Source organism: Nannocystis pusilla (genome assembly GCF_020073745.1).
GTDB lineage: Bacteria > Myxococcota_A > Polyangia > Nannocystales > Nannocystaceae > Nannocystis > Nannocystis radixulma.
Map to the genome: position 1 here is coordinate 286,570 of NZ_JAIRAU010000028.1, position 57,671 is coordinate 344,240.

General features: G+C 72.6%; 45 protein-coding genes (2 of these 45 only partly in view). 20 read left to right on the forward strand and 25 right to left on the reverse strand.

Translation table 11 applies throughout. The features are described from left to right. A protein-coding gene (locus K7C98_RS22715) for a carboxymuconolactone decarboxylase family protein (RefSeq protein WP_224193828.1) crosses the window boundary here: on the reverse strand, nt 1–281 show its 5' portion. 247 nt of this gene lie to the left of the window's left edge; 281 of the gene's 528 nt are visible here — the first part of the coding sequence; it begins with the start codon at nt 279–281; the stop codon falls past the left edge of the window. A 34-nt stretch (nt 282–315) separates the two neighbouring features. After that, nucleotides 316–849, reverse strand: coding sequence for a peroxiredoxin (locus K7C98_RS22720; protein WP_224193829.1), 534 nt, complete (start codon nt 847–849; stop codon nt 316–318). A gap of 202 nt (nt 850–1,051) precedes the next feature. Here K7C98_RS22720 and K7C98_RS22725 point away from each other — a divergent pair, with 202 nt between their 5' ends. Next, complete coding sequence (locus K7C98_RS22725; RefSeq protein WP_224193830.1) at nt 1,052–2,551, forward strand: sigma-54-dependent Fis family transcriptional regulator; 1,500 nt, start codon at nt 1,052–1,054, stop codon at nt 2,549–2,551. A gap of 82 nt (nt 2,552–2,633) precedes the next feature. Here K7C98_RS22725 and K7C98_RS22730 read toward each other — a convergent pair whose 3' ends face one another. Further along, nucleotides 2,634–3,293, reverse strand: a complete 660-nt coding sequence (locus tag K7C98_RS22730) for a zf-TFIIB domain-containing protein (protein ID WP_224193831.1) — start codon at nt 3,291–3,293, stop codon at nt 2,634–2,636. A gap of 63 nt (nt 3,294–3,356) precedes the next feature. Between K7C98_RS22730 and K7C98_RS22735 the strand changes: the two genes are divergently transcribed. Then, the gene (locus K7C98_RS22735) at nt 3,357–3,947 is read left to right on the forward strand and encodes a TIGR00730 family Rossman fold protein (protein ID WP_224193832.1); all 591 of its coding nucleotides are present in this window, start codon (nt 3,357–3,359) and stop codon (nt 3,945–3,947) included. Nucleotides 3,948–4,080: 133 nt separating this feature from the next. Here K7C98_RS22735 and dnaE read toward each other — a convergent pair whose 3' ends face one another. Next, nucleotides 4,081–7,725: a DNA polymerase III subunit alpha gene (gene dnaE / locus K7C98_RS22740; RefSeq protein WP_224193833.1), complete on the reverse strand. Its 3,645-nt coding sequence runs from the start codon at nt 7,723–7,725 to the stop codon at nt 4,081–4,083. Between the two features lie 279 nt (nt 7,726–8,004). Here dnaE and K7C98_RS22745 point away from each other — a divergent pair, with 279 nt between their 5' ends. After that, nucleotides 8,005–9,501 carry an ABC transporter substrate-binding protein gene (locus K7C98_RS22745; protein WP_224193834.1) on the forward strand — a complete coding sequence of 499 codons (1,497 nt, stop codon included), beginning with the start codon at nt 8,005–8,007 and terminating at the stop codon, nt 9,499–9,501. Between the two features lie 71 nt (nt 9,502–9,572). Here K7C98_RS22745 and K7C98_RS22750 read toward each other — a convergent pair whose 3' ends face one another. The 3 genes from K7C98_RS22750 to K7C98_RS22760 form a co-directional block, all read right to left on the reverse strand. Further along, nucleotides 9,573–9,899: a hypothetical protein gene (locus tag K7C98_RS22750; RefSeq protein WP_224193835.1), complete on the reverse strand. Its 327-nt coding sequence runs from the start codon at nt 9,897–9,899 to the stop codon at nt 9,573–9,575. Nucleotides 9,900–10,030: 131 nt separating this feature from the next. Further along, entirely contained in the window at nt 10,031–10,528 is a 498-nt protein-coding gene (locus K7C98_RS22755) for a hypothetical protein (RefSeq protein WP_224193836.1), read from the reverse strand. 168 nt (nt 10,529–10,696) lie between these two features. After that, on the reverse strand, nt 10,697–11,263 hold the full coding sequence (locus K7C98_RS22760; RefSeq protein WP_224193837.1) for a hypothetical protein: 567 nt from the start codon (nt 11,261–11,263) through the stop codon (nt 10,697–10,699). A 147-nt stretch (nt 11,264–11,410) separates the two neighbouring features. On the opposite strand from K7C98_RS22760, the gene ndk reads away from it, so the two are divergent. The 4 genes from ndk to K7C98_RS22780 all read left to right on the forward strand — a co-directional run bounded on the left by ndk (nt 11,411) and on the right by K7C98_RS22780 (nt 17,961). Continuing rightward, nucleotides 11,411–11,830, forward strand: a complete 420-nt coding sequence (ndk, locus tag K7C98_RS22765) for a nucleoside-diphosphate kinase (protein ID WP_224193838.1) — start codon at nt 11,411–11,413, stop codon at nt 11,828–11,830. 96 nt (nt 11,831–11,926) lie between these two features. After that, a complete protein-coding gene (gene rlmN, locus K7C98_RS22770) occupies nt 11,927–13,090 on the forward strand; it encodes a 23S rRNA (adenine(2503)-C(2))-methyltransferase RlmN (RefSeq protein WP_224193839.1) in 1,164 nt (387 codons plus the stop codon). A gap of 80 nt (nt 13,091–13,170) precedes the next feature. Continuing rightward, nucleotides 13,171–17,661 (forward strand): protein kinase domain-containing protein, encoded by a 4,491-nt coding sequence (locus K7C98_RS22775; protein WP_224193840.1) that lies wholly within the window; start codon nt 13,171–13,173, stop codon nt 17,659–17,661. Nucleotides 17,662–17,718: 57 nt separating this feature from the next. Then, entirely contained in the window at nt 17,719–17,961 is a 243-nt protein-coding gene (locus tag K7C98_RS22780; RefSeq protein WP_224193841.1) for a helix-turn-helix transcriptional regulator, read from the forward strand. 40 nt (nt 17,962–18,001) lie between these two features. Here K7C98_RS22780 and K7C98_RS22785 read toward each other — a convergent pair whose 3' ends face one another. Continuing rightward, entirely contained in the window at nt 18,002–19,003 is a 1,002-nt protein-coding gene (locus K7C98_RS22785; protein WP_224193842.1) for a TonB family protein, read from the reverse strand. Between the two features lie 58 nt (nt 19,004–19,061). On the opposite strand from K7C98_RS22785, the gene thyX reads away from it, so the two are divergent. Beyond that, nucleotides 19,062–19,955: an FAD-dependent thymidylate synthase gene (gene thyX, locus K7C98_RS22790; protein WP_224193843.1), complete on the forward strand. Its 894-nt coding sequence runs from the start codon at nt 19,062–19,064 to the stop codon at nt 19,953–19,955. An 81-nt stretch (nt 19,956–20,036) separates the two neighbouring features. Here the strand turns inward: thyX and K7C98_RS22795 are convergent, their stop codons facing one another. The 3 genes from K7C98_RS22795 to K7C98_RS22805 all read right to left on the reverse strand — a co-directional run bounded on the left by K7C98_RS22795 (nt 20,037) and on the right by K7C98_RS22805 (nt 23,756). Beyond that, a complete protein-coding gene (locus K7C98_RS22795; RefSeq protein WP_224193844.1) occupies nt 20,037–21,350 on the reverse strand; it encodes a multiheme c-type cytochrome in 1,314 nt (437 codons plus the stop codon). Nucleotides 21,351–21,932: 582 nt separating this feature from the next. Then, the gene (locus K7C98_RS22800; protein ID WP_224193845.1) at nt 21,933–22,184 is read right to left on the reverse strand and encodes a hypothetical protein; all 252 of its coding nucleotides are present in this window, start codon (nt 22,182–22,184) and stop codon (nt 21,933–21,935) included. Between the two features lie 330 nt (nt 22,185–22,514). Next, nucleotides 22,515–23,756 carry a hypothetical protein gene (locus K7C98_RS22805; RefSeq protein WP_224193846.1) on the reverse strand — a complete coding sequence of 414 codons (1,242 nt, stop codon included), beginning with the start codon at nt 23,754–23,756 and terminating at the stop codon, nt 22,515–22,517. Between the two features lie 324 nt (nt 23,757–24,080). Between K7C98_RS22805 and K7C98_RS22810 the strand changes: the two genes are divergently transcribed. After that, a complete protein-coding gene (locus K7C98_RS22810; RefSeq protein ID WP_224193847.1) occupies nt 24,081–24,692 on the forward strand; it encodes a hypothetical protein in 612 nt (203 codons plus the stop codon). A 261-nt stretch (nt 24,693–24,953) separates the two neighbouring features. Then, nucleotides 24,954–25,580 (forward strand): SOUL family heme-binding protein, encoded by a 627-nt coding sequence (locus K7C98_RS22815; RefSeq protein ID WP_224193848.1) that lies wholly within the window; start codon nt 24,954–24,956, stop codon nt 25,578–25,580. A gap of 6 nt (nt 25,581–25,586) precedes the next feature. Here the strand turns inward: K7C98_RS22815 and K7C98_RS22820 are convergent, their stop codons facing one another. After that, nucleotides 25,587–26,195 carry a methyltransferase family protein gene (locus tag K7C98_RS22820; RefSeq protein WP_224193849.1) on the reverse strand — a complete coding sequence of 203 codons (609 nt, stop codon included), beginning with the start codon at nt 26,193–26,195 and terminating at the stop codon, nt 25,587–25,589. Between the two features lie 269 nt (nt 26,196–26,464). Here K7C98_RS22820 and K7C98_RS22825 point away from each other — a divergent pair, with 269 nt between their 5' ends. The 5 genes from K7C98_RS22825 (at nt 26,465) to K7C98_RS22845 (ending at nt 33,329) form a co-directional block, all read left to right on the forward strand. Beyond that, nucleotides 26,465–26,977, forward strand: a complete 513-nt coding sequence (locus K7C98_RS22825) for a MerR family transcriptional regulator (RefSeq protein ID WP_224193850.1) — start codon at nt 26,465–26,467, stop codon at nt 26,975–26,977. A gap of 56 nt (nt 26,978–27,033) precedes the next feature. After that, nucleotides 27,034–28,116, forward strand: coding sequence for an efflux RND transporter periplasmic adaptor subunit (locus K7C98_RS22830; protein WP_224193851.1), 1,083 nt, complete (start codon nt 27,034–27,036; stop codon nt 28,114–28,116). Then, entirely contained in the window at nt 28,113–31,181 is a 3,069-nt protein-coding gene (locus K7C98_RS22835; RefSeq protein ID WP_224193852.1) for an efflux RND transporter permease subunit, read from the forward strand. Before K7C98_RS22830 ends, K7C98_RS22835 begins: the two co-directional genes overlap by 4 nt. Further along, nucleotides 31,178–31,861 (forward strand): response regulator transcription factor, encoded by a 684-nt coding sequence (locus K7C98_RS22840; protein WP_224193853.1) that lies wholly within the window; start codon nt 31,178–31,180, stop codon nt 31,859–31,861. Before K7C98_RS22835 ends, K7C98_RS22840 begins: the two co-directional genes overlap by 4 nt. Before the next feature lie 106 nt (nt 31,862–31,967). Beyond that, complete coding sequence (locus K7C98_RS22845) at nt 31,968–33,329, forward strand: sensor histidine kinase (protein WP_224193854.1); 1,362 nt, start codon at nt 31,968–31,970, stop codon at nt 33,327–33,329. On the opposite strand, the gene K7C98_RS22850 is transcribed toward K7C98_RS22845, so the two are convergent. After that, complete coding sequence (locus tag K7C98_RS22850; protein ID WP_224193855.1) at nt 33,305–33,619, reverse strand: hypothetical protein; 315 nt, start codon at nt 33,617–33,619, stop codon at nt 33,305–33,307. The two genes, K7C98_RS22845 and K7C98_RS22850, sit on opposite strands and share 25 nt — an antisense overlap. 60 nt (nt 33,620–33,679) lie before the next feature. On the opposite strand from K7C98_RS22850, the gene K7C98_RS22855 reads away from it, so the two are divergent. Then, complete coding sequence (locus K7C98_RS22855; protein WP_224193856.1) at nt 33,680–35,125, forward strand: hypothetical protein; 1,446 nt, start codon at nt 33,680–33,682, stop codon at nt 35,123–35,125. A gap of 26 nt (nt 35,126–35,151) precedes the next feature. Here K7C98_RS22855 and K7C98_RS22860 read toward each other — a convergent pair whose 3' ends face one another. From K7C98_RS22860 to K7C98_RS22870, 3 genes are all read right to left on the reverse strand, one after another. Then, nucleotides 35,152–35,442 (reverse strand): hypothetical protein, encoded by a 291-nt coding sequence (locus K7C98_RS22860; RefSeq protein WP_224193857.1) that lies wholly within the window; start codon nt 35,440–35,442, stop codon nt 35,152–35,154. Nucleotides 35,443–35,959: 517 nt separating this feature from the next. Then, nucleotides 35,960–36,694, reverse strand: coding sequence for a hypothetical protein (locus K7C98_RS22865; RefSeq protein WP_224193858.1), 735 nt, complete (start codon nt 36,692–36,694; stop codon nt 35,960–35,962). 61 nt (nt 36,695–36,755) lie between these two features. Further along, on the reverse strand, nt 36,756–36,893 hold the full coding sequence (locus tag K7C98_RS22870) for a hypothetical protein (protein WP_224193859.1): 138 nt from the start codon (nt 36,891–36,893) through the stop codon (nt 36,756–36,758). Nucleotides 36,894–37,126: 233 nt separating this feature from the next. On the opposite strand from K7C98_RS22870, the gene K7C98_RS22875 reads away from it, so the two are divergent. Beyond that, nucleotides 37,127–39,097: a M13 family metallopeptidase gene (locus K7C98_RS22875; protein ID WP_224193860.1), complete on the forward strand. Its 1,971-nt coding sequence runs from the start codon at nt 37,127–37,129 to the stop codon at nt 39,095–39,097. A 74-nt stretch (nt 39,098–39,171) separates the two neighbouring features. Here K7C98_RS22875 and K7C98_RS22880 read toward each other — a convergent pair whose 3' ends face one another. The 9 genes from K7C98_RS22880 to K7C98_RS22920 form a co-directional block, all read right to left on the reverse strand. Further along, the gene (locus tag K7C98_RS22880) at nt 39,172–39,876 is read right to left on the reverse strand and encodes a hypothetical protein (RefSeq protein ID WP_224193861.1); all 705 of its coding nucleotides are present in this window, start codon (nt 39,874–39,876) and stop codon (nt 39,172–39,174) included. A 314-nt stretch (nt 39,877–40,190) separates the two neighbouring features. Next, complete coding sequence (locus K7C98_RS22885) at nt 40,191–41,249, reverse strand: hypothetical protein (protein ID WP_224193862.1); 1,059 nt, start codon at nt 41,247–41,249, stop codon at nt 40,191–40,193. Beyond that, entirely contained in the window at nt 41,249–43,639 is a 2,391-nt protein-coding gene (locus tag K7C98_RS22890; protein ID WP_224193863.1) for a lipase maturation factor family protein, read from the reverse strand. The genes K7C98_RS22885 and K7C98_RS22890 overlap by 1 nt, the downstream gene beginning before the upstream one ends. Before the next feature lie 228 nt (nt 43,640–43,867). Continuing rightward, nucleotides 43,868–46,105 carry a DNA methyltransferase gene (locus K7C98_RS22895; protein ID WP_224193864.1) on the reverse strand — a complete coding sequence of 746 codons (2,238 nt, stop codon included), beginning with the start codon at nt 46,103–46,105 and terminating at the stop codon, nt 43,868–43,870. A gap of 3 nt (nt 46,106–46,108) precedes the next feature. After that, nucleotides 46,109–46,531, reverse strand: coding sequence for a c-type cytochrome (locus K7C98_RS22900; RefSeq protein ID WP_224193865.1), 423 nt, complete (start codon nt 46,529–46,531; stop codon nt 46,109–46,111). A 20-nt stretch (nt 46,532–46,551) separates the two neighbouring features. After that, nucleotides 46,552–47,457: a hypothetical protein gene (locus K7C98_RS22905; RefSeq protein WP_224193866.1), complete on the reverse strand. Its 906-nt coding sequence runs from the start codon at nt 47,455–47,457 to the stop codon at nt 46,552–46,554. A 125-nt stretch (nt 47,458–47,582) separates the two neighbouring features. Next, nucleotides 47,583–48,632: a ribonuclease H-like domain-containing protein gene (locus K7C98_RS22910; RefSeq protein ID WP_224193867.1), complete on the reverse strand. Its 1,050-nt coding sequence runs from the start codon at nt 48,630–48,632 to the stop codon at nt 47,583–47,585. 914 nt (nt 48,633–49,546) lie between these two features. Continuing rightward, on the reverse strand, nt 49,547–52,090 hold the full coding sequence (locus K7C98_RS22915) for a DEAD/DEAH box helicase (RefSeq protein ID WP_224193868.1): 2,544 nt from the start codon (nt 52,088–52,090) through the stop codon (nt 49,547–49,549). Between the two features lie 801 nt (nt 52,091–52,891). Continuing rightward, nucleotides 52,892–54,709, reverse strand: coding sequence for an IgGFc-binding protein (locus tag K7C98_RS22920; RefSeq protein ID WP_224193869.1), 1,818 nt, complete (start codon nt 54,707–54,709; stop codon nt 52,892–52,894). Nucleotides 54,710–54,870: 161 nt separating this feature from the next. Here K7C98_RS22920 and K7C98_RS22925 point away from each other — a divergent pair, with 161 nt between their 5' ends. The 3 genes from K7C98_RS22925 to K7C98_RS22935 all read left to right on the forward strand — a co-directional run. Next, the gene (locus K7C98_RS22925) at nt 54,871–55,524 is read left to right on the forward strand and encodes a TetR/AcrR family transcriptional regulator (protein ID WP_224193870.1); all 654 of its coding nucleotides are present in this window, start codon (nt 54,871–54,873) and stop codon (nt 55,522–55,524) included. A 4-nt stretch (nt 55,525–55,528) separates the two neighbouring features. Further along, a complete protein-coding gene (locus K7C98_RS22930) occupies nt 55,529–56,830 on the forward strand; it encodes an NADH:flavin oxidoreductase (protein WP_224193871.1) in 1,302 nt (433 codons plus the stop codon). An 801-nt stretch (nt 56,831–57,631) separates the two neighbouring features. Next, nucleotides 57,632–57,671: the start of a hypothetical protein gene (locus K7C98_RS22935; RefSeq protein WP_224193872.1), read on the forward strand. It continues 167 nt past the right edge of the window; the window shows 40 of its 207 coding nt (coding positions 1–40); its start codon is at nt 57,632–57,634; the stop codon falls past the right edge of the window.

Below are 57,671 nucleotides of genomic sequence, written 5' to 3' on the forward strand. Positions count from 1 at the left end.
CCGACCATGTGCTTGAACCGGTAGTAGACGTTGTTCATCGCCATCAGCGCCGCGGCCGCGCGCGCGTCCTCGACGGTCGACGCGTCGACCTGTTCGCGGGCCGCGTCGAGCAGCACCTGGACCAGGGTCTGGTTGCGCGACGCGATGGCGCAGGCCACCGCCACGCCCCAGCGCTGCGCCGCGGTCAGCGACGACTCCTGCAGGACGTTCTGCAGGTTCACCTTGAGGTCGCGGGCGGCCTCGGGGAGCGACTCTCGCAGTGATTCGACGGTATTGGCCATGGTGTCCTCCTTCGCGGTTCAAGCGCTCGCGGGCTCACACGTTCAGCGTGGCCTCGCCCTTCTGCCAGTTGCACGGGCACAGCTCGTCGGTCTGCAGGCCGTCGAGCACGCGCAGCACCTCGGGCACGCTGCGGCCGACCGACAGGTCGTTGACCGACACCCAGCGGATGATGCCCTGCGGGTCGACGATGAAGGTCGCGCGCAGCGGCACGCCGTCCTTGTGCAGGATGCCGAGCGCCTGCGACAGCTCGCGCTTGGTGTCGGCGACCATCGGGATCTTCAGGTCGCGCAGGTCGTCGTGGTGGTTGCGCCACGCCAGGTGCACGAAGTGGGTATCCGTGCTCACGCCCAGCACCTGCGTGTCGCGGTCGGCGAAGTCGCCGGAGCGCCGGCTGAACTCGGCGATCTCCGTCGGGCAGATGAACGTGAAGTCCATCGGCCAGAAGAAGAACACCCGCCACTTGCCGGAGTAGCTCTTGTCGTTGATCTCGGTGAACTCTTTGCCCTTCTCGCGGCTCACGACGGCCTGGAGGGCAAACTGGGGGAACGTATCGCCTACGGTCAGCATGATCGGTCTCTTTCCTGGATGCGGGCGACAGCGCCCGCGGACATGGGTGCAATAGCAGGCCCGGGGCCAAGTCGCAGATCTAACAAAATCAAACACTTGCCCGACCGCTCGCTGTCGCGCGACCACGACCCGTCGTTGCCCACCGATACATCGGTAGATTCGCACTGGCATTTCGGTGGGGCGCGAGCCACACTCGGGGTCCATGGACACCGACGACCTCCTGCGCCGCGGCCTCGACTGGGTCGCCCGGATCGCCCCCTACGATCTTGCCGCCGTGTTCACGCTCGACGAGGACAGCCGCCTGGTCGTGCGGGCCGCCCGCGGTCACCTCGCCAGCCAGGTCCGCGGCCATCGCATCGACCTCGCCAACTTCCCGACCTTGCGCGAGGCGCTCGAGACGCGGCGCGCCCGCGCCTTCACCGAGGACGACCACCGCCACGGCGACGGCGACCCCTTCGACGGCGTCCTCGACCTCTCGCCCGGCCACGCCTGCATGGTCGTCCCGCTGCACGCCGCCGGCCGCTCGCTCGGCCTCCTCACCCTCGACCGCGCCCACTGCGAGAGCTACCCGCAGGCCGTCGTCGACCAGGTCGAGACCTACGGGCAGATCCTCGGCCTCGCGCTCGACAACTCCGAGCGGCGCGTCGCCCTCGAGCACCTGCGCGCGGAGGAGCTCGAGCGGGCGCGCGAGAGCGACGAGGTCGCCGCCGGCTACGGCGTGCTCGAGCGCAGCGTCAGCCCGGCCGTGCGGGCCGTCGCCGCGCGCGCGCGTCAGGTCGCCCCCACCGACACGCCGGTGCTGATCCTCGGCGAGACCGGCACCGGCAAGGAGCGGCTCGCTCGCGCCCTTCACCTGTGGAGCGCGCGGGCCGACCGCCCGTTCGTCGCCGTCAACTGCGCCGCGATCCCCGCCTCTCTGCTGGAGAGCGAGCTGTTCGGCCACACCCGCGGCGCCTTCACCGGCGCCACCCGCGACCGCCTCGGCCGCTTCCAGCTGGCGAGCGGCGGCACCCTCCTGCTCGACGAGATCGGCGAGCTGCCGATCGAGCTCCAGGCCAAGCTGCTGCGCGTCGTCCAGGAGGGCGTCGTCGAGCCGGTCGGCAGCGACAAGAGCGTCAAGGTCGACGTCCGCCTGCTCGCCGCCACCCACGTCGACCTCGAGAAGGCGATCGCCGGCGGCCGCCTGCGCGAAGATCTCTACTACCGCCTCGCCGTGTTCCCGCTGCGCCTCCCCCCGCTGCGTCAGCGCCTCGAGGACCTCCCGCTGCTGTGCGCCGCCATGCTCGCCGAGCAGAGCCAGCGCACCGGCCGGCGCGGCATGCGGGTCAGCGACGCCGGCCTCGCCCGCCTGCGCGCCCACGCCTGGCCCGGCAACCTGCGCGAGCTCAGCAACGCCCTCGAGCGGGCCACCATCGTCACCTCCGGCGAGCTCCTCGGCCCCGAGGCCTTCGAATTCGGGGACATGACCGAAGAGTCGGGCCCGATCGACCATGCCCCGAAGACCAGCCCGTCCGAGGCCCCGCTGCGCCACGACGGCCGCATCGCCACGCTCGAGGAGGTCTCGGCCCTGCAGATCCAGCGCGTCCTGGCGCACACGCGCGGCCGGATCTACGGCCCCGGCGGCGCCGCCGAGCTGCTCGGCGTCCCGCCCTCGACCCTCCAGAGCCGCATGAAGAAGCTCGGCGTCGCCCGGACCGCCTGAAACCTTTCGGGCATGTCCTCAAGGGCATGCCTCTCCGGGCATGTCCTCGAGAGCATGCCCGAATAGGCATGCTCTCCGCGCCTCAACCAAAAAACAGGTTCCACAGCACGTCGAGCGCCGTCGAGCTCGCGCGCTCGTGCCGGACCTCGCGCGTCGACGGCAGCGGTTCGGGCGGGGGCGGCATCTGCTGGCGGGCGGCCGCGCGGGCGCGCGAGGCCTCGCCGACGGCGCGCCCGCCCGCGCGGAGGAACGCCTCGACCTCCTCGAGCTCGCCGGCGTCGAGGAACAGCCCGTGGCGGCGGCACTCGTCGACGATCACCCCGCTGATCGTCCCGAAGTTGCGGCGGTTCATGACGTCGCGGCAGCGCGGGCACTCGCGGTAGCGGACGTCGGACTCGCGCGAGGCCGGCCGGGGCACCCGCCCGCGCAGCTCGGCCTCGTCGGCCGCGCCCCTCCCGGGCGCGGGGTCGAGGCCCGACGTCAGCGACTCGAGCTCCCCCGCGTCGAGCCAGATCCCCCCGCAGGCGCCGCAGGCATCGAGCTCGACCCCGTGGCGGACCGCCGCGCGATGCAGCGGTTCACCGCAGCCCGGGCAGTCGCTCCCGGCCGCACCGCTGGGCCCGGTGGTCCGCCGTCCGGCCGAGCGGGCGGGCACCGGCTCGTCGGGCAGCAGATCGGCGAGGGACTGTGTGATCCGGGCCGCGCGGGCCCGGGACTCCTCGGTCGGGCGGGGACGACGCATGGCTCACCATACCAGCGATCGCGCGGTCCCGTGGTAAGAAGCCCGCGAGCGCTCATGAGCACGATGCGAACATTCCGCCGGATCTGCATCTACTGCGGCTCGAACAAGGGCCTCGATCCCCATTATGCCGAGGTCGCGCGGGCCGTCGGCGAACACCTCGCGCGCAGCAACATCGGCGTCGTCTACGGCGGCGGCAAGGTCGGGCTCATGGGCGAAATTGCCGACGCGGCCCTGCGCGCCGGCGGCCAGGTGTTCGGCGTCATCCCGGAGAAGCTGCGCGACGTCGAGGTCGGCCACGACGGCCTCACCGAGCTGTTCGTCGTCGACAGCATGCACGCGCGCAAGATGATGATGGCCCAGCTCAGCGACGCCTTCATCGCCCTGCCCGGCGGCTTCGGCACCCTCGAGGAGCTGTTCGAGGCCACCACCTGGCTGCAGCTCAGCTACCACCGCAAGCCTGTCGGCCTGCTGAACGCCGGCGGCTACTACGACCACCTGCTCGCCTTCCTCGACCACGCGGCCCAGCAGGGCCTGGTCCGCCCCGAGCACCGCCCGCTGATGCTGTCCGCCCCCGACATCGTCGCCTTGCTCGAGATGATGGCGGTCGTCGAGATCCCGCACTTCTACCTCGGCCACGCGCCGCCGCGCCTGTGACCGGCGAGAATTGAGCCGACGCGAGCGCGGTCGGAGCGGCGAGCAGCGATTCACCTGCCCCCGCGGACAGGTCCACAGGGCACCTGCGCCGTCGAGTCTCGTCCGTCGACGCCGCCGGGCTTACCCGCTTACGCTACGCCAGCTTCGCCACCTTCTCGCCGAACAGCCGCTCGAGCGCTGCCATCAGCTTGTCGTCGGCGCGCACGCAGAACTTGTCGCCGAACACGATCTGGCCGGCGTAGCGGTCGGACGCCACCTCGAGCTCCATCGTGCAGCTCCCCGCGTTGTCGGACACGATCTGCTTGAGGCGGAGGATCCGCTCCGGCGTCAGCTGCTCGAGGCGTACCCGCAGCAGCACCTTCCTGGTCGACTGCTCGCGCAGCGTGCGGATCTCCTGCACCGACTCGACCAGCAGCTTGAACTTGTTGGCCTCGCCGTCCTCGGACGTCTCGACCTCGCACTTGCCGGTCACGAACACCGGCTCGCTGCCGATCTGCTGCAGCCGCTCGCCGAGCGACAGCCCGGAGTTCTCGTCCGCGCGCGCGTAGGTCTTGGGGAACACCACCGACTCGACGCGGCCGAACTGGTCCTCGAGCTGGAAGAAGCCCATCGCGCCCTTGCCGCTGCGGGTCTGGACCTCGCGGAGGTCGCAGATCACGCCGGCGAGCGTCACTTCCTGGCCGTTGTGCCTGCCCTCGAGCTGTCCCGTGCGACAGGTCGCGTGCTTGTCGACGTCCTGCTGGTAGCGGTCGAGCGGGTGGCCCGTGAGGTAGAAGCCGAGGGCCTCGCGCTCCTTGAGCAGCTCCTCGCGCGGCTCCCACGGCTCGACCTCGGGGTACTCCTCGGTGTAGACCGGCGCCGAGTCGGCGATCGCGTCGAACAGGCCGAACTGGCCCGAGTCGCGGTCGCGCGAGGCGCCCTGGCCCTGCTCGATGGCGCGTTCGACCGCGGCGTACAGGGTCGCGCGACCGCGCTTGCCGCCGATCGTGTCGAGCGCGCCGGCGCAGACCAGGCCTTCTTGCGTGCGCTTGTTGACCTTCTTGAGGTCGACCCGGCGGCACAGCTCGAACAGCGACGTGAACGGGCCGTCGGCCGTGCGCGCGGCCAGGATCGCGTCGACCGCGTTCTCGCCGACGCCGCGGATGCCGGCCAGGCCGAAGCGGATCTGCTCGTCGAAGTCGCCGCCGTCGCGGGTGCGGCGGACCACCGAGAAGTCGCGGCCCGACTCGTTGATGTCGGGCTGCAGCACCACGAGGCCCATCGCTCGCGCCTCGGCGATGAACTTGACCACGTTGTCGTTGTTCGACTTGTCGCAGGTCATCAGCGCCGCCATGAACGACGCCGGGAAGTGGTGCTTGAGGTAGCCGGTCTGGTAGGTGATGAGGCCGTACGCCGCCGAGTGCGACTTGTTGAAGCCGTAGCCGGCGAACTTGTCGATGAGGTCGAAGATCTCCTCGGCCTTCGCGTTGGGGATGTTCGACGTCTTGGCGCAGCCGTCGACGAACAGGGCGCGCTGCTTGTCCATCTCCGACTTCTTCTTCTTGCCCATCGCGCGGCGCATCATGTCGGCCGCGCCGAGCGAGAAGCCGGCCAGCACCTGGGCCGCCTGCATCACCTGCTCCTGGTAGACGAACACGCCGTAGGTCTCCTTGAGGACCTCGGTCAACAGCTCGTGCGGGTACTCGATGGCGCGGCGGCCGTGCTTGCAGTCGATGAACTGGTCGACCATGCCGCCCTCGAGCGGGCCCGGGCGGTACAGCGCCACCGCGGCGACGATGTCGCCGAAGCAGTCGGGGCGCAGCTTCTTCAGCAGGTCCTTGAAGCCCGAGGATTCGAGCTGGAACACGCCGGTGGTGTCGCCGCGGCTGATCATCTCGTAGACGCCGGCGTCGTCCATGGGGATCGCGCCGAGGTCGAACGGGTCGTCCTTGGGCCGGAAGTTGTTGATGAGGCGGACCGCCGTGTCGAGCACGGTCAGCGTCTTGAGGCCGAGGAAGTCGAACTTCACCAGGCCCGCGAGCTCGACGTCGGTCATCGTGAACTGCGTGACGATCTTGCCGTCGGCCTGAAAGCACGGCACGTGCTCCCACAGGTCGCGGTTGCCGATGACGATGCCGGCCGCGTGCATGCCGGCGTGGCGGTTCAGGCCCTCGAGCGCCTGGCCGATCTTCAGCACCTCGGCGACGCGGGCGTCCTCGCGGGCGCGGAGGCGCAGCTTGCTGGCCGCATCGGCGATCATGATCGCGTCGGACAGCCTGGCCGCCGCGTCGGCGCTCTCCTTGGCCCTCTCCTTCAGCGGCTCGGGGTCGGCCATCGCCATCGACAGCGTCACCTTCGGGCCCTCGGGCACGTGCTTGGCGATCTCGTTGGCCTCCGACGGCTGCAGGCCCATCACGCGGCACACGTCGCGCACCAGGCCGCGCGCCTTGAGGCTGTGGAACGTGGCGATCTGGCCGACGCGGGCCTGGCCGTAGCGCTCGGTGACGTAGCGGATCACCTCCTCGCGCCGGTCCATGCAGAAGTCGATGTCGAAGTCGGGCATGCTGATGCGCTCCGGGTTGAGGAAGCGCTCGAACAGCAGGCTGTACTGGATCGGGTCGAGGTCGGTGATCCGCAGCGCGTAGGCGACCAGGCTGCCCGCGCCCGAGCCGCGGCCCGGGCCGACCGGCACGCCGATCTTCTTGGCGTGGCGGATGAAGTCCCAGACGATCAGGAAGTAGCCGGGGAACTTCATCTGGGCGATGATCCCGAGCTCGTAGTCGAGGCGCTGGCGGTACTGGTCGGGGTCGAACACCTGCCCGCGCCGCTGCAGCTCGCCGAACCGCTCCTCGAGGCCGCTGTGGGCCACCTTGCGCAGGTAGCCGGGCAGGTCCTCCTCTGTCCCTTCGGGCAGCTTGAAGTCGGGCAGCTCCGGCTTGCCGAGCTTGAGCTCGACGTTGCAGCGGCGGGCGATCTCGCCGGCGTTCTCGAACGCGCTCGGGTAGTTCGACCCGAAGTAGCTCAGCATCTGGTCGGGCGTCTTGATGTAGAACGCGTCGCACTCGTGCTTCATGCGCTTGGGGTCGTCGAGCGTGCGCCCCTGGCCCATGCACATCAGCACCTCGTGCGCGTGGGCCTCGTCCTGGTTGACGTAGTGACAGTCGTTGGTGGCCACGAGCGGCACGCCGCAGTCGACCGCCAGCTGGGCCAGCGCCGCGTTGACCTTCTCCTGGTCGGCCATGCCGTTCGGCTGCAGCTCGAGGTAGTACGAGCCCGGCTCGAAGATCGACTTGTACTCGAGCACCGTCTGGCGCGCGGCGTCCATGTCGCCGCCGTTGATGAGGCGCGAGATGTGGCCGCCGAGGCACGCCGACAGCCCGATCAGCCCCGCGCTGTGCTCGCGCAGGATCTTCCGGTCGATCCGCGGGTTGTAGTAAAATCCCTCGAGGTGGCCCTTCGAGACCAGGAACTGCAGGTTCTTGTAACCGACCGCGTCGCGGGCCAGCAGCACGAGGTGGTAGTTCTTCCGGTCGGTCTTGGCGTTCATGTCGCCGTCGGACACGTAGGCCTCGCAGCCGAAGATCGGCTTGATCCCGGCGTTCTTGGCCTCCTGGTAGAACTGCAGCGCGCCGAACATGTTGCCGTGGTCGGTCACCGCGACCGCGTTCATGCCCCGCTGCTTCACGATCTTGCACAGGTCCTTGGTGCGGATCGCCCCGTCGAGCAGGCTGTACTGCGTGTGCAGGTGCAAGTGGGCGAAGTCCGCGCTCCCTCCGAGGATGCTGCCGTCGGCTGCCATGGCCGAAGGCTTACCACGCCTCGCGCCGCGCTCGCGTGCCTGGCCCTCGCGCTCGCATCATGCTCACGTCACAGCGAGGTCGACAGCGGGGTCGGCGCAGCCGGATCCGCCGCCGCCGGGCCGCAGGCCCCGAGCGAACGCACCGTCCACCTCACCCTGGAGACCGCGTTCCACTCGCTGGATCCAGCCGACGCCGCCGACTCCGTCAGCCGTCGACTGACCTCACAGCTCTTCGACACGCTCCTCGATTGGGATCCGTATGCAGATCCCCCGCACCTCGTGCCCGAGCTGCTCGCGGATCTTCCCGAGATCAGCCCCGACGGTCTGACCTACACGCTGCGTCTACGCGAAGGTCCGCGGTTCCACCCGGACGCCTGTCTCGAAGACCAGGCTCGTCCGCTGCGCGCCGGCGACGTGGCCGCCTCGTTGCTGCGGATCACCCCCGGCAAGCACGCCACGTGGTCGCTGCTGGCCGGCCGCGTCGCCGGCCTCGACGCCTGGCACGCGGCCGCGGCGAAGAACACCCCGGGCCAGCTCGCGCCGATCACCTGGGACGACGCCGCCCGCACCGTCACGCTGCGCCTCACGCGGCCGCAGCCGGAGTTCGCGGCGATCCTCGCCCACCCGGCGCTGGCGATCGTCCCGCCCGAGTGCGTCACCTACTACGACGGCAAGACCGACGGCCGCCCGAGCTTCGCCCGCCACCCCGTCGGCAGCGGCCCCTACCACTTTGATCACGCCGCCAGCGAGTTCCCCCGCACGGCCGTGCTCGTCGCCGAGGGCGAGCCCCGCGCCTACCCCCGGGCCGCGAATTCCCCGGTCCCGTGCCCGCAGGTGCCCGGGGCCCGCCGCGTCGTCCTGACCCACTTCCAGCACGGCGAGCCGGCGCTGCGCGCCTTCCAGGCCGGCGAGCTGGCGGCGATCGTCCCCGGCCAGGCGCAGTTCGCCGAGGTCGTGGCGCTCGGCGAACCTGTCCCCGGGGCCCTGCCCCCCGGGACAGGTTTAAAAAAGTTCCCGGTCGCCGCGGTCGACCTCCTCTACTTCAACATGGCGAGCCCGGAGATCGGGCACCACCCCGACCCGGCGCGCGCGCGCGAGAACCTGGCGCTGCGCCGCGCGATCGCCCGCGCCTTCGACGTCCCGCGCTACCTCGAGGTCGTGCGCAACGGCGCGTGGGCCGACGCCAGCGCCGGCGTGCTGCCGCGCGAGGTCTCGCCGCGCCTCGATCTGCCCGACGCCCCGCCGGCCCGCGACCTCGCCGCCGCGCAGGCGATCCTCGCCGAGGCCGGCCTGTCCGAAAGGACATGGACCCTGAACTACTGGGGCGGCGCCAGCGAGCCCGAGCGGCAGGAGGCCGCGCTCGTGCGCGAGTTCCTGCGCCCGCTCGGCGTCGACCTGCAGATCACCGCGCGCGACAACTTCCTGTACGACCCGGGCCTGCGGGCCGGCGCCCACCTGTTCGGCCTCCGCTTCGACGCCGACTTCTTCGACCCGAGCAACACCCTGGCCTCGTTCACCTGCCGCGCCCCCGACAACCTCGCCGGCTTCTGCGCGCCCGAGTACGACGCCGCCTACGCCGCCTTCGCCGCCCTGCCCGCCGGCCCGGCCCGCGACGACGCCGCCCGCGGGCTGCAGGCGCTGCTCGGCGAGCACATGCCGGTGCGGCCGCTCGACCAGCCGAGCGCGTGGTACCTGCACCAGCGCTGGCTCGGCGGCCTGGTCCGCCACCCGCTGGCCGGCCTGCGCGTCGAGCTGCTGTGCCCCGACATGCCCTGAAGAGCATGTCCTCAAGGACATGTTCGACGGACCGTCGGCGGGTCACGTGCGACCCGCTCGCCCCCTCGCGCTCAATCGATCTCGCCCGACCCCGCGACAGGCTGCCCGGCCGCGAGCGCCACCCGCTCTCGCATGCGCCGCCGGACGTGGCGCTCGAGCGCCCCGAGCGTCAGCAGCGGCCCGGCCGCGCCGACCAGCGCCAGCAGCCACAGCGGGCTGCCGATCAGCGCGACGCCGACGAGGACGGCCCACACCCCGGCGACGATGCCCACCATCCAGCCGGCGTGACGCCACACCTCCGGCTGGTTCCAGAACCGGAGCGTCGGCAGCAGGCCGAGCTGCGGGCGATCGAGGTAGACGGGCGCGCACGGCGGCTTGGACGGGATCAGGTCGGGCATCGCAGCACATCCTACCCGCCCCGCCACCGCGCGTCTTCCGCGGGGCGACGCGCGGCCCCGCGCTTCAACCTAATTGATAAGCCATGTCCTCGAGGACATTATCATCAGGACATGGCTTATCGAGCCTGCCCTCAGAGCCATGCTCCGATGGTCAGCACCAACGACGCCCGCAACTGCCACTCGCGCCCGCGGATCTGCACGGCGTCGATCGCCAGCTCGCCGCCCATCAGCAGCCGGCGGTCGAGGCGGCCCCAGCCCCCGAGCCCGCCGCCGACGTGACCGCCGTGGTCACCGGCGGGCGGCGCGAGGATCGACGTCCGGGGGCTGATCTCCCTCGCGCGGTTGCTCTGCCGCGAATAGCCGCCGCGAGCCGACACGAACGCGAACACCCGCGGTAGCGCCAGCCCGAGCCGCAGCTCCGGCCCGGCGGCGAGGAGGTGCTGGCGAAAGCCCGGGTGCTCGCGCAGGCGCGGGAACAGGTCGTAGCCGAAGCGGAGCCCGAGCCCCGCGCCGAACCGACCGTGCGTATTGTACAGGCCGAGCGCCGCCCCCGTGGCCAGCCCGACCCCCTCGCGCTGGCTCGCCAGCCCGACCGGCGCGGCGACCACGTAGCCGCGCAGGCAATTCATCGTCTGTCTCTCGGACCAGGTCGGGCAAGGCTCCGGGGCCCTTGCGGGCGTCGGGCTCGCCGCGAGGATCATCGCCAAACCGAGGATCATGCCGCCAGGGTGGCGCAACTCGGCCGGGCCCGCAAGTCGGCCACATGACCTCCGAGACATGTCCGTTCAGACACGCGCTCACAGCCACGAGCCGAGCATCAGCGACAGGAACAGCGTCTCGGCGACGCCCTTGCCCTCGAACTGGACCATGTCGATCACGCCCTCGGCCCCGAGCAGGAACCGCCGGCCGACGCGGCCCCAGATCCCGACGCCGGCGCCGTAGTGGTAGGCGTGGGCGGGGCCGCCGAAGTCGAGGCGGGCGCGGCCGGCGTCGAAGCGGTGGGTGTAGCCGCCGCGGAACAGCATGTAGCCGAACGCCCGACGGTTGACGGCGCCGAGGCGCAGCTCGGGCGAGGCGTGGAACGAGCGGTCGAAGCCGTGCGCGCGGCGGTCGACCATCTCGTAGGCGGCGCGCAGGCCGAACGCCAGCGCGAACCCGTCGAAAGCCCGGAACGCGCCGGCCGAGCCGCCGACCGCCCCGCCGATGTGCCCGGTGGACAGCACGAACGCGGCCGGGTCGACGCGCAGGTAGCCGCGCGTGCAGCCCATCGCCTGTCTCTCGCGCCAGACCGGGCACGGCGCCGACGCGGCCGCCACCGCCGGGAGCAGCCCGATCGCAAGCCCCAACGTGGCCGCCCAGCGCATCGACCGGCAACTGTGACCGCACTCGTACCCGCGGCAATTGTCGCCCGCAGCGGCAGCGACACGCCGCACAGGCGACAATTGCGCCCCGTCACGCGCCCGCCTCTTTACGCCCCGCGCGCCTCTGCTAGCCTGCGCGCCACGAATCGCATGCAACGCACCTTCGCCATCATCAAGCCTGACGCCGTCGCCGCCGGTCACCAGGGCGGCATCCTCGCCGCGCTCCAGGAGGCCGGTCTGCGCCTCGTGGCCATCAAGAGCCTCCGCCTCTCCACCGCCCAGGCCGAGGGCTTCTACGCCGTCCACTCGGCGCGCCCGTTCTTCCGCAGCCTCGTCACCTTCATGACCGAGGGTCCGGTGGTCGCCATGGTGCTCGAGGGCGAGGACGCGATCGCCCGCTGGCGCAACCTGATGGGCCCGACCGACGCCACCAAGGCCGGCAAGGACACCCTCCGCGGCCGCTTCGGCACCAGCATCGAGCGCAACGCCACCCACGGCTCCGACGCCCCCGAGACCGCCGCTTACGAGATCGGCTTCTTCTTCAGCGGCCTCGAGCTCGCCGGCCTCTGACGTCACGGGCCTCCGGCCCTGCTCCGCCACCCCCACGGGCCTCCGGCCCGTTCGCCCCACGGGCCTCCGGCCCTGACCGTCCCCCCCACCTGTCCCATGAGCCAGCTCGTCGCCATCCGCGGTCCAGCGCGCGGGATCCCCAAGGAGGGCCCGCCGAACCTGCGCGACCTCGATCGCGAAGGCCTGGCCGCCTGGCTCTCGGGACATCTGGAGGGCGCCCCGCGCCACCGCGCCGGCCAGCTGTTCCGCTGGTTGCACGGCCGGCGCGTCTCTGACTTTTCGGCCATGTCCGACGTGCCAGCCGCCGATCGGGCCCGCCTGGCCGCGCAGGCCACGCTGCGCCGGCTCGACGTCGGCGCGGTGCTGCAGGCCCGCGACGGCACGCGCAAGCTGCGGCTCGTCACCGGCGACGGCCAGTCGATCGAGAGCGTGCTGATCCCCAACGACGAGCGCGGCTACACCCAGTGCGTCTCGTCGCAGGTCGGCTGCGCGCTGACGTGCCGGTTCTGCGCCACCGCCAGCCTCGGCTTCCAGCGCAACCTCGCCACCTGGGAGATCGTCGACCAGGTCTACCAAGCCCAGGACCTGCTCGCGCGCGATCCCGGCGAGTACGCGCCGCGGATCACCAACATCGTGTTCATGGGCATGGGCGAGCCGCTGCACAACTACAACCAGGTGCGGCGAGCCGTCGAGCTGCTCACCGACCCCGACGGCGCCGGCCTGGCCGCCCGGCGGATCACGATCTCCTCCTCGGGCCTCGTCCCGGCGATCGAGCGCTTCGCCGGCGACCCGCTGGCCAAGGAGGTCGGCCTGGCGATCAGCCTCAACGCCACCACCGACGCGGTGCGCGACGAGGTCATGCCGATCAACACCCGCTGGAACATCGCCGCCCTGCTGGCCGCGGTCCGCTCGGTGCCGCCGCACCGCCGCCGCTACGTCACCTTCGAGTACGTCCTGCTCGCCGGCGTCAACGACAGCGACGACGACGTGCGCCGGCTCGCGGCGCTGGTCGGCGACATCCGCTGCCAGATCAACCTGATCCCCTTCAACCCCCATCCGCACGCCCCCTACGGCCGGCCGAGCCCCGCCCGCGTGCGCCGCTTCCTCGACCTGTGCCGCGCCGCCGGCCTGCGCGCCTACGTCCGCACCCCGCGCGGCGACGACATCGGCGCCGCCTGCGGCCAGCTCGCGCTGTCCGGCAAGCAGGGCGCCCAGCAGCCTTCGGGACATGTCCCCGGCGACATGTCCTCCACGCCATAGAGCTCCAGTGCGCGCGGGCGCGGCCGAATCCGCGCGGCCGCGCCGGCGCAGGCCCGTGGTAGTCTCGCCTCCGACACGTCGTGGTCGACCCCGGCGACATCCGCACGAGGCCTCCCGGCGCGCCGGAGCTGGCCGAGACCACGGCCCCGCCGGCGCGTCCGCACGATCCGCTGGCGACCGTCGTCAACGCGACGCCGCCGTGGGAGTCGGCCGCCCCGGCCGGGCGCGACGGCGGCGACCCGCCGCGGATCGGCCGCTTCGTGGTCCTGCGCGAGGTCGGGCGCGGGGCGATGGGGGTCGTCTACGCCGGCTACGACGACGAGCTCGACCGCCGCGTCGCGCTCAAGCTGGTCCAGACCGGCAGCCACGACGACCCCTCGCTCGGCCGCGCCCAGCTGCTGCGCGAGGCCCAGGCGCTGGCCCGGCTGATCCACCCCAACGTCGTCGCCGTGCACGAGGCCGGCGAGTTCCACGGCGCCGTCTTCATCGCCATGGAGTACGTCGACGGCGTCGACCTCCAGCACTGGCTGGCCCACAAGCCCCGCAGCTGGCGCGAGGTCGTGGCCGCCCTGCGTCAGGCCGGCGAGGGCCTGCGCGCCGCCCACGAGGTCGGCCTCATCCACCGCGACTTCAAGCCGAGCAACGTCCTCGTCGGCGCCGACGGCCGCGTGCGCGTGGCCGACTTCGGGCTCGCCACCCGGCGCGGAAGGACAGGTGCTTCAGGACATGTCTCTGGGACCATGTCCTCGTCGACATCCCCGGCCCTGGTCACCCTGGCCGGCAGCGGCGCGCTGGTCGGCACGCCGGCGTACATGGCCCCGGAGCAGCTGCGGCGCGAGCCGGCGACCGCCGCCAGCGACCAGTTCGCGTTCTGCGTCACGCTGTGGGAGGCGCTCTACGGCCGCCGGCCGTTCGCCGGCGACAGCCTCGAGAGCCTCGCCGAGGACGTGCTGCGCGGCCAGCTCTCGCCCGCCCCGCCCGACCCGCGGGTGCCGGCGTGGGTGCACGCGCTGCTGCTGCGCGGCCTCGCCGTCGACCCCGCGCGCCGGTTCCCCGGCCTCGGCGAGCTGCTCGACGCGCTCGCCCACGACCCCGAGGCCGAGCGCCTGCGCCGGCGCCAGCGGCTGCGCCAGATCGCCGTCGCCGTGGCCGCCACCGTCGTCGTCGTCCTCGGCGGCGTCGCGGCCACCCGCGCGCTCGTCCGCGCCGCCCACGAACGCCGCGCCGAGGCCCGCCTCGACGCCCTGCGCGAGCAGTCCGCGCAGCTCACCGCCGCCGGCAAGCGCGACGAGGCCGCGCGCCTGTTCGCCGCCTTCGTCGCCCTGCCCGACAACCGCGGCACCGCGGCCCTCGCCGCCGCCTTCCGCGAGTGGGGCGACGCCCAGACCGACCCCGCCGCCGCCATCGACGCCCACGCCGGCGCCTACATCGCCGCGCGCACCCCCGCCGACCAGGCCGCCGCCCTGCGCAGCCTCGCCATGCGCCTGGCCGACAGCGGCGCCTTCGCCGAGTCGGCCGCCGCCCTCGCCGCGCTCGACGCCCGCGCCCCCGAGCTCGCCGGCGACCCCGAGCTCGCCAGCCTGCGCGTCGCCGCCGCCCTCGACCGCCGCGACCTCCCGGCCGTCCGCGCCGCCCTCGACCGCCTGCCGGCCGGCGACCCGAAGAGGACTTACGGACATGTCCTCGAGCACCTGTCCACAGGGGCAGCCATCCCGCGCGCCGCGATCGGCCACAGCCTGGCCCGGGCGCACGTGTTCCAGCTCGACGACCTCGACGGCGACGGCCGGCCCGAGCTCGTCACCGCCTCCGACCTGCGCGGCAGCGCGGTGGTGCTGCGCGCCGACGCTGCCCTGACCCGCCTCGCCGAGGTGCCGCTGAAGCAGCAGGACGTCGCCCCGCGCCTGCTCCCGCCCGCGCTGGCTGACGTCCCGCTGCTCATGCTCGGCACCCCCAACCCCGACGGCGCCGGCGACAGCAAGATCCGCTACGGCCTCTACCCGACCACCGGCGGCCCGCCGGTGTACGAGTGGGCCGACAGCAAGGTCATCGGCAGCGCCGTCGCCGACCTCGCCGGCACCGGGCGCTTCGCGCTCTACACCGGCAGCGGCCCCTACGCCCGCAAGCTGCGGCGGATCGACCGCGACCCCGCCGGCGCGTGGCGCAGCGGCCCGGCGCACCCGCCCACCGACGCCGTCACCTCCGACATCCACACCGTCGCCGCCGGCGACGTCGACGGCGACGGCCGCCCCGAGCTGGTCGTCGTCACCGGGCCGTGGACCGGCTACGACGTGCGCGTGCTGAAGGCCGGCGACGACGGCGAGCTGCGCCAGCTGGCCCGCCGCAGCTTCGGCTTCATCGAGACGATCGCGCTGCTGCGCGGCGGCAGCGAGCTGCGGATCGCCGCGGCCAAGCGCGACGTCTACGACAACGCCGGCCGCTTCTCCGAGGCCGCCCCGTTCGGCGAGCCGGCCGGCGTGTACGTCCTCGCGGTCGTCGGCGAGACGCTCGAGATCCGCCAGTTCTTCCCGCTCGGCGGCCCCGACAAGGGTGACGCCGCCCGCCAGCTCCACGCCGCCGACCTCGACGGCGACGGCACCCAGGACCTGCTCGCCGAGGCGCCCTACCAGCTCGCGCTGTACCGCGGCGGCGAAGACGGCCTGATCGAGCCGCTCGAGCTGCCCGGCTTGGCGCTGCTGGCCGCCGCCGACTTCGACGACGACCGCGAGGCCGAGCTGCTGGTGCGCGCCACCGGCCACCCCGACGACTATCTGATCCTCGGCGCCGGCGACGTCCCGCTCTCGCAGGTCCCGCGGCCCGCCCCCGCGGCCCGACCGATCCGCCCCGACCTCGACGACCCCGCCATCGCCGACGCCTGGCAGCACGCCGAGGAGCTGGCCGCGATCGGCCTGCCGCGCCGCAGCGCCGCCGAGCTGGCCACCATCGCCCGTCTCTCAGGACATGCCCATGAGGACATGCTCCTTCGGGCAGCCGACCTCTACGCCGCCGCCGCCGACCACGCCGCCGCCGCCGAGCACTACCTCGCCGCGGCCGGCCGCCCCGACCTGGCCGACGCCGCGCTCGCGGGGGCGATCCGCAGCCGCCGCGCGCTCGGCGAATTCGCCGACGCGCAGCAGCTCGCGGCCCGCCGCGCCGCCCTGCCCGGCCTCGACCTGCGCGTGCGCAACGAGGCCGAGGCCGAGCTGGCCGCCCTCCGCCGCGCCACCGCCGAGCGCCCGCGCTTCGGCCTCCGCTTCGACCGCCCGCTCGACCCCGCCTGGCAGATCGGCGACCCGCTGGCGTTCGCCCGCCGCGGCGGCGCCGGCAGCCTGTCCCTTCAGACATCCACCGACCCCGTCATCGCCGAGTACCCGCTCGAGTGGGACGGCGGCACCATCGCCATCGCCGTCGAGGCCGCGTTCGAGCACCTCGAGTGGGGCACCGCCGTGACGATCGCCCTCACGGCGCCCGACAGCGACGACGTGTACCTCGGCGTCCGCTTCGAGGCGCGCGAGCGGTCCGAGCGCCCGGTGCAGGCGATCTCCGCCGTCACCGGGCCGAACGGCGGCGAGCAGTACCACGCGCTCCAGCCCGGTCCGGGCCGCCGCGTCCGCATCGAATTCAGCCACTACCCCGACCTCGGCGTCCTCCGCGTCGAAACCAGGCAGGGCGACGGCGAACCCGTGCGCTCGCTGGACGCCATCAGCCCGAAGACCCCGCCGCGCGGGCCGCTGCGCCTGCGCATCCTCAATAAACCTGTCCAATCGGACAGCACCTCGCGGGTCGACGTGTTCGCCGTCGATCTCGTCGGCCTGCGCGCCGGCGGCCCGCCGCCGCCCGCCGGCGCCGACGAGTGGCACGAGGTCGCCCGCCTGATCGCCGAGGAGGAGATCGATCCGGCGCTGCAGCGCCTCGCCGGCGCCCCGGCGGCCAGCGCCGCGGATCTGTGGCGCATCGACCTGCTGGCCCGCGCCGGTCGCATCGACGAGGCCGCCGCGGCGCTGCGCGGCGCGCTGACCGGCCTCGCCGAGGACCACCCGTTCCACGCGCGCCTGCGCCAGCGACTCATGCGCGACCCCGACAACTTCGTGCTCGCCGCCAGGGACGCCCTCGGGCCCGCGCTCTACGACATCCTGCTCGACTTCCAGCGCCTCGAGTACACCTGGACCCCGGCCCGCGTCCGCTTCCACCTCACCGACCTCGCCGCGCTGCCGCTCGCCCCGTCGGCGAAGGCCGGTCCCGAGGCCCTGCAGCACCACCGGCACGCCCTGCTCCTGCGCGGCCTCGCCTGGCAGCGCGCCGGTCGCGACGACCTCGCCGTGCGCGACCTCGAGGCCGTCGTCCCGCTGCTCGTCGACGAGCCCGCGATCGTGCGCATGTACGTGCTGCGCCGCCTGCTCGAGAGCAGCATCCGCCTGCGCGACGCCAGGCGTGCGCGCCGCTGGATCACCGCCGCGCTCACCGAGTCGCCCGCCGGCGAGATCCTGCTCGAGACCATCCGCAAGCGCCCCGGCGTCGCGGCGCTGTTCACCCCCGCCGACTGGGACCGCTTCGAGGCCGTCGCGCGTCGCTGACGGTTGTTGCCGGTCGCCGCGCCCGCCGGCTAATGTGGGATAGAGGAGGAGACCGCGATGGGGAAGGTCCGGGCCGCCGGCCCGCCGAAACTGGAGAGCGAGTCGCCGCTGCTGACGGCCGACGACCTCGCCGTGTGGTTCCACTGCTCGCGGCGGGCCGTCTACGACCGCGTCTTCCGCAACCAGATCCCCGGCGTGGTCCGCCTCGGCCGGCGCCTCTACTTCGACCGCGTCACCATCCAGGAGTGGCTCAAGCGCCGACTGCTCGCCGCCCCGCGCGACGACCTCGAGTTCCACTGAGCCGCAGACATGTCCCTCCGGACATATCGCTCGCAATTAACTAATGCGAGTAGCGGAAGATCCGCCCGCCGCCCTTCTCGAACTCGAGGCGGAAGCCGAAGCCGAACTCGATCAGCCCCGTGCGCGGGTCGATCAGCTGCGGCGGCGGGTTGTTGAACGGCGCCGCCGCGCGGATCGCCCGGATCGCCTCCTCGTCGAGGAAGTCGAGCCCGCACGAGCTGTCGGTCGAGATCCCGTTGACCGACCCGTCCGGGTTGAGCTTGATGAACAGGCGAGTGACGCGGGGGATGGTGCCGTACTTGGTGCCGCTGGGGTCGCGCGCCCGGTGGACCTCTTCGGGCCGCCAGCGATCGGCCACCGCGTCGCGGATCCGGTTGAAGAACGACGCGTACTTCCAGCGGCGCGAGTTCAGCATGTTCTCGGCGCCCTCGGGGACGTCGTCGTCGATGCTGTCGAACGTGCCCGCCTGGCCGAGCGCCCGCTCCATCGCCCCGGGCGTGCCGCGCAGGCCGGGGTTGCCGCCGGGCGAGGTGCGGCCCGGGGACAGCGGCAGCGGCCCGAGCGGGCCCGGATCGACCTGCGGGCCCTCCGGCTGCTGCCCCTCGGCGAGGCTCGGCGCCTGCGGGCGCGACGGCCCCTTCACCTGCGAGTTGTCGGCGTCGGGGCGGCCCGGCAGGAGCGGCAGCCCGCCCGGCGTCGGCCGCACGTTGGGCGCGCGCGTCTCCTTGTCGGTCGACTGGTCGAACTCCGACACGTACTTGGCGTCGTCGGGCACCGACTCCTTGCGCACCCGGTCCTGCTTGATCAGCCGGCCCGACTGCTCCGGCGGGCGCGGCTGCGCCTCCGGCTCCGGCGGCGCCTCCTCCTCCGGAGGCACCAGCGCGACCTGCATCCACCCGTCCGAGCGCGGCAACGGCGGCGCGTCCCAGCCGAGCCCGATGAGCTGGTCGCCCACCGGCCACATGAGGAGATGCACCAGCAGCGACGCGAGCAGCATCCAGACCACCAGGGTCAGGGCCGAGTTGTCGCGCTCGCGTCGCATGGTCAGGGCCCAGTATACCCGCCTCGGCCGCCACCGGCTGGGGTATACCCTGCGGCCGATGACCGTCACCGCCCGCCCGCTCTCTCCCGGCGCCGAGGCCCTCCTGGGGCGCGAGGTCCCCGTCCTCGACCTCGGCTTCGTCCAGCCGATCGACTACATGGGCAACGACATCGACATCGTCCAGGCCGCCCGGGTCAGCTACGGCCCGTCGACGCGCAAGGTCCACGACGACCGCGGCCTGCTGCGCTACCTCATGCGCCACCGGCACACCACGCCGTTCGAGATGTGCGAGGTCAAGTTCCGCTGCAAGATGCCGATCTTCGTCGCGCGCCAGTGGATCCGCCACCGCACGGCCAACGTCAACGAGATGTCGCTGCGCTACAGCGAGGCGCCCGACGAGTTCTACGTGCCCGCGCTCGAGCACGTCACCTTGCAGTCGACGACCAACCGCCAGGGCCGCGACGCCGAGACCGCCGTCCCGCTCGAGCTGCGCGAACGCGTGCGCGCCCTGCTCCACGCCCGCCACGACCAGCTCTACGCCGACTACCAGACCCTCGCCGGCGAGCTCGGGATCGCCCGCGAGCTCGCCCGCACGCTGCTGCCGGTGTCGCTGTACACGCAGTGGATCTGGAAGATCGACCTGCACAACCTGCTGCACTTCCTCGACCTCCGCATGGACCCCCACGCGCAGGTCGAGATCCGCCTGTTCGCCGCCGCGATGGCCGACTTCGTCCGCGCGTGGGTCCCGCTGTCGTGGGAGGCCTTCGTCGACTACCGCCGCGAGGCCCTGCCCCTCACCCGCCTCGAGGCCCAGGCCCTCGCGCACATGCTCCGCGGCACCGACGCCGACGAGGCCGCCGCCGCCGCCGGCCTCGCCGGCCGCGAGCTGCGCGAGTTCCACGACAAGGTCGCCCGCCTGCGCGCGCTCGGCGAGTCAAAGCCTGGCACTTAGGACATGTTCTGCGGGGCATTGTCTCGCAGACATGTCGCACAGGACAGCCGACGCGAAGCGGCCGCAGCCCCGCGCCCGTCGTCATCGCGGCCGCAGCTCGACGCCGGCGACGTCGCGCGAGACCTCGTGCACCTCGAGCCTGGCGGCGTACTCGTCGAGGCCGAGGGCCCGCAGCGCCTCGGGGGAGAAGGCGCGGAACAGGACGCGCGCCTCCACCGAGAGCGGCCCTCGCCCCGCGCTCGCGGTCGCGACGCGCAGCCGGAACACCCGTTCGCGCAGCGGTTCGATGGCGTTCGACACGTGCTCCGTCGCGCGCCAGGGCAACAGGACCCGCCGGCCGCGCGCGTCGACGAGGACCGAGCCGAGCTGCAGCAGTTCGGAGCCGCGCGGCTCTCCCCTCGCGTCGAGCGTCCCGGTGGCGAACACGACGCGACCGTCGCCGTCGCGGACGACCACCTCGACCCAGGCCTGGCGATTGAAGGTCGAGCCGGTGGGGAAGTTGTGGGCGGAGATGTTGTTCTTGACGGTGATGTCGAGGTCGACCTCGTCGCCGGCGCGCACAAACGCCGGCGCCGCGATGTCGACCCGCGCCGCCCCGGCGAGCAGCCGCTTGACCTCCACGCGCAGCGCCGCCTCCTCGTCCTTCGTGACGAAGCCCTCCAGGAGCGGGATGCCGGCGCCGATCCAGGTGTGCCGGTGCAGCGTCCGCGTGGGCCCGCCGGCCACCGCCTGCCCCTCGTAACGCGGCATATGGCAGTCCTGGCATTGCACGCCGACCGCCGCGGCGGGCGACTCCTGCCATTCGGCGTACGGGCGCTCCAGCACGAGGCCGCTCGCCTCGCGGAGGTCGTGGCACCCCGCGCAGAAGGCCGAGCCCCCGTGGAGCGGCGAGAACTGCGATTCATGGAACGAGCCGCCGAGCGGCGCGGCGATGGTGCCGCGCATCGGCCCGTCGGGATCGAGCACGTGCCCGCTGTTGAACGGACGGGCCAGAGACGCCGCCTTGTGACAGCTCTCGCAGGTCACGCCCTCGAGCGTGATCGGCTGCAGATCGGCGAATTCGAAGCCCGCCACGATGTCCCCGCCGCGGGTGCCGATCGGGCTGTGGCACTGCAAGCAGAACTTGTCCTGCTCGCCGGCGTAGTTCTCCTGCCGGATCGCCACGAACGCGCGAAACACCGGATCTTTCATCGCATAGGCGTGGGCCGACGCGGCCCACTCGGCGTAATGGGCCTGGTGGCACACACCGCAATCCTCCGCCGAGGCGAAGCTGTCGAGCGCGACCGTGGGCACCCGCGGCATCGACAGCTCGTCGGACAGCAGACCGTCCGAGCCGCTCGAGCCGTCGCCGCAGCCGAGCGGAATCAGAGTCAGGATCAAGCGGAGCGGTTTCATGCGGCCCTGGGGGATCGACGCCGATCCGCGCCGAGTTGTCGGGATGACCGCGCCAGATGTAGCACCCGCCCATTTGCGGGCAACGGACGCGCCAGCCGCCGGTGAGGGCCGGCACGGCGCGCCATTCGCCCGAGCACACCGAATGTCCCGATGGACATACGAAACAAACGGCGAATGCCGGCGGGCATATGCAGGGAGACACTTCGGCCCCGAGGAGACCTGCCCATTTATGACACATCATTGGCGAGCGCGTGAATGCGCTCGCCTCGAATGTCATGAGCACCTCTCGGTACACCCGAATCCGGGCCGCGAAACAAACGATGGCGCCTCGCCGTTCGCCGGCCGCCGCTCGCGCTGCGCGTCCGGGCCAGCGCGCCGATCGTGCCGCTCGGAGCGCGTCGCCGTGACGCGCCCGTCGCTCCGGGACGGCTCGCTGCGCCACAGCTGCGCCCAATCACCCACCCAGGCGCTGCGTGCATCAGGCTCGCGGCCGCCGCCTGGTCGAGTTCGGCGCACCCCGACGGCGAGCGACGAGACCCGCGCGCGGATCTGGCTCGCATGGACATGTCTTTTCGAGCATGTCTACCAAGGCATGTCGGTGGCCGAGCGCGCCCTCGCGGGCGGACGCTCGCCGCGGTCGTCTCCGGCTGCATCGTGGCCGGGGCGCGGGCGCTCCGCGAGCACGACGTCGAGGTCGACATCCGGTGTCGGCTCGATATCGGTCAGCGGCAACATGTCGTCGGCCGCGTCCTCGTCGATCTCCTCGAGGTCGTCGCAGGCGACGGTGAGGAGGACGATGAGCAGCGAGAGGGGGCGGAGAAGGAGACGGGGCATGATCGTGGGCTCCAGACGGGTGGTGCGCGACGAGAGGCCCGGGATCGAGCTCCCTCGCATCGCGTCGGCGGATGTTCAGCAAGCGATGTGCCAGCGGCTCTCCCCGCAGGCACGCGCCGGTTCGCGGGTGGCCCGTGTTCGGACGTGGGATCCGCGTCCGGTCGTGGGACAGCCCGCGCCGCAGTCATCGGCGGTGCTCGTCTCGATGGCGGCCCGCCGCGGAGCGACGGTCGCAGTGGCGCCGAGATCGGCGCACAAAGGACATGTCTATCAAGACATGTCCTCCTCAACATTTTTATAAGGACATGTCTCTCACGACATGCCCAGCGTTCATCGCCGCGCTGCCCGCCCGCGCCGCCGTCCGAGCGCCAGCAGCAGCAGCCACGCCCAGCCGCCCAGCCCGGCGCCCGGCGTCGCGGCGCAGCCGCACCCGGAGTCCCCGAGGACATCGTCCTCGCCGGGCTCCGCCGGCTCGTCCGGAGTGTTCGTCCCGCGCATGCACGAATGGTTGGGCTCGAACGGCTCCTCGCTGGCCGTCTCCGCGGGCACGGCAGTCCACGCGAGCTCGATCTCGTCGCTCAGCGCGCCGAGCTGCGCCCGCAGGATCGCGCGGCGCGGCTGTACCTCCGTCGGCGGGGGCACACACTCGTCGGTGATCGCCGTGTACTCCGGCGGCACCCCCTCCTCCACCGGACTGAGCGCCAGCTCCCCCTCGACCAGCGACCACGCCACGGGAGCGCCGTAGATCACGTGCCCCTCGCCGTCGCGCACGATCGCCCGGGCGACGAACGGTGCATCGCCGAAGTACGCCGCGACGATCTCGAGCGACGCCGCCTCCTCGGCGGGCGTGGCCACCACCTCGGCCAGCGGAAGCAACTCGTCTCCGACCTCGAGGGTCATCACGCTGTGTTCGCCGGGGCCGATGCTGACCAGCCACGACGAGTTGATGTTCTCGGAGCGCGGCAGCTCGCGCGCTGGGCCGCCGTCCCGCGACTCGGAGGCGAGGCCTTGCGCGGGGTCCCAGGCGACGAGCTCCCCCGCCGCGTCGATCACGTTGATCGGGAACGAGACCTCGACCCCGGGGACGAGCCGCAGCGGCTCGTCGACGGCCGGGATCAGGTCCGCGGGCAGCGGCCCGGCGCTCGTCAGCCAGCGGAGCGCGGAGCGCTCGAGGTGCCACTCGAATCCGGCGCGCATCGCCTCGCCCGGCACGACCTCGATCTCGAACCGATCGGCCACCAGGCGGTCGGCGATGTCGGGGAAGGGACAATCCGCGCGCGGGGTGAAGTCGATGCGCAGCGGGCCGAGCTCCTCGAGCACCATGCAGTCCCCCTCGTGGACCGGCACCCCCGCGATCGTCGGGTCGAAGCACGCCGCCGCGTCCGGCGGGAGTACGTTGTGCTCAGCGACGTCCATGAGCTGGAACTTGAAGCACGCCTGCGAGCCCAGCAGCGCTCGCACGCTGGAAGGCGTGTGCACGTTGGAATAGAACAGCGGCGACAGCACCACGCGGATCTGCTCCTGCTCGGTGTTGCCCTCGATGCACCCCGCCAGCAGGAGGCAGGCGGGCATAAGCCAGTGGTAGTTTGATCGAAGCATACCCTTCCAGGTATTCCCGGCGGCCGACCAGAAGTCAACCGCGCCTCTGCCCCCCGTGGCCGCAGGCGACCTGGAACCGGCGACCCGCCCGTCTCGGACCGCGCCGGATGACAGCGACGTCGCGGTCCGAACGTATCCATCCATCCGTCGCGCCGAACCACGAGCACTGAGGACATGTCCTCAAGGACATGTCCTGCCGGTCGCAGGTGCGCCACGCGGGCGAAAAGGCCCCCCGCGCGGCCTGTCTGGACCGTTTCGCCCCGACTGACTATCGTCCACCTCGGACGGAGGAGCGGCATGACGAAGGGCGCGCGGGTGACGGCGATGGTGGTGGGCAGCCTGGTGGTGTTGGCGATCGCCTGCGTCGTGCTGGTGAAGCTCGACATCCGGTGCTTGCCGGCGCCGCTCTACCCGCCCGACATGCCGGGCGACCGGTCCAACCCCAAGCTGGTGGCGATGTTCAACGAGCAGATCGACGGGCTCGAGCGGGGCGAGCTCGACGCGGATTGGTTTCCAGGCATCATCCCCGAGGCCGCCGCCAACGCCCGCACATGGTTCGGCGAGGTGCGCGAGTTCGTGACCCACTGCCGCTACGGCGCCTCGAACAAGTTCAACTGGTTCATGTACGACCTCACGCTCGCCGGCGGCCAGGTGTTCGCCGACCAGACCGCCAGCACCGACCGCTGCAGCGACGAGTACCAGACGGCCATGCGCGTCACCTTCGACGCCGGGCGCGTGGTCGACGTGAAGACCGACGGCTCCGAGCTCGAGCGCCCGCTGGACAGCGCCCAGGCCGCCGTCGCCCGCACCCTCAAGGCGCTCATCAGGCGCGACATGGACGCGCGCCCCGGACGCTACTTCAAGCCTGCCCCCGTCGGGCCGACCCCCGCCGAGCAGTGGGCGCAGTGAGTGTCCTACAAGACATGCCCGAACGGGCATGTCCTTGAAAACATCCGCGCGCCCCCCACCGATCGTGACATCGACCCACGATCGCGCCCGCTCGCAGCGCACCTGGCGCACGCCCGGATGAGCCCGGCGTCCCGGCGATCGTCGCTTTCGAACAGGCCGCCGACAACAGCGTGCACAGCGACCGCGCGAGCGCTCCTCGTCGCGACGCGGTTGCCCGCGCGGCGGATCGTCGTAGACAGCAGCGCGAGGGGGGACCCCGCCGTGATCAGCAAGCTACCATTCACCGAGATCCTCAAATCCGTCCCCGGCTTCTTCGGCATCCGCCTCGAAGAGCAGCCGAAGTACGCGGTGATCGAGACGATCGACGAGGACGTGGAGATCCGCGAATACCAGCCGGCGCTGCTCGCCCGCCTGACGATCGAGGGCGAGCACGACAAGGCCGTCGACGAGGCCTTCGACCGCCTGGCGCGCTACATCTTCGGCGAGAACAGCCGAAACCTGCGCATGTCGATGACGATCCCGGTGCAGCAGCACCGCGAGGGCGAGCGCCTGGCGATGACCAGCCCCGTCCTGCAGAAACAGGGCGGCCGCGGCTGGACGCTCGCGTTCTTCCTCTCCAACGACCTCTACACCTCCGAGGCCCCGCGACCCGACGACCCCGCGATCGAGCTGGTCCACGAGCCCACGCGCACGATCGCCGCCGTGCGCTACCGCGGCAACTCGTCGGAGGACAAGCGCGAGCAGTCGCGCCAGCGGCTGCTCGCCGCGCTCGCCAACCACCCGCGCTGGCGCGTCGACGAGGACGTGTTCTGGGCCCAGTACGACGCCCCGTTCACCCTCCCGTTCGCCAAGCGCAACGAGGCGATGGTCGAGGTCGTGCCGCGCTGACCTCCATCAGCGCGCGAGCAGCCCGAGCCCCGGCACGAAGCGCCCCACCCGGGCCGCGTAGGCGCGGTACTTCCCGCCGTGCACGCGCAGCAGGTGCGGCTCCTCGACCAGGCGAACCTGCAGCTCGACCGCGACCAGAAGGCACGCCAGCGACGCCAGCGCCAGCGGGTTCGGCAGCACCACCACCAGCGCCGCCGCGGTGAACAGCATGCACGAGAAGATCGGGTTGCGGACCAGGGCGAACGGCCCCTCGGTCACCAGCTCGGTCCGTTCGTCGCCGCGCACCCCGATCCGCCACGAGCGGCCCATGCTGGTCTGCGCCGCGTAGGTCGCCGCGATCCCGACCAGCGCCGCCGCGCCGCCGAGGATGAATTGCCCGGGCCCGACGTCCGGCGTGGCCACCCAGCCGAGCAGGCCGGCGAGCGGCGCCATCACGCTGAGAAGCACCCCGACGACGAACAGCGCCCCGCCCCACCACTCCGCCGAACCTGTCCTTCCAGACAGACCGTGGAAGCCGGTCGAGCCGGTCGCGCGCACGTGCCGGTACGTGCGCAGGCCGAAGGCGACGGCGTAAAAGCCGAGGATCAGGAGCAGGGCGACGACTTCGAGGTGCATACGAATTCCTCGCGCCCCAATCTGAAGCCTGCAGTCACTACAGGGTCAAGCGAAGAACGTCACGCCGCCCCCCGGGCAGCACCCTCACCGGCGGCGGAGCGCGAGATCGGCAGCTCGCGCGCCCCCGCGTCCCACCCGCCCCGGACCGCGAACCATACCTTGTAGCGACTACAGGGGTACGAGCGAGCCCGCCGCCGCCGCTGCGCGCGAGGTGACGCACGTGCCGCCGCGTCGTGACAGCCGGGCGGGCGCGGAGCAAGCTGCGGGGCATGGCGCGAGACGACGAGCAGATGACCATCGGGGCGCTCGGGCAGGCGACGGGCGTCGGCGCCGAGACCATTCGCTACTACGAGCGGATCGAGCTGCTGCCGCAGCCGGCCCGCACCGCCGGGGGCTACCGCATCTACCGGCCGGAGCACGTCCGCCGCCTCAACTTCATCCGTCGCAGCCGCGAGCTCGGCCTCAGCATCGAGGACGTGCGCGAGCTGCTGTCGCTCGCCCGCGATCGCCTGCGCCCGTGCGCCCGCGTCGACCGGCTCGTCCGCGATCACATCCACGACCTCGACCACAAGATCGACGACCTCCAGAAGCTGCGCGCCGCCCTGCAGCGCCTGGCCGACTCCTGCCGCGGCGGCGGTCGCGTGTCCGAGTGCCGGATCCTCGAGGCCCTGCAGGAGGCCGAGGAGACCCTCGCCGAGCCCGCCGTCCCGTGCGCCGAGGAGGAGTGCGTCGAGCGCCGCGCCGGCGACAAGGCCAGGGCCCGGCGCGAGCGCCCCGCCTGAGAATCTTCTCAAGATCGTCTCAAGTTCGCCGGCCGGGCCCGCGCTACGCCCGGGGCATGCTGCGCCGGGTCGCCGCGATCTCCTGCCTGGCAGTCTCGCTCTCGTGCATGTCTGAAGAGACATGCCCTGAGAGACAGCCAAATCGTCAGCCCGCGAGCACGCCGAGCGCGTGGGTCGAGGTCACCGCGCCGCAGGACATCTCGCTGCTGCAGGCGGCCGCGCGGGTGGTCCTCGCCGGCGATCGCCAGGCCGTGATCCGCCCGCTGTACCGGGCCCGGATCGCCCGCTTCCACGTCCAGGCCGGCGACCGCGTGCGCGTCGGTCAGCCGCTCGTCGACGTCGTCATGCCCGAGGTCGTCGTCGCCGCCGCCGACTACCGCGGCGCGCTGCTCCGCGGCGCCGCCCAGACGGCCCGGCGCGACAAGCTGACGCAGATGCGCCGCGAGGGCCTGGTCGCCGAGCGCGACGTCTTCGAGGTCGCGACCCGCGCCGCCGAGGTCGAGCAGCAGGCCCTCACGGCCGCCGCCACCTTGCGCGCCGCCGGCATCGACCCCGCGCGCTCGCGCGAGCTCCTGCGCAAGCCCGAGGTCACCCTCGCCAGCGCCACCGACGGCGTCGTCCGCGAGCTCAACGGTCGCCTCGGCGAGGTCATCGAGGGTCAGGGTCCCCCGATCGCCGTCGTCGTCGGCGAGGGCCCGCCGCGCGTCGAGGCCCGCTTCCTCCGCGCCCCGCCGGCGGGCGCCCGCATGCGCTTTCACGCCGTCGACGGCAGCGTGTGGGACCTGAAGCCCGAGCCGCTCGCGCGCACCGTCGAGGCCGACGACGGCGCCGTCGTGTTGTGGTTCGAGGCCGAGGGCGAGCACCTCGCCGCGCCCGGCCTGCGCGGCACCGTCGAGGCCTCGAGCGACGAGCCGGGCGTCGTCCAGGTCCCGGCCGGCGCGCTGCGCCGCCGGGGCGACGCCCTGATCGTCTACCGCCGCCGCGACGGCGACGTCGCCGCGGTCCCCGTCGAGCTGCTCATCGCCTCCGGCGCCTCCGCCCTGGTGCGGCCGATCGATCCCGCGCAGCTGGCCGCGGGCGAGCGGGTCGCCGAGGACGCCCTCGCCCACGAGCGCGCCCACGCGGAGGCCGGCGCGTGATCGAGGCTCTGGTCCACGCCTCGGTGGTCCACCGCCGCGCCGTCCTGTGGATCACCCTCGTCGCCGCGGTGCTGGCCGCCGTCGTCGCCGCGCGCCTGCGCTTCGACGCCCTGCCCGACGTCACCACCAACCAGGTCCTCGTGCTCACGCGCGCCACCGGCCTCACCCCCGAGGAGGTCGAGCGCCTGGTGACGCGGCCGATCGAGATCGGCCTCGGCGGGATCCCCGGCATGGTCAAGCAGCGCAGCGTCTCGCGCTACGGCATCTCCTCGATCACCGCGATCTTCGACGACGACGTCAGCCCCTTCCTCGCCCGGCAGATGGTGCAGGAGCGGCTCGCGCTGGTCGGCGATCGCCTGCCCGAGGACGTCGAGGCGCCCGAGCTCGGCCCGCTGACCGGCGGCCTCGGCGAGATCTTCCACTTCACCGTGCGCTCGCCCGAGCGCACCCCGGCCGAGCTGCTCGAGCTCGTCGAGCTGCGCCTCGTCCCGCTCCTGCGCGCGGTCGAGGGCGTCGTCGAGGTCAACACCTGGGGCGGCGAGCGGCGCACCCTCGACGTCGTCGGCCGGCCCGACGCCATGGCGCGCTGGGGCATCACTCTCGGCGCGCTCGAGTCCGCCGTCGTCGCCGCCACCGGCACCGCCGCCGGCGCCAGCCTGGCCGATGGGACAGATCAGGTCTTGCTCCGCGGCGTCGCCCGCCCGACCACCCCGCACGAGCTCGGCAGCGCCCTCGTGCGCCCCGCCGCCAGCGGCGAGCCCGGCCTGCGGGTCGCCGACGTCGCCGACGTGCGCTGGGGCAGCCTGCCGCGGATCGGCGCCGCCACCTTCAACGGCGAGGGCGAGACCGTCTACGTCATGGTCCAGATGCTGCGCGGCGCCAACGCCCTCCAGGTCATGGAGCGGCTGCACGCGCGCATGGCCGACGTCACCGCCGCCTTGCCCGAGGACGTCGCCGTCGACCTCGTCTACGACCGCGCGAAGCTCGTCTCGGCCACCCTCGCCACCGTGGCGAAGAACCTGCTCGAGGGCGGCCTGCTCGTCGTCGTCGTCCTGTTCGCCATGCTCGGCAGCTTCCGCGCCGGCCTGCTGGTCGCGCTGGTGATCCCGCTGTCGATGTTGTTCGCGCTGGCCGGCATGGCGCTGCTCGACATCCCGGGCAACCTCATGAGCCTGGGCGCGATCGACTTCGGGCTGCTCGTCGACGGCGCCGTGGTCATGGTCGAGGCCGTGTTCTGCGGGGCCGTCGGCGCCGCGCTGTCCCCGAACAAGGTCGGCGAATTGACGCGCGGCGTGGCCCGCCCGGTGTTCTTCTCGGTCCTCGTGATCTTGCTGGTCTACGTCCCGATCGTCACGCTCACCGGCGTCGACGGCAAGATGTTCCGGCCGATGGCCGCCGCGGTGATCATGGCCTTGCTCGCCGCCCTGATCCTCGCGCTCACCTTCGTCCCCGCGGCCGCGGCGGCCGTCCTGCGCACCAGGGACATCCCCGCCCGCGAGCCCGCGCTCGTCCGCCTCGCCGAGCACGCCTACGCCCCCGTCCTGCGCGCGGCCACCCGCGCCCCCGTCGTCGTCGCCGCCGCCGCCCTCGCCGCGCTGGTCCTCGGCGGCTGGCTGTTCAGCCGCACCGGCGCCGCCTTCGTGCCCCAGCTCGACGAGGGCGACCTCGTGATCCAGACCGAGCGCGCCCCCAACATCTCGCTCGAGTCGGCCGTGCGCGAGGCCACCGCGATGGAGCAGGTCCTGCTCGGCGCCGTCCCCGAGGTCCGCGCCGTCGTCGCGAGGATCGGCTCGCCCGCGGTCGCCACCGACATCATGGGCATCGAGCAGGCCGACGTGTTCATCGAGCTGGCGCCGAAGTCCGACTGGCGCCCCGGCCTCGACAAGGACGCCCTCGTGCAAGAGATCGACGCCCTGCTGGCCGCCCGCGCCCCCGCCGACGTCGTCGTCTTCACCCAGCCGATCCAGATGCGCTTCAACGAGCTGCTCGGCGGCGCCGTCACCGACGTCTCGCTCAGCATCTTCGGCGACGACCTCGCGCAGCTGCGCGACCTGGCCGAACAGACAGCCGCCGTCATCGCCGAGCAGCCCGGCGCGGTCGACGTGCGCATCATGGCCCCGCCCGACGTCGCCGTCGCCGAGGTCCGGCCGAAGATGCTCGCCGCCGGCAGCCACGGCATGGTCGCCGACGACGTCCTGCGCGTCGTCCAGGCCATCCGCACCGGCATCACCGCCGGCCACACCTACGTCGGCCCGCTGCGCCTGCCGATCCGGATCCGCCTCGGCGAGCCGCCGCAGGCCGAGCTGCTCGCGCGCGTCCCCGTGCCCACCCCCGACGGCGCCCTCATCGAGCTCGAGCACCTCGCCACCGTCGAGCAGCGGCCCGCCGCCAGCCTCGTCAACCACGACGACGCCCAGCGGCGGATCGTCGTCGGCTTCAACGTCCGCGGCGCCGCGCTCGGCGACGTCGTCGAGGGCCTCAAGGCCCAGCTCGCCGCGCGCGTCCCGCTGCCCCGCGGCACCCGCTCGGTGTGGGGCGGCCAGTACGAGTCGCTGGCCGAGGCCCGCGCCCGCCTGGCCTGGGTCATCCCCGCCGTCGTCGCCGCGATCTTCGCCGTCCTCCTGCTCGCCTTCCGCCGCCTGCGCCCGGCCGCCCTCATCTTCACCCACGTGCCGTTCGCCTGCGTCGGTGGCATCCTCGCCCTGACCTTGCGCGGCCTCCCCCTGTCGCTGTCCGCCGCCATCGGCTTCATCGCCCTCAGCGGGATCGCCGTGCTCAACGGCGTCGTCCTCCTGTCGCAGATCGATCAGCTGCTCGCGCAGGGCCTCGGCCCCAGGCGCGCCGCGATCGAGGCCGCGAGGTCGCGCATGCGCCCGGTCCTCATGACGGCCTCGGTGGCCGCGCTCGGCTTCGTGCCGATGATGCTCGCCACCGGCACCGGCGCGGAGGTCCAGCGCCCGCTCGCCACCGTCGTCGTCGGCGGCCTCGTCTCCTCGACCTTGCTGACCCTCGTCATCCTCCCCGCCCTCTACCCGTTCTTCGCCGGCAGGAGCGTCGAGGCATGAGGCTCCTCGTGGTCGAGGACGACGAGCGCCTGCTGCAGCTGCTCCAGCGCGGCCTCGGCGAGGAGGGCCACCTCGTCGACGCCTGCACCACCAGCAGCGACGCCCTCGGCCAGGCCCAGACGATCGCCTACGACGTCGTCCTGCTCGACTGGATGCTGCCCGACGGCGACGGCCTGTCGCTGCTCCGCGCCTGGCGCAGCCGCGGCGTCGACACCCCCGTCCTCATGCTCACCGCCCGCGGCACCGTCGGCGAGCGCGTGCTCGGCCTGCGCACCGGCGCCGACGACTACCTCGTCAAGCCGTTCGACTTCAGCGAGCTGCTCGCCCGCATCGAGGTGCTCGCGCGCCGCCGCGGCGGCGAGGTCATCCAGCTGCGCGCCGGCGACGTCAGCCTCGACACCCGCCAGCGCGCCCTCGTCCGCGGCGACAGGGAGGTCGCCCTCACCGCCCGCGAGTTCGCCCTGTGCGCCCTCCTGTTCCGCCGCGTCGGCGAGGTCCTCACCCGCTCCGAGCTGCTCGCCGCCGTCTGGGGCCCCAACTTCGACGGCGAGCCCAACGTCCTCGACGTCTACGTCGGCTACCTGCGCCAGAAGCTCGCCCAGCTCGGCGACGACGTCCCCACCATCCGCGCCCAGCGCGGCGTCGGCTTCCGCCTGCTCCCCGGAGGCGCCGGCCGGTGAATCGCAGCTGCACCTCGGGACATGCCCCCGAGCACATGTCCTATCGACCATGTCTCATCGAGCATGCCCGCGACGACATGCTCGAAAATACGGGAGGCGCCGCGCCATGAGCCTGCGCCGCCGCCTGCTCGTGTTCGGCGCCCTGCTCCCCGCCGCGCTGCTCGCCCTCGCCCTGTTCCTCATCGGCCTCGTCCTCGACCACCTCCTGCTCGAGTCCGTCGACCGCGGCCTCACGTTGCAGGCCGCCAGCGAGTCGGTGAGCCTGTTCGATCGGCCAGGCCAGGACGCCCACCTCCACTTCGGCGACTCCGCCCTCGTCGCCGACCTGCAGCGCCTCCACCACCAGGGCGCGCTCTACGGCCCCGACGGCGCCCGCCTGCTCGCCTACCCCGCCGACACCGTCGCCCCCGAGCGGCTCACCGCCGCCGACGTCACCCGCGCCCCCGCCCTGCAGACCCGCGCGATCGCCCCTGGCGAGCGGATCCGCGAGCTCGCGCTCGCCATCGACTCGCCGCGCGGCGAGCCCCACGCGATCTGGCTGGCCGTCTCGCTCGCCTCCAACGACGCCGCCCTCGCCGCCTACGCGCGCGCGGCCGGCCTCATCGGCGCCGCCGTCACCGCCCTCATGCTCCTCCTGCAGATCGCCCACGCCCGCGGCCTCGTGCAGCGCGTCCAGTCGCTCCACGCCCACATGCAGCGCCTGCAGGACGGCGACTTCTCGACCTTGCCGCCGGTCGACCGCGGCACCGACGTCATCGCCAGCCTGCGCGACGCCATCGCCGACGCCACCGACAAGCTGCGCACCGCCTCCGAGCTGCAGCACCGCCTCGTCGCCGACGCCGCCCACGAGCTGCGCACCCCGCTGACCGCCATGCGCATGGAGATCGACGTCACCCTCCGGCGCGAGCGCTCGCCCGAGCAGCTCGTCGACGCCCTCACGCGCGTGCGCACCGAGGTCGACCGCCTCGGCGAGCTCGCCAGCAAGCTGCTCGCCATGGCCACCCTGCGCCGCGCCGAGTGGGAGCGCGTCCCGATCGAAGCCGTCGCGGCCGTGCGCGCCGCCCTCGACAGCCACCGCGCCGTCGCCGAGCCGCGCGCGATCGCCTTGCAGCTGCACGCCCCGGAGCTCGCCCCGATCCGCGCCAACCCCGGCCCGCTGCGCCAGGCCGTCGACAACCTGCTCGCCAACGCCATCAAGTTCGCCCCGCCCGGCACCGCCGTCGACGTCACGATCCGCGACGGCGACAACCAGCTCGAGATCCTGGTCGAGGACCGCGGCCCCGGCGTCCCGCCCGAGCACCAGGAGACCATCTTCGCCCCGTTCCGCCGCCTGCACCGCGGCATCGACGGCGCCGGCCTCGGCCTCGCCATCGTCCGCGAGGTCGCCGAGGCCCACGGCGGCCACGCCTGGGTCACCCCCCGCCCCGGCGGCGGCGCCTGCTTTCACCTCGTCATCGCGCGCGCCTGAACCAGCGACAGCGGCAGCGACGCCTCTAGCAGCGAGAACCAGGGGCGCGGACGTGCCGCCGATCCCGCACGGAGCTGGCCGTCATCCAGCTCGCCATCGTCCGCGCGGTCCTCGACGGCCCGCATCGGCCTGTGCGGGTGCGTCCCGGCAGGCGCCTGCATTCCCGCGTCCTCGCGCACGCCGCGGACCCGCAGCGCGTGTCGTGAAAACCGTGCCCGCGCGCGGGTGAGCGCGCGGATGCACGCGCCTTCCACCGGACAACCGCCCGGACGATCGGAGAGTAATTCCACCCGTCTTCCGAGTAGGATCGCGGTTCATTGAGTAGGAAGAAACTTTCGATGAGCCAACCAATGCACAGCTCCATATGTCTCGGTGTCCTCCTGGCCACGGTCCCGTTCGCGTGCGGAGACGCCGGCGGCCGAGCCACCGCGTCCGACAGCGCGGGTCCCACGGCAGGCAGCGTCGGCACCGGCACCAGCGAGAGCGGCAGCGACAGCGACAGCGACACCGTCACGGCCGGCAGCGACGGCCAGAGCGCGGGCAGCTCGACCACCGGCGTGCCGACGACCTCGGACGGCACGGGCACCGCGACCGCCACCACCGGCGACGTCACCACCACCACCACGACCACGGGCGTCAGCGCCACGACCAGCGACACCAGCACGAGTGGTTCGACGACCGGGCCCAATTGCGACGACATGGGCGGTGGTGGCGACGCGCTCTCGGTGATCTGGATCGCCAACTCCGGCGAGGGCACCGTCTCCAAGATCGACACCAAGACCGGCCAGGAGCTCGGCCGCTACCGCACGCGCGCCGACGCCGGCGGCTCGCCGTCACGGACCTCCGTCAATCGCCACGGAGACGTCGCCGTCGCCAATCGCACCGGCGGCGTGACCATGGTGATCGCGCGCAAGGAGCGTTGCATCGACAAGAACAACGACGGCGTCATCCAGACCTCGACCGGCGGCGCCGATCTCCTCGCGTGGGGCGAGGACGAGTGCGTCGGCTGGCACACCGCGCTCGCCCACGGCGACAACCGCCCGGTCGCCTGGACCTCCGGCACGCTCAACCCGCAGACCTGCGAGTGGGAGAACCTCGACGTGTGGACCGGCTGGTCCGACGTGGCCCCCGGCACCGCCGTCGTCGCGCTCCTCGACGGCGACGACGGCACGATCATCCAGCAAGTCCCGATCCCCGACCTCCCGCAGCCGTGGTCCGGCTGGTACGGCTTCTACGGCGCCGCCGTCGACCAGGAGAGCAACGTCTGGCTGTCGCAGCTGCAGGGCAACAACCCGCAGCCGGCGTGGCTCGTCCGCGTCAACCGCGACGACTTCACCTACGACCACTGGGAGGTCCCGGGCGAGGGCGGCTACGGCATGACCGTCACCGCCGAGGGTTACGTGTGGCTGTGCGGCCGCAGCACCCGTCGCTTCGATCCGCTGACCGCGACCTGGGCCGACGCCCCGCTGCTCAACGGCGGTGTGCACACCGGCGGCTGCATGGGCGACGGCGAGGGCATCCTCTACCGCGGCTCCTACGCGCAGATCCACGGCATCGACACCCAGACCATGCAGGTCGTCAAGACCCTCGACGTCGGCCAGCCCGGCGACGATCACATCTGGGGCGTCGCCGTCGACTTCGACGGCAAGGTCTGGGGCGTCCCGCGCAACGGCACCCGCGCCTACAAGATCGACCCCGGCACCGGCGCGACCGAGCTCGTGTTCCAGGGCCTCGTCTCCGCCTATACGTACTCCGACATGACCGGCTTCGCCCTCTTCAACGTCACCCCCGGCTGAACGCGGCGAACTCCGCACGGGGCTCGCTACCAGGCGTCGCGGGGCGGCAGCGCCTCGTCGCACGCCGCGTCGTCGGTCTCCGCGAGCCCCATGCATCGCAGCACCCGCGCACGCACGTCCTCGTACGCCAGCGACGGATCGGCCGCGAACGCCCGCCGCACGCCCGCCGCAGCCCGCTCGCGCTCGCGGAACACCACGTAGTCGACGAGGTCGAACGCGTACTCGTCCGCCGGCTCGTGCAGGAGTAGCCGGCCCGCGATGTCGCAGGCCGCCTGCGGCCCGTATTCGCCGCCCGCCAGCCAGAGGTCGAGCACCATGAGCAGCAGCTCCCGCGACCATCACGCTCTACACGGCGGTGTTCGCCCCCGAGTTCGCGTGGTCCGCCGAGGACCCGCACGAACAGCACGAACGCGAACGGCACCGCGCCCAGCACGATCAGCCCGTCGTCCATCCTGACCGCGGACGCGCCGAGGACCGCCGCGACGACCGCCGCGGCCGCGAACACGTAGACCTTGGCTCGCCCCGAGGGCTCGGGGACATCGGGGTCGCGTGCGTCGTCGCGCGTCTCGATGTGCGGGTGTCGGTCCATGGCCGCCTCCTCGCGCGCCTGCGTCGCGCAGCAAGACGGCCCGCCACGCCCGTCAGGTGCGAGATGCCTCTGCCACCCAGCGAGCCTGGCGGGCCGCCCGCAGGCGAGCAGACCCAGCCATGGCTGACACCGCCACGCCCCCGGACGTATCGCCGCCGGCACTGCTCCAAAGTACATGTTCTCGAGGACAGGACCGGTCTCCGTCTACACATTTTCCGACCTGAACGGGCGACGCGAGCCGCGACTCACGGGCATATCTGGTTGAGCTGCGGGCAGTAGACGGCGTCGACCGTGCCGGCGACGTCCCAGCCCTCGGCGACGAGGGTGAACGACAGCTCCGCGCGCGCGTCGGTCTCGACGACCGGATCGCCCGGCGTGCACCAACTCGGCCGGTGCGCCTCGTCGATCGCCACGATCTCGACCTCGCCTTCCACCTCCGCCAGGATGCCCTGCGCGTCGATCGCGTAGAAGACCGCCGGCTGCTTGCCGGGCGTGGAGCCCTCCGGCCAGATCTGCAGTTGCGGCCCGAAATGCGAGTCGATCTGCGACGGATCTTCGTAGACGAGGACCTCGCTCCCGCCGCACTCGCCGCCGTGCACGGCAAACCACGCCCACGTCAACGCGATCGCACCGAGCGGCGTCTCGCCGCTGACCTCCGCGTTGGCGGCAGGCGGCACCATACAGCAGCTAGGCAGCGCCCCGCCCGTCGTGTCGGTCGAGCTCGTCGTCGTCGTCGACTCGAGCGTCGTGCCGTCACCGGTCGACGACGTCGTCACCGGCTCCACGCCGGTGCTCGCCGTCGCCGGCGCCGCGTCCGTCGTGGTCGAACCGACCGTCGTCGTCGGATCGACGGTCGTCGTGCCGGCGTCGCTGCTCGTGCCGCTCGCGGTCGTCGACGCCGCATCCGTGTCCGTGCTCGTCGACGGGATGCCAGGCCCGCACGACACCATCACGAGGAGGAAGTACCAGCCGCCACGCATTCCTCGGGGACGCTAGCAAATCGCAGCTCGCCTCGCCACCGGCGGCTCGATGCGCTCGAGTTCAGGCGGGCAGCAGCGGATCACCGGCCGCGAACGGCGGCAGATCGCGCGTCCACGCCACGACCACCGACACCACCACGATTGATTCGACGCCCGAAGTCGACCGCCTCGGCGAGCTCGCCAGCAAGCTGCTCGCCATGGCCGCCCTGCGTCGCGCCGAGTGGGAGCGCGTCCCATCGACGCCGTCGCCGCCTGCACGTGTAGCATCGAGGCCCGTGGCGACACTGTCCGCTCGACATGTCTCCGCCCCGGCTCCTCCGCCCCTTCGCCCTCGCTCCTCTGCTGCTGCTCTCCGCCGCCTGCACGCCCCCCGCAGGCCCGCAGGCGCCCCCCTCGTTGGCCTCTGAGCCCAACCTCGCCCCACGCCCGACCTTGACCGCGCGCGACCCGATCGGCGCCGAGGTCCTCGCCACCATGGATCCGAGCGTCGACCCGTGTGTCGACTTCTACCACCACGCCTGCGGCGGCTGGCTCGCCAGCACCCCGCGTCCGCCGGACAAGCCGATCTACGGCCGCGGCTTCCAGGGGCTGGCGGAGCGCAACAACCTCGTGCTGCGCGACATCCTCGAGACCGCCGCGCGGGGCGAGCACCGGCGCCCCGGCGACGCCAAGCTCGGCGCCGTCTGGCAGGCGTGCATGGACGAGGAGGCCCGCGACCGGGCGGGCATCACCCCGCTCGCGCCGGGGCTCGCGGTGATCGAGCGGGTCAAGGACCAGGCCAGCCTGATGCGCGCTCTCGGCGAGCTGCACCGCGACTACTTCATGGGCTTCGGGCCGCTCTGGATCCTCAGCGTCGATCCCGACGCCCGTAACCCCGACCGCTACGTGGCGAGGCTCCAGCAGGGCGGCCTGGGCCTGCCGGGCCGTGAATTCTACCGCGAACCCGCGCACTCCGAGATCCGGGCCGCTTACCAGCGGCACGTCGCGCGCATGCTCGGCTTCCTCGGCGAGGCCCCGGGGGCCGCGGACGCGCTGGCGGCCAAGATCGTCGCCTTCGAGACCGAGTTGGCCGACCGCTCCGTCTCGCTGGCCGAGCTCCGCCAGCTCGACAAGGTCTACAACCCGCTCGGCGTGACCGGCCTGAAGGCCCTCGACCGGGCGACGCCGTGGTCGCAGTACTTCGCCGGGCTCGGCTATCCGCACATCGGAGCCGACCTCCACGTCATGACGCCGAACTACTTCCGCGAGCTCGGCCCGCTGCTGCGCAAGACCGGCATCGCCACCGTCCGGGCCTATCTGCGCTGGCACTTGCTCCGCGGGTCGGCGGTCTTCCTCAGCCGGGAGATCGACGCGGCCGAATTCGAGTTCACCCGCGTGCTGACCGGCGCCAGGGAGCTTCAGCCGCTGTGGGAGCGCTGCGTCGAGATCATCAACGTGGCCATGGCCGAGCAGGTCGGCCAGGCCTTCGTCGAGCGGACGTTCACCGGCGAGAGCAAGGCGATCGCGCTGGAGATGATCGACCACGTCGAGCGCGCCTTCGCGGCGGGCCTCGAGAAGCTGTCGTGGATGGACCCGGACACCCGCGCCCGCGCGAACGAGAAGCTGAGCACCCTGACCAACAAGATCGGCTACCCGGAGCCCTGGCTCGATTACGGCCCCGTGTCCGTCTCACCCACGGAGCACATGCGCAACATGTTCGCGCTGGCCACCTTCCTGTTCGTCCGTCAGGCCGACCGGATCGGCAAGGCGGTCGACCGACGCGAGTGGCGCATGCCGGCCGCCGTGGTCAACGCCTACTACGATCACGCCAACGAGATGGTGTTCCCCGCCGGCGTCCTCCAGCCGCCGTTCTTCAGCCGCGAGTTCCCGATGGCGATGAACTTCGGCGGCATCGGCATGGTGATGGGCCACGAGTTGGTCCACGGCTTCGACGACATCGGCCGCAACTTCGACGCCCGCGGCGTGCTGCGCGAATGGTGGCAGCCCGCCGCGGTCCAGCGCTTCGAGGCCCAGACGCGCTGCATCGAGGACCTCTACGGACGCATCGAGGTGCTGCCCGGGGCCAGGCTCGACGGCAAGCGGACCCTCGGCGAGAACATCGCCGACTTCGGCGCCATCAAGGTGGCCCACGCCGCCTACCGCAGCTGGCGGCGCCAGCGGCACGAGCCGCCGCGGATCGACGGCATCAGCGACGACCAGCTGTTCTTCCTCGGCTACGCCCAGGCGTGGTGCACCCAGATCACCGACGAGAAGCTGCGCCTGCAGGCCGCCACCGACGCCCACAGCCCGGAGCAGCAGCGCGTCAACGTGCCGCTGACGCACCTCCCGGCGTTCTGGGAGGCCTATCAGTGCGCCCCCGGCACGCCGATGCACGCCGGCGCGTCCGCCTGCGAGGTCTGGTGAGCGCGGGCTCGCCTCGCATCAACCTGGCTCTTCGATCAGGTAGCCATGAGCCCGCGCCCAGCTCGCCGTCGCGCTCACGGCAGGTCGCACAGCGTCTCGCCGTTGCTCAGGCCCTCGCAGCTGATGCAGGGCGTGCCGAGCAAGTCCAAACAATTGTCGACCGGGGCCAGGCTCGCGCAATTCGCCTTGCTCATGATCGGGTTGCCGAGGCTGTCGAACCAGATCTCCTCGATCATGTACGAGCGGGCGGCGACGCCGATGTAGCCGCGGCCGACGTCGCTGTCGATCCCCTGCAGCCACACGACCACCTGGAACGGCTGCTCGGCGGCCGCGGCATCGAGGGCGCAGGTATGGGCGGCCTGCCACTCCTCCATGGTGCTGTTCCACGGATCGACGATGCCGCAGTCCAGCACGTCGCCCCCCAGCGCGTGCGCACGCTCGGTGGTAGTCTCGACCAGATCGCACACGAGGCCGTCGGTGGTGGTGTCGCCGGTGGTGTCGTCAGTCGTGCCTTCGGTCGCGGGACCCTCGGTCGTGCCCTCGGTCGTCGCGCTGGTGGTGGTGTCGTCGGTCGTGGGACCGGTCGGGCTGGTGCTCGCGCTGGTGGTGGGGGCGGTCGAGGTGCCGGCGTCGTCGGTGGTCGAGGTGCCCGCGGAGTCGGTGCCCGTCTCCGTGGCGGTCGAGGTGGGGCTGTCGGTGGTGTCGCTGTTCGGCCCGGGGCCGCACGCAGCCAGGACGAGGACGAACGCGAGAGGACGAGAAGGACAAGCGATGAACATGGGGCGCAGCCTAACCCGACGGCGACCCGCCTCAGCAGACATTTGCCGCGAGGCGGCGTCGTGGCTCCAACTGCTGCCGGATGAGCTCGCGCCGCGGTTCGGGGCCGGCCGGAGACGGAGCGTCGGTGTCGCACCGACGAAGCCCCAGGTGCTCGGATGGACATGTCTTTTCAAGCATGTTCCTTGAGACCGAATGATGGCGCATCGCACTCGCGCCCGCCCCTGCACATGCGGTCAGCGTCACGGTTGTCGTTGGCCGGGTGCGATGCTGCCTCCGAGCTCGTCACGCCGGCCGTTCGGCCTGCCCCCACCTGCTAGCGATTAAAGACAAGGAGTTCTCCGCCGCGCGAGACAACGAAGCCGGCGCCCGACGGCAACGCACCGGGTGGATGGATCTTCCCGATCGAGGCCCACAGCCGGCACTCCCGCCACGTCGATCCGTCGTCCTCGCTGTGAAGATAGATCCATCCTTCGTAGATCTCGCCTGGTGAGGTCGTCGCAGGCTTGCTGAGCACGCGTATGGTCGCTCCCTCGACCGAGAGATGAACCGGCTCCCCGGTCGTCGGGATCGCCGGGCCGTCTTCAAGCGCCCCATCGCGCACGCGGGCCACGATCGGCGAGGAATTGCGCATGACGCTCACCCATTCACCGTCGATGGCGCTCACACGCTCGCCCATCAAGTCCGTCGTCCAATGCTGCCCGCCGTCATCGGTCCACACCAACGTGTCCCCATACACCATCAGGCGCCCGCCTTGGGCGGCGAGACGTGTGCGAATTCCAATATCGACAGGAGGGCTGATCGGATCCCAGGACTGCCCTCCGTCCCTGGACCGGAGCAAGTCCCGCGATCCGTATAACCACAGACTGCCGTCAGCGACAACGAGGCCCCGGGCGCTCTTCGTGGGGACCGAAGCTCGCGGTCGCCATGAGGCTCCTCCATCGTTCGAGTGCAGCAGCACATATTCGCCGAAGCTCGGCCTCGCCAGGGCCCAGCCCCCGGAATCGTCCTCAGCGAGCGCCAGTACCGCCCCTGGCCCCTTGTGCACGCGCTGGAGGCCGCCTGTCGACCGCCAGCGATAGATCGCAGCCGAACTCTCGTCTCCTCCCAGCCCTCCCCCCCACCAACCGGCGACGAGGGCCTGGGCCCGCGTCGACGCTCGCACGTCCCCGGTGTGGAACCCCCAATCTGCCATGGGATACCTTTGCCACATCGCCAGCAGTCCGGAGTCCTCGCGCTGCTTCACAGCCGAATGCTGATCGCCCGGGGCATTGCCTCCATGGCAGCCCCAGCTTGCGACCGCCACGGCGAACATCACGATGTTTTTACCACCCATGATACGGCCTCGGGTCGACGAGGAATTGTTCGACTTCATCAAGAGCCATGTTCGTGATCCGCCAGCAACCGCAGCGACCCGTCGGCCAGCAGCTCGAAGCGCGGCCATCGCTCGGGCGTGTCGGCCCATTCCTCGCCGAACTCCCCGCGCAGGAACTCGATCATCGCGAACGCCCCCCACAGCCGCCGCACCCGCGCCCCGCCCCACCTGGCGATCTTCTCCCCGCGCGCGGAGGGCCGCGGCCAGCCGCGCACGTCCACCTGGCTCGCCAGCATCCTGAACTTCTGCGCCTGATGGGCCAGCCGCTCCGGCCGCAGCACCGCCTCGAGGAACATGCCCGAGCGCAGGCTCATCCGCGCCAACTTCTCCGCCGCCAGCGCCGGCTCGCGGAACACCGCGTCGTAGGCCGCCCGCCCCTCCGCGAGAACATGCCGCGCCAGCAGATTCAAATGCGAGTGCGTCTCGACGTCGAGCGGCGCTCGCTTCCACCCGAGGATCGCCCCGAGCCCGCCGGCCACGAACGGCCGCTCGCAGCGCGCCATCAGCAGCAACGCGTAACGCCCGAGGAGCCGCTCGAAGCGATCGATCTGCCCCGCGCTCCAGCGCGAGCGCACCGCCGTCACCCATTCCGGCAACCGCGACCAGTCGTCGCGCTCGACCGCCGCGAACATCGGCAAGAACTCGCCCCACAGCTGCTGCACGTCCGCCTCGGCCAGCCCCGACGCCTCCAGCAGCACCAGCGCGTGCGGGTCCTCGCCTGCCGCCGCGCGCCGCAGCGACCGCCCCAGCCGTGACCGGCCGATCCACAGCCAGTCCTCCGGGCTCCACAGCTCCGGCGGCGGCGGGCTGCCGTCGAGCCACGCATCACCCGCTCGCGCCCGCGGCAGGTGCGGTCCCACCAGCGTCCGCCGCCACCACGCCCCCTTCGCCCTGCGCTCGTCCGGCGTCGTCGGCTGCAACATGTACATGTGGACACGTGCCGCGCGCGGCGGCTCGCGCCGCTGCAGCAGCGACGCGCCGAAGAACAGCCGCGAGCGCAGCGTCCCCGTCAGCACCCGCCCCATCAATCGCCCCGCCCCCGAGCAGCGCGCGTGCCCGTACGGGTCCCAGCGCCCCGTCAGGTTGCGCAGCACGCTGGCCTCGTGAAAGCCCGTCGCCTCGTACACGATCGCGTGGTCGAAGCGCGGGTGGTGCGGCGCCACCCACCGCGGCGGCGACGTCGCCAGCGTCGGCCAGTGGCGCGGCGTCAGCGTGTGCCACGTCTGCTCGTCCCACGTCACCTCGAGCGCGGGGCTCATCTTGATCGCCGGCGCCGAGCGCGGCGGGAACACCCCGTACGCGTGCAGCCACCGCAGCGGCTGCAGCGCGCGGAACACCGCGATCGGCCAGCGCAGCGGCCACGGCAGCGCCCGCGGCCACCACGGCCACAGCGTCCACGTGAACGACGCCCACGTGTTGAGCGGCAGGCACAGGAGCGCCCCGAACGTGTGCAGCACGATCAACGCCTGCAGCAGCTGTTGCGAGAGCGGCGCATCGCACCACTGCATCGGCATCAACGCCGTCGCGCTGTCGAAGCACACCACGCACAGCGCGACCGTCAGCACATTGAAGAACCCGTAGTTCCCGGTCGCCGCGATCGCCAGCATCAGCCCCGCCGTCGCCAGCGCGAACACCACGCTCGCCGGTCCCGGCACGAACACGGCGAACGGCAGCGCCACCTCGATCACGAACATCGCCGCCAGGGCGGCCTTGTGCAGCCACATCGGCGCGCGGTGGGCCAGCCACCCGAACGGCGTCGGCAGCGGCTGGCGGATCGTGAACCCCTGTAAGAACCCCGCGTCGGCGCGCGTCGAGCCGGCGAACTTCTGCTTGCCGAAGCCGAACATCACGCGGAACAGGAGCAGCCGGAACACCCACGCCAGCGCGGGCGTCGGCGCGCCCGCGGCCGCGAGCTCCGGCGCCCACGCCAGCGCCGGCAAGAACATGGCCCAAAAGCCAGCCTCGAGCAGCAGGCTGTCCCACGGGTACACCAGCACCAGCGCGCGATCGAGCGACAGGTACAGCGCCCAGCAGATCAGGAACGCCGCCGGCGTGTGCGGTCCGCCCGCCACGATCGCCAGCGCCGCCGCCAGCCCCAGCCACGGGATCGCCCGCAGCCAGCGATCGCCCGCGTGCAGCCACAACAACCCCGGGAAGTACAGCCACCGCCGCGGCGCCGAGAAGTCGCGCCGGATCGCCGCCATCAGCTCGGCCACCGGCGCGACCCCCTCGCGCCCCGCGATCGGCACCACCTGGAACGTCAGCGACGCGAACGCGATCGCGTACACCACCCCGATCCCGCGCGCCACGAGCCCCCACACCAGCTCCGGCGACGCGTGAGCGAGTTGGGTGAGGATGTCGATGCCGCAGGCTCGCACGTACGACCGCACCGGGCAAGCCGCGGAACGGCGCCCGATCTCCCGCCCGGGCCGACCTGTTCCGCCCCGGCCCCGTGCGGCCCGCGCCTACGACCTCGACCTGCCCGGCTCGCGGTGTCTCCACGGCGCCTCGCGCTGGTCGCTGCGCGTCAACCCCTCGAGCGGCGACGCGTCCCCTCGCCCGCACCGGCCGCGCGCGGCAGGGCCGCGCTCAAGAGACATGTCCGGGACGGCATGTCGTCAAACACATGTCCTCACGACAATGTCCGTAGGACCATGTTTGATGCGCCAGGCGTGCCAGCTCTCGCCGCCGAGCACGTCGAGCACGCGGACCCGCGCCGTCCACGGCCCGGGCCCGCGCAGCGCGAGCCACCCGCTGTCGCCGTCGAGCTCGCGCCGGTTCCGCGTCCGCGCCGCCGCGAACACCGGCCGATGCGGCCCGCGCCCGCTGCCGTCGCCAGTCCCCGCCTCGCGCTGCTCCTCGCCGCTCGCTACCTCCGAGTCCCGCGGCCCGCGCCCGCTGCCGTCGCCAGTCCCCGCCTCGCGCTGCTCCTCGCCGCTCGCTACCTCCGAGTCCCGCGGCCCGCGCCCGCTGCCGTCGCCAGTCCCCGCCTCGCGCTGCTCCTCGCCGCTAGCGACCTCCGACTCCCGCGGCCCGCGCCCGCTGCCGTCGCCAGTCCCCGCCTCGCGCTGCTCCTCGCCGCCCGCGACCTCCGACTCCCGCGACCTCGCGCCGCCCACATCGCCGCTCGTGGTCGCCCGCTCCCGCGCAGCCTCGCCGTCCCCGGCCATCGCCTCCCACTGCCCCTCTCCGCTTCCACGCACACCCGCTACCACCGACCCCGGCTGCCCCGCGTCGTTCGCATCGACGCTCGCGAACTCGCTCGCCGCACCGCCCACGACCCCCGACGCCCCTGCACCCTCGCCGCTCGTCTCCTCGATCGCCAGCGACCACGCCTCGACGCCCGCCCGCGGATCGTCGCTCGCCTGCAGCGCCGCGCTCGCCTGCGACGGCGCGGAGAAGCGAGCCGACACCAGGGTCGCGCGCACGCGCCGGCCCGCCTCGGTGGCCTCGACCGCGAACGCCACCGCGACGACGGGCCGCTCGCTCCACGGCGCTTCTCCGGCGTCGCCGCGCGGATCGAGCAGCGCCCGCCGCAGCTGCAGGCAGACCACCTCGATACCTGTCCCTTGCGACAGGTCGAACCCCGCCGGGAACGCCCACGCCCACGCCAGCACCTCGAGCCGGCGCAGCCCCAGCGCGGCCGCGCTCGCCGCCGCCGCCGCCACCTCGCCCGCCGCCACCGCGCCCGCGAGCGGACCGACCAGCACCGCGGTGTCGCCGGCGATCCCCGACAGCGGCCGCTCGGCGACCTGCGCCGCGCGCCGGCGCAGCACCGGCAGCGGCCACGCCTCGCCCTGTCCCGCGAGCCAGAGCTCGCGCTCGCCCGGCCCGAGCCCGGCGCGAACGAAATTCGCACCTGTCTTTTCGGCCATCCGCACGTGCGCCAGCTCGACCGCCGCCGCCGCGCTGTCGCAGCCGATCCAGCGCCGGCCGAGCGCGTGCGCGGCCGCCAGCGTGGTCCCGGCGCCGCAGAAGAAGTCGGCCACCAGCGCGCCCTCGTCGGAGCTGGCGGCGACGATCCGGCGCAGCAGGCTCTCGTTCTTCTGCGTCGCCCAGCCGGTCTTCTCGCGCGAGAAGCTCTTGATCTGGATCGAGTCGAGCGAGGCCGGCCCGCGCAGCCGCCACTCGGCCGGGCTCGCGTTCCACACGTCCTCGACCGGCACCCCGCCCTGCTGGTCGCCCTCGCCCTTGCGCCGGCGGTACTCCTCGGGGTGCGGGTTGACCTGGCGGTGGAACACGAACCGCTGCGGGTCCTTCACGTAGAAGTAGATGAGGTCATGGTTGCGGATCCAGTTGTTGGCCCGCGCCTTGAACCCCGAGACCCACCCGACCCGCCACACGATCTCGCGCTGAAAACAACCTGGCCCGAAGATCTCGTCGAGCAGCAGCTTCACCGCGTGCCCGACGATCGGATCGACGTGCACGTACAAACTCCCGTGCGGCGCCAACAGGCGGTGGATCCGCCGCAGCCGCGGGTCCAGCATCTGCAGCAGCCCCGCCACCCCGCCGGGCCAGCGGTCGCTGTAGGCCCGCGAGCGCAGCTCCGGCCCCTCCGCGTCGGCGCCCACCCGCGTCGTCCGCTCGAACTCGTGCCCGGTCGCGAACGGCGGGTCGATGTACACCAGGTCGATCGTCCCCGCGTGCGTCGCCATCAGCGCGTCCATCGCCAGCAGGTTGTCGCCCGCGATCAACAGCCCCGGCGCCCGCGCCGGCTCGGCCTCGCCGCCGCCGATCACCTGCTCGACCTCCAGCGCCAGCGTCCGCGCCGGCACCTCGACGCGCTGCCCGTCGGGCCCGTACTTGCCCGGCCACACGACCTCGACCGCGCCACCCGCCGATCGTGGACGAGACATGTCTCAAGGGCCAGGAGGTGGCGGCGGCGGCAGCTGCAGCTCCGGCTGCGACAGCGTCCGCACGTAGGCGACCAGCACCTTGAGGGTCGGCTCGCTGAAGTGCGGGAAGCTCGGCATGGTCGGCGGCCGCCCGCCGCGGATCGAGCGTCGCAGCCGCTCGTCGCTGAGCGTGCTCATGAACCCCGGGTCGGTCAGGTCGCGCACCCCCGCGACCTCCGGCAGCCCCTTGCCGTCGAGCCCGTGGCAGCGCGCGCAGTTCTGGGTGAAGATCTTCGCCCCCGAGATCTCGCGCTCGGGGCCGGTCGGCTCCTTGCACCCGGTCAGCAGGGCGGCGAGTAACATGGCACTTCGGACATGTCCGAACAGACCGCGCGCCACGGACGGCGAGGCCAGGTCGTACGCGCGCGAGTCGGCGGTGGCGGACATGGGCCGCGACCTTAGCAGAGTCACCGCCGCGGCAGCAGCGTCAACGCGCGCCCCGGCTGCGGCAGCGACGCCTCGGTCGCAGGGGCCGGCGCGAGCCGGGGCAGCCGCGGACCCACCCCGGCGTGCTGCGGCGCGACCGGCTGCGGGAGCGGCGCGGTCGTCTCCGGCGGCGCGGTCGTCTCCGGCGGCGCGGTCGTCGGGGCCGGCGTGGTCATCGGCGGGGCGGTCGTCGGCGACGGCGGCGCGGCGTTCGTCGGGGCCGGCGCGGGCGCGGGCACCGGGCCCTCGATGCGCGTGTTGCCGTCCTCGGTGAGGATGTAGCCCTCCTCGTCGACCGCGGCGTCGGCCGGCGGGATGTAGTCGCCGTTCGGCGTCAGCAGCCCGAGGCGCATCCCGAGGCTGTCGTTGTAGATGTTGACCGCCCGCGCGTAGCCCTTCTCGGCCTTGCGGTAGAACACGCCGGCGGCGATCGCCAGGCCCACCGTCGCCAGCACGCTGCCCAGCATCACCGCGTTGGCGCCGTTCAACTTCTGGAAGTCGAAGCCCTCGCGGGCCGTCGCCGCGCCGCTGGCGATGAACAGGAGCCCCGTCACCGCGCTCAGGGCGGCGAAGATCCGCGAGCGGCGCAACTCCTTGTAGGGGAGCGCCTCGGCGGCGTTCTTCTCCGAGCGGAGGATCGCGTCGAGCGACTGCCAGCTGCGCTTGGTCGCCAGCGGGTGCAGACCCTTGGTGTAGCGGGTGCCCTGCGGCTCCTCGTGGCGGAAGATCCAGTTCTCCTTGAGCGCCTTCTCGCGCTCGGCCCGGTCCTTGATCGTCTCGAGCTTGGCGAAGTCGGTCGGCTGGAGCTGCGGCGTCAGCGACATGCACCCGCTCACGCAGAGGCACAGCGCGAGGACCAGGGGCGAGGGTCTGCGGGCGCGAGTCACGTCGGCCCTCACGCTAGCACGGACCGCCCGCGCTGCTAAGAGCCCGCGGGCCGCGCGAGGCCGTCCCGCGGTCCGTTGGCTGCACCCACGCACGGGGCCGGCCCCGGCGAGCAGCGCCCAGGGTGTCACGGCCCCAGGTGCGCAACTCGCCGCGAGGGCACGTCCTGGCCCGTCCTGGCCGCCACCACCGAATCCGCCGGCGCGCCGGGGCCCGCCGCCCTGGCGTCTGCGACCCCGTCCCGCGCCAGCGCCTTGCGAAGCCGACGTCCGATGACGTTCCGGTGATCGGCCGCCCGCCGCTCGAGCTCCGGGTCTGCCGGCGCCACCAGCGTCCGCGCCATCACGTCGGCCAGCGCCGGCATCGTCAGCACATCGACGAGGTTGTGCCCGGCCACGCGGCGCACGGCCTGACGCGCCCCCGGATCGTTCGGCTGGCGGAGCGCCGCCCAGAACACCTCCGGAATCGCCCGTCCTGCGATGTCGCCCTCGCGCCACACGCCGAGCTGCGTCCGCTCCAGCGTCGTCAGGCGGCAATCGGGCCCGCGGCCGCGCCACAGCCGGCGCGCCACCGGCAGCAGGTCGAGGTGCGTGCCCGCCAGGACGTCGGTCTTGAGCCCGCACCGCCGCAGCCGCCCGCGCAGCAGCGGCAGGTCGAAGCTCGCCCCGTTGAATGTCACCAGCGGCCCGGCGAGCGCGCGCAGCCGGTCGGCGAGGTCGGCCAGCATCGCCGCCTCGGCCGACAGCTGCGACAAGAGCCACTGCTCGATCTGCCAGCCCCCCGCGATCGGCGTCGCCAACCCGACCACGAACGCCACCGTGCCCGACCCGTGCCCGAGCCCCGTCGACTCGAGGTCGAGGAAGGCCGGGCGCTCGCATATGTCCTCGTCGACATGTCCGTACAAACATGTCCAGATCGCCCGCCAGTCGCCCGGCTCCGGCAGCTCCAGCCCGCGCCCGCGCAGCATCGGCGGCCGCGCCCCCAGACACGGCCAGCGCGTGACCTCGCGGACGAACCCCGCCCGCGCCTCCCCCCGCGGCAGCTCCGGGGCCGGCCGATCAGTCTGGAACTGCACCATCCGCCGCCACAGCGCCGGCCGCTCCGCGACGACCGCCGGCTCGCTCTGGCCCGCGGAGCCGGGCCGGCTCTCCTGCGAAGATCCCGCGGAGACCGTCACAGTCGGCCCGACCGAGCTCGTCCCCCCCGCCGCGCCGCTCGCCTCGGAAGAACCAGTCGGTCGCAAAGGCGTGACCGCCCCGGTCTCACTTCTCGCGCTCGCCGGCACGCCCTGCGTACGCGTCGCCCGGCTGTATCCCGAATCACTCCTCGCGCTCGGCATCACGCCCTGCGCACGCGTCGCCTCCCCGGCTCCCCACTCACTCCTCGCCTGTGCTGCCCCGCTGTCTCCCGATTCAATCCTCGCGCTCGCCTGCACCCGCGGCGCTCCGCTCCGCCCCGCCTCCCCGACTCGCGTCTCACTCCTCGGGCTCGCCGGCACGCCCTGCCCCGCGCTCCGTCCCGCCGCCCCGGCTCCCATCTCACTTCTCGCGCTCGCCGGCATGCCCTGCGCAGCGCTCCGCGTCGTCTCGGGCGATGGCCGCCCCCCCACTCCCGTACCGACGCCGCTCGCGGTCGAGCCGCTCGCGCCCCCGCGCGTCGGCCGATGGCGGTGCGACCACAACACGTACACCCCCGACACAAACGGATCGATCCGCCGCGTCTCCGTACCTGTCCTCTCGGACAGCACCTCACGCGCCCCGGCGCTCGCCGCCCGCTCGCAGCGCCCCGCGCCGGGTTTCGCCGGCCCGCTCGCCTCCTCCTCGAACCTCGCCGATCGCGGCCCCGCGATGCGCCCCGCCGGCGCGGGTTCCGGCTCCTGCGCGTCGACCTCGCCTGCGGCACCCGGGGACTCACCCGCGGCCTCGCCGCGCCGCTCGCCTCCGCCGCGCTCACCACTGACGCGCGGACTCGCCTCCTCGCCGCGCCGCTCGCCTCCGCCGAGCTCACCGCTGACGCGCGGACCCGCCGCCTCGCCCGCCGATTCGCCGCCGCCCCCGAGCGCCCGCGCGAACCGCCGCAGCAGCGACGAGCTCACGCAGCGCCTCGCAGCCGGTCGCGCAGCGCCATCAGCAGCGCCAGCGCGTCGGCGCGGAGGCTCTCGCGGCGCTCCGGCTGGGGTCGTCCCGCGCCGTGGTGATTCGCGCCCGGCAGCGACTGCATCGCCGCGATTCGGCTGGCCAGCCCCCGCAGTCCTGGCGACTCGGCCGGCATCGGCGGCGATCCTTCGCGCGCCCCGCCGCTCCCGAGCGGTTCACCCGCGCCCTGCACCCCGAGGCAGGTCGGGCAGCCGCGCGCGCAGCGGCAGCCCGTCACGGCTGCGATCACCCGCTCGAACAGCTCCGCCGCGAGCCCGTAGGCCTGCGACGCCAGCCCGGCCCCGCCCGGCAGGTTGTCGTAGAGCAGCAGGCACGGCGACGCCCCGGCTTGCAGCACCGCGTCGGCCGACACCCGCCCGCTGCGACTTGCGATCACGGGCGCCCACGAGCCGGCCTCGGCCGTGCCGGCGACCACCGCGTGACCGAGGTCGTGCACGTCGCACATCAGCAGCATCGCCGCGCAGTGGTGGAGCGCGTGGCCGATCGCCAGCGCCGCGGCCGCGCGCCGGCCCGGGTCGGGCAGCAGCGCCAGCGCCCACTCGCCGAACGTGAAGTGCACCGCGAGCGTGTGCAGCTCGAGGTCCGGCAGGTGCACCGGCCCCGCGCCGACGTTCTCGTGGGTGCGGAAGCGCAGCTTCTTGAAGCCCGGCACCGTGCGGACCAGGTGGGCGTAGCCGAGGCCACGCCCGCGCGGCGGGTCGGACGCGATCGGCTCGACCACGCGGACCTTCACCTGCGAGATCGCCTCCGTGTAGTAGGTCGCCTTGACCTCGCGGACGTACGCCTTGCGCGGCTGCCAGTCGAGGCGCAGCACCTCGTAGGTCTGGCCCTCGACCGAGTAGATCGCCCCCGGGTGGAGGTACAGCGGCCCGTCGTCGAAGTCGACCTCGGCGAGGATCCGCCCGTCGCTCGCCAGCCCGGGCGCCACCTCGAGCACCGTGAAGTTCTCCTCGAGTCCGCCGCGGAGGTCGACCTTGTCGGCCGGGAACGCGTCGCCGATGGTGAAGTAGCGGGCCGAGCCGTCCTCGCCGCGCTCGCCGTGCAGCGCCCCGCGTTCGGCCAGGTAGGCCAGCGCCGGCCCGATCTCGCCCGCCGCGAGGCCGGGGTACACCACCGTCTCCGGGGCCTCGCCGGCCCGGAGCGCGATCGGCAGCTCGTAGGCCGCGCAGCGCAGGTGCGGGATCAGGATCTCCGGGTTGTCGGGGTCGACCTGCGCGCGCTCGGGCGGCTCGTCGAACAGGAACCCGGGGGTCGCCGCGATGAACTGGTCGAGCGGGTCGGACGACAGCACCAGCGCCGTCAGCGACGGCGACAGCCGGCGGCCCGCGCGACCCGAGCGCTGCAGCGTGGCCGCGCGCGTGCCCGGGTAGCCGGCCAGCACGACCGCGTCGAGGCCGCCGATGTCCATCCCGAGCTCGAGCGCGTGCGTCGTGGCCACCACCTGGGCCTCGCCGTCCTGCAGCGCCTGTTCGACCTCGCGCCGCAGCTCCGGCAGGTAGCCGCCGCGGTAGCCGCGGATCTTCTTCTTCGCCGCCTCGGCGCGGGCCTGGGCGGCCGCGTCGATGCCGACCGGCTGTCCCGGCGTCACCCCGGCCTCGTCCTCGCGCAGGTAGCGGGTCAGCAGCTCGACCGCCTTGCGCGTGCGACAGAACGCCAGCGTCGCCACCCCGGCCGCGCGGAACACCGAGGTCACCGCGCGCGTGACCTTGAGGTAGTCGCGGCGCACGCCGGTGGCCGGGTCGACGACCTTCGGGTTCAGGACCACGAACGTGCGCGGTCCGGTCGGCGCGCCGTCGCGGTCGACCAGCACGAAGTCGGGCCGGCCGGTGACCGCGGCCGCCAGCTCGCGCGGGTTGTGGATCGTCGCCGAGCAGCAGATGACGGTCGGCCGCGCCCCGTGGTACGCGCACACGCGCCACAGCCGGCGCAGCACGTTGGCGACGTGGCTGCCGAACACCCCGCGGTACATGTGCAGCTCGTCGAGCACGACGTAGCGCAGCTCGGCCAGGAGCGGCGCCCAGCGCTCGTGGTGCGGCAAGACCCCGCGGTGCAGCATGTCGGGGTTGGTCGCCACCACGTGCGCGCGCGTGCGGGCCGCCTTGCGCTCCTCCGGCGGCGTGTCACCGTCGTACGCGCCGGCGCCGATGAGCCCCGGCCCCACCTCGGCCGCCAGCGCGCGCAGGCTCCGGACCTGGTCGCGCGCCAGCGCCTTGGTCGGGAACAGCAGCAGCGCCCGCGCGCGCGGGTCGTCGAGCGCCGCCTGGACGATCGGCGCGTGGAAGCACAGCGACTTGCCGGACGCGGTCGAGGTCGCCAGCACGACGTCCTGCCCGCCGCGGGCCGCCGCGATGGCCTCGGCCTGGTGCGTGTACGGCCGCGTCACGCCGCGCTTCGCCAGCGCCGCGAGCAGCCGGGCATCGAGACCTTCCGGCCACTCGGCGAAGCTGCCGGCGCGCGCGGCGACTTCGTGCTGCGCCACGACGTCGGCGTGGCGGCCCTGGCAGAGCTGCTCGCGAATCGCGTTCAGCCGGGCGGCATCCAACCCATTGGGAAAAACATCAGGCTCCCCCGCGGCGGTTGAGGTACGTTCTAGACCGCTCGAACGTGCCTCTGTCTGAAGGAGGGAGCGCGCGCGGGGAAAGCCTGAAGAGTGCTCTAGCATCGTTGCCCAGGAAGCGTTGCACTGAACACTTGCCAGGTAGCTACATCCGTTCAGGATCCGCGTCAAGGACTTTGCCGGCCCGCAGAGAGGCCGAAATGCCGAGCAGAAACAGCTTTTGGGCGCGTGCGGCGCTCACGCAAGAAGCGATCGGGGTCGTGGGCGCAGACGGCGCAGGGAGCAACGTGACCGCGAATCGGGCAGATCTCTCCCGGTTCGGGCACGGGACCGCGAACAGCGCAGCGATCCGGGCGCTGTCCATTGGACGCTCCCCTGGCCGGCCGAACGCTCCCATTGGGAGTCACTGGCTCTTTCGCGTGGGTCGGCTCCGCGTGCCTGCGGAGCGGTGGTCCGCGGACCGTGACCGACGCTGCTTCCGACGTCTTGCGCGACCTTCTTCCCTGCTTCCGCGACTCCCTTCGAGTACCTCCCGAGACGACGACTCGAGCTTGAGGTGATGACGATCGGTGCGCGCGCCTTCCGACGACCGCGCGTTCAGAGCATCGATCAGCTCCCGCACTTCGTCAAGTCGCGGAGAGAATTCTTAACGGCTCTGGCGACGAGTCGGCGACTCGAGTCGCCGACCTCGCGAGCTGTCGCCGGCGATTCCGAGGCGAGCCTCTAAAGATGATCGAGGTCGAGGCCGCCGACGACCCAGTAGCTGCCGAAGTCCTGCAGGCCGTAGACGCCGATGCCGACGCGGTCGCTGCCGAGGATCGTGTGGTTGCCGTCGCCGAGCGGGCCGTCGTCCAGCTTCACGCGCGCCAGCGAGTAGCCGGTCATGCCGATCTGGACCGGCGCGGCCACCGGCACGCCGTCGACCGACACCGACGTGCCGTTCTTGAGGATGATGTCGACGAAGTTGGACTCCCAGCTCGGCGGGGCGTGGAACAGGTAGTCCTTGCGGTACTGCTCGGTGGCCGTGGCCAGCAGCATCGACGGGTCGGCCTCGCCGAAGCCGCCGCCCTGGCCGACCATGTACTGCGCGACCATGAACCGCTTGTCGGCCGAGACCCGGAAGCGAGCGGTCGTCGACACCAGCTCGACGAAGTCTCCGGGGTTGGCGAGCACCTTGTTGGCCAGCGGTTGGTCGGGCACGAACGTCAGCGTCGTGTTCGGCTCGGCCGCGATAAACCGCACGACCTGGCCGTGGTCTGGCGTCCCGTTGGGCAGCTGTCCGGGCGGCACGACGATGTACTCCTGCGCCAGCGCCTCGACCGGGAACATCGACTCCTCGAGGTGATCGCAGGCGTCGACATTGCTGGGCACGTTGGTGCACTTGTGGCCGCCGATGACCTGGACCGGCTTGTCCGCGCTGATCCCGGTGCCGGTCAAGTCGCCGCCGGGCGCCGTCACGACCTGCAGCACGTCGCCGGCGTCGAGCACCACCACCCCCGAGCCGTCGGCCGCGACCCCGCCGCCCGCCTGCACCAGCCCGCCGGTCGCCGAGGGCGCCAGCGTCACCGTCGTCCCGTCCTCGCGCGCGGTCACGGCGTAGAAGCCGGGGTAGCCGAGCTGGGGGAAGTGCGGGTACGAGGCCACCACGTAGTCGCCGGTCCACGCGTTGACCGGCAGCAGCAGCGACGCGTCGTTGCTCGCCGACGCGTAGAGGAGGTTGTACTGGTAGACCGTCACCGGGCGGTCGCTGCGCAGGCGGTACGCCCCCTCGGACACCACCGCCGAGGGCCCCGTGCCCTTCGTCAGCGCCGGGATCCACGGCAGCGTGATCGCCTTGACGCTCTTGGCCGCGACGACCTCCTCCTTGATCAGCATCGCCCCGCGGGTGATCGTGATCGCCGCCGCCGCGTCGGCGGTGTTGGCGACCACGGCCGCGAACACCTTGGTCCCGCTGTTGTAGTCGTCGTGCTGCAGCGTGACCGTGGGGTAATAGTCGCAGCCGATGTAGTTGAGCTGCAGGTTCTCGATCACGCACGCCCCGTCGCACAGGCCGATGTCGGGGTTGCAGGAGATCCCCTGCAGCTCGTCGCAGTCCTCGACCACCTCGGTGCCCATCCCGTCGGCGGCGCACTTCATCGCCACGTCGCCCTCGCAGAAGGGCGTGTTCGGCACGCACATCAGGCAGCCGACGCCCGGCTCGCACGCCGCGTCGCAGGTCTCGCTGCCCTCGAACCCGCCCATCCCGTCGCAGACCTTGGCCTCGGCGCCCTCGCACACGATCTCGCCCTGCATGCACGGCGGCGGCGGCTCGGTTCCGCTCTCGCTGTCGGTCGCCGTCTCGACCCCCATCGTCGTGGTCGCCGTCTCGCCGGTGTCCGTCGTCGCCGTCGAGGTCGGCGCGCTCGTGCCGGTCATCCCCATCGTCGTCGTCGTCTCGTCGCCGGTCACGGACGTGGTCGGCGTCCCCTCGCTCCCGCCCGTCTCCGTGGTCGTCGTCGTCAGGTCGACCGTCGTCAGGCCGGTCGTCGTCGCCGAGGTCATCCCCTCCGTCGACCCGCACGCGGACACCAGCGCACCCACACCCAAGAGAATCGCCCCAGACCGCAGCATAGCGGCCACTGTATCACGCCCTTCGCATTTGCACGCGCGTACAAATTCCACTGGACCTGCTTACACATCTGTGCAAATTAACTGGAGTGCGCGTGACGAACTCCGGCGACGCGAAAACCACCCCCGACGGCCGCGAGGAGCGAGGCGACCGGACCGCGCAGGCGCTGCTCGTCGCGGCGCGCACTGCGTTCTCGCGCGGAGGTTACGCGGCCGCCTCGGTGCGGGACATCGCGCGCGCGGCCGGCGTCAACCCGGCGCTCGTCCGCTATCACTTCGGCAGCAAAGAGGGCCTCTACCGCAAGGTCATCGACGAGGCGATGAGCGGCCTGCGCACGCGCCTGCTCGCCGCGTTTCACCAGGCCGGAGCGCCGCGCGAGCGGATTCATCGGGTCATCGGCGCCTACCTCGACCACCTCGCGCAGGAGCGCGACTTCCCGCGCCTCATCCAGCGCGCGCTCCTCAACAACGACCCGCACCTGCGCCGCGTCGCCCACGAGTACCTGCACCCACTGGTCGACACGCTGAAGCCGTTCGTCGGCCGGCGGGTCGCTGGCACACTCGGCAGCCTCGAAGAGGTCATCGTCTCGGTGTTCGGGGCCATCATCGCCCCCTTCCTCTACGAGCCGCTGCTCAACGATCTGTTCCGCCGCGACGTGCTGTCGCCGGCCGCGCTCAAGCGGCGGCGGCGGCACATCGAGGCCCTCGTCGAGATCACCCTGGCCCAACTGCTCCCGGAGACGCTTTAATTTTATGTCGCCCGCACGCCTCACCGATCCCATCGACCTCGGCTCGCTCCGCCTGAAGAACCGGCTCTACCGCGCCCCCGTGCTCGAGGGGGCCGGCGGCGCCGAGGACCCGGCCGCGGTCTACGCCCGACACTTCGTGCCCAACGCCGCCGCGGGCGTCGGGCTCATCATTCAGGGCAACACGATCGTCTGTCCCGAGGGTCGCACGTCGCCCGGCATGTCGGCGATCGGCGAGCGCGAGCGCATGCTCGCCCTCGCCCCGCTGACCCGCGCCGTGCACGACGCCGGCGGCAAGATCATCACGCAGCTCGGCCACGGCGGCCTGTTCGCGCTCGAGGCCTGGCACACCAAGTTCGCGCCGGTGCGCACGTCTCCGCCGTACGCCCCGAGCCCGCTGCCGCTGTGGCTGCGCGCCCTGCACCGCAGCCAGACCCACGTCCTCACCACCCGCGAGGTCCAGCAGCTGATCGCCCGCTTCGGGCTCGTCGCCGCCTGGGCGCGCGAGGCCGGCTACGACGGCGTGCAGCTGGCGGCCAGCAACGCCAAGCTGCTGCATCAATTCCTCAGCCCGATCTTCAACCGCCGCACCGACCGGTACGGCGGCGACCTCGCGGGCCGCATGACCTTCATCCGCGAGATCCGCGAGGCCATCGCGCGCGAGGCCGGGGCCGACTTCCCGGTCCTCCTCAAGTACACCGCCGTCGAGCTGACCCCGATCGGCCGCGGGATCTCGCTCGGCGACGGCGTCGAGATCGCGCGTATGGCCGAGGCCGCCGGCTTCGCCGCGCTGACCCCGGTCGTCGCCGACGCCCTGCCGAACACCTCGATCGCCCGCGGCGAGTTCCCGCGCGCCTCGTTCGACAACCCCGGCCTGCGCAAGCGCCTGCTCGAGGCCACCGGCAGCCGCATGCGCGCGATCCTGGTCCACGTCGGCATGTTCCTGGCCGCCCGCAAGTACCCGTTCTCGCCGATCTGGAACCGCGACGTCTTCCGCGCCGTCAAGGCCGCGGTCTCGCTGCCCGTGTTCGCCGTCGGCGGGATCCGCACCCCCGCCGAGGCCGCCGAGATCCTCGCCCGCGGCGAGGCCGACATGATCGGCATCGGTCGCCCCTTCTACGCCGAGCCCGACCTGGCCCGCCGCTTCCTCGCCGCCGGTGCCCCGAGCACCGCCGGCACCGCCTGCGAGAGCTGCAACCGCTGCATCGTCCCCCAGATGCTCGGAATGCCGGGGGTCTGCTACAACCCCGGTAGCATACGCGCTGCCCGACGACGCTCGCCTTTGCGCGTCTTGTCGGATGCAGCCTGAGAAGTGGTGGGCTCCATCGGTGAGCCCGTCTCTGGCCCGCGGGAACGGGCGTGCTTTGTCGGCTCGCAGTGCGAGCGGAGCGCGTCAAGAGTCAATTTATGACGCGCCCATCGTGAGGACGACGCCGGCCGCGACTCGCGGCGGCGCCGCGGCACGTTCGCGCGTGCGGTCGCCGGGCAGCCTCCACCGGGCGCATGCAGGCGGCGACGAGACGCACCGGGACACACCTCGGCCATATCCGGTCACGTCCGCCCCGAAGCGACTCCACGGGGCGGGCCAGGCAGCGCAGGGGCGGGAACCCCGGCGACAGCCCGGTGACCCGGCCCCGCGCTCGCGTGGCCGGGTCTTCGACTTTGAGGCGGCACGCGGTCGCGCCGTGGGCGGGCACGATCGCGGCCTGTATCCTCGCGGGTTAAGCCGAAGGCGGCGCGCCGCCGTCCGACCTCGCTTCTGCTCATGACAACGAGCCCCGGGTCGGCCGTTCGGCTTGTGCATGCAGCGGCGCCCCGCCGACACGGTATCCGTCGCTACGCTGCTCAAGCCCCGACCCGGCCGCTTCAGGAAGCCGGAAAACGCCGTTCAGACGCGGCATCGCTCGGCCCGGCGCCGGCGGGGCAGGAAGGCGCCCGCCACTCCGCGGTCGGCATCTCGCGAGCGCCGTAGCCTCTCCTCGACGCGTGGCGGAGTCGCCGCGCCCGAGTGCCGAACATGAGCCAGACCCGACCTTCCCCCTCCCCCTGTGCAAACCCACATCGCCCGACTGGGCGCCGCCGTCCGCCCCCGGCGAGAGGAGATTTACCGATGTCAGAACCCATCCCCCCGACCGTCCCCTCGATCGCGC

Coding starts and splice junctions, on each gene's coding strand:
- K7C98_RS22735 (WP_224193832.1), top strand. CDS start 3,357: ATGCGAACATTCCGCCGGATCTGCATCTACTGCGGCTCGAACAAGGGC.
- K7C98_RS22895 (WP_224193864.1), bottom strand. CDS start 46,105: ATGTCTCGTCCACGATCGGCGGGTGGCGCGGTCGAGGTCGTGTGGCCG.
- K7C98_RS22810 (WP_224193847.1), top strand. CDS start 24,081: ATGACGAAGGGCGCGCGGGTGACGGCGATGGTGGTGGGCAGCCTGGTG.
- K7C98_RS22820 (WP_224193849.1), bottom strand. CDS start 26,195: ATGCACCTCGAAGTCGTCGCCCTGCTCCTGATCCTCGGCTTTTACGCC.
- K7C98_RS22785 (WP_224193842.1), bottom strand. CDS start 19,003: ATGCGACGCGAGCGCGACAACTCGGCCCTGACCCTGGTGGTCTGGATG.
- K7C98_RS22845 (WP_224193854.1), top strand. CDS start 31,968: ATGAGCCTGCGCCGCCGCCTGCTCGTGTTCGGCGCCCTGCTCCCCGCC.
- K7C98_RS22885 (WP_224193862.1), bottom strand. CDS start 41,249: ATGAAGTCGAACAATTCCTCGTCGACCCGAGGCCGTATCATGGGTGGT.
- K7C98_RS22920 (WP_224193869.1), bottom strand. CDS start 54,709: ATGACCTCGGCGACGACGACCGGCCTGACGACGGTCGACCTGACGACG.
- K7C98_RS22840 (WP_224193853.1), top strand. CDS start 31,178: ATGAGGCTCCTCGTGGTCGAGGACGACGAGCGCCTGCTGCAGCTGCTC.
- K7C98_RS22880 (WP_224193861.1), bottom strand. CDS start 39,876: ATGTTCATCGCTTGTCCTTCTCGTCCTCTCGCGTTCGTCCTCGTCCTG.
- K7C98_RS22725 (WP_224193830.1), top strand. CDS start 1,052: ATGGACACCGACGACCTCCTGCGCCGCGGCCTCGACTGGGTCGCCCGG.
- K7C98_RS22865 (WP_224193858.1), bottom strand. CDS start 36,694: ATGCGTGGCGGCTGGTACTTCCTCCTCGTGATGGTGTCGTGCGGGCCT.
- thyX (WP_224193843.1), top strand. CDS start 19,062: ATGACCGTCACCGCCCGCCCGCTCTCTCCCGGCGCCGAGGCCCTCCTG.
- K7C98_RS22755 (WP_224193836.1), bottom strand. CDS start 10,528: ATGAATTGCCTGCGCGGCTACGTGGTCGCCGCGCCGGTCGGGCTGGCG.
- dnaE (WP_224193833.1), bottom strand. CDS start 7,725: ATGGCAGCCGACGGCAGCATCCTCGGAGGGAGCGCGGACTTCGCCCAC.
- K7C98_RS22900 (WP_224193865.1), bottom strand. CDS start 46,531: ATGTCCGCCACCGCCGACTCGCGCGCGTACGACCTGGCCTCGCCGTCC.
- K7C98_RS22780 (WP_224193841.1), top strand. CDS start 17,719: ATGGGGAAGGTCCGGGCCGCCGGCCCGCCGAAACTGGAGAGCGAGTCG.
- K7C98_RS22860 (WP_224193857.1), bottom strand. CDS start 35,442: ATGGTGCTCGACCTCTGGCTGGCGGGCGGCGAATACGGGCCGCAGGCG.
- K7C98_RS22855 (WP_224193856.1), top strand. CDS start 33,680: ATGCACAGCTCCATATGTCTCGGTGTCCTCCTGGCCACGGTCCCGTTC.
- K7C98_RS22805 (WP_224193846.1), bottom strand. CDS start 23,756: ATGCCCGCCTGCCTCCTGCTGGCGGGGTGCATCGAGGGCAACACCGAG.
- K7C98_RS22750 (WP_224193835.1), bottom strand. CDS start 9,899: ATGCCCGACCTGATCCCGTCCAAGCCGCCGTGCGCGCCCGTCTACCTC.
- K7C98_RS22730 (WP_224193831.1), bottom strand. CDS start 3,293: ATGCGTCGTCCCCGCCCGACCGAGGAGTCCCGGGCCCGCGCGGCCCGG.
- ndk (WP_224193838.1), top strand. CDS start 11,411: ATGCAACGCACCTTCGCCATCATCAAGCCTGACGCCGTCGCCGCCGGT.
- K7C98_RS22795 (WP_224193844.1), bottom strand. CDS start 21,350: ATGAAACCGCTCCGCTTGATCCTGACTCTGATTCCGCTCGGCTGCGGC.
- K7C98_RS22825 (WP_224193850.1), top strand. CDS start 26,465: ATGGCGCGAGACGACGAGCAGATGACCATCGGGGCGCTCGGGCAGGCG.
- K7C98_RS22760 (WP_224193837.1), bottom strand. CDS start 11,263: ATGCGCTGGGCGGCCACGTTGGGGCTTGCGATCGGGCTGCTCCCGGCG.
- K7C98_RS22800 (WP_224193845.1), bottom strand. CDS start 22,184: ATGCCCCGTCTCCTTCTCCGCCCCCTCTCGCTGCTCATCGTCCTCCTC.
- K7C98_RS22870 (WP_224193859.1), bottom strand. CDS start 36,893: ATGGCGAGCAGCTTGCTGGCGAGCTCGCCGAGGCGGTCGACTTCGGGC.
- K7C98_RS22830 (WP_224193851.1), top strand. CDS start 27,034: ATGCTGCGCCGGGTCGCCGCGATCTCCTGCCTGGCAGTCTCGCTCTCG.
- rlmN (WP_224193839.1), top strand. CDS start 11,927: ATGAGCCAGCTCGTCGCCATCCGCGGTCCAGCGCGCGGGATCCCCAAG.
- K7C98_RS22930 (WP_224193871.1), top strand. CDS start 55,529: ATGTCGCCCGCACGCCTCACCGATCCCATCGACCTCGGCTCGCTCCGC.
- K7C98_RS22720 (WP_224193829.1), bottom strand. CDS start 849: ATGCTGACCGTAGGCGATACGTTCCCCCAGTTTGCCCTCCAGGCCGTC.